A 56388-nucleotide genomic window follows, 5' to 3' on the forward strand; every position below is an offset into this window, starting at 1 on the left:
GCGCAGCTGTAGCCACGCCCGCGCCACTTCGGCCTCCAGCGACACCAGCGCATCGTTACGCTGTTCGATGGCGGCCTTCTGCTGCGCCTCGGCGGCTTCCACCTGACGGCGCACCTTGCCCCAGAGGTCGATTTCCCACTGGGCGTCGAAGCTGCCCTGATAAAGGTTAATCGGCTGTGTCAGCGGTCCCAGCGCGCCTCTGAGTTCAGGGTTGACATTATCCAGCTGGTCGTACACGCCGTGGGATTTTAGCTCCCCTTCCAGCCCGAGCTGCTGGCGCGTCGCCTGCAGATTGCCGTTCACCGACGGGAAAAATGCCCCGCCCGCCTGGTTAATCTGTTCACGCGCCCCGGCAATGCGCAGTACCGTTTGCTGCAACGTCAGGTTTCCGGCGATGGCGCGTTCAACCAGACTGTCGAGCTGCGGCGAGCCGAAGGTTTTCCACCAGCGCGGATTGGTCGCGGCGGAGGTGGTTTGCGATTTTACCGCGCTGTCGCCCTTATCGTTCCAGTGCGTAACGGCGGGTGGCGCAGGCTGCTGGTAGTCCGGCCCGACGGCGCAGCCCACCAGCAGCATCATTATCATCAGGGGGTGTAAACGTCTGTGTATCATCAGTGTGCTCCTGCACTCCCCTCGCTCTTAACCGGCGAGAGCAACAAACAAAACGGAATCAGTAACAAGGCCACCGCGCTCAGAATGGTGAAGACGTCGATGTAGGCCAGGAAGCGGGACTGCTCGATCATCGTCTGGTACATCCGCCCGGTGGCAATCCCGGTCGGATCGCCCACCTGGGTGGTGAAGTTCTGGATCGCCTGGGCGCTTTCGCGAATCGCCAGCTGGAACTGCTCGTTAAACGGCGAGGCGTGGTAGGCAAGGTGCGCGCTGTGCGCCTGCGCGCGCTCGGTGATGGCCGCCGTCGAGAGCGAAATCCCGATGGATCCCGCCACGTTGCGGAACATGGTAAACAGTGCCGCCGCATCGGCGTTGAGCCGTCTCGGTATCGAGATGAAGGCGATGGTAGTGAGCGGCACAAACAGGAACCCCAGACCAATCGACTGGGCGCTGCGGAACAGCACCAGGGTTTCGAAGTCAATATCCGGCGTCAGCGTGCGCGACCAGAAGAACGACACCGCCAGGCAGGTAAAGCCAAAGGCGATGATCCAGCGCGTCTGCACCACCGGCATCAGCTTCAGCACCAGCGGGATGGTCAGCACGATCAGCACCGCGCCGGGCGAGAGCACCAGCCCGGACCAGGTGGCGGTATAGCCCAGATCCTGCTGCGCCAGCTGCGGGATCACCACCGAGCTGCCGTAGAGGATCATCGCCATCCCCGCCATCAGCAGGCTGGAGATCGCGAAGTTGCGGTCCTTCATGCAGTGCAGATCCACCACCGGCTTTTTGGCATACATCAGCCAGTAGATTGCGCCGATAATGCCGACCAGCGTCAGCACCGCGAAGGTGCGGATAAAGTTCGAGTAGAACCAGTCGTCATCCTCGCCCCGGTCGAGCATCACCTGCAAACAACCCAGACCGAGGGCGATCAGGCCGATCCCCGTCCAGTCGATGGTCAGCTTCTCTTTTGATTTGCTCTCCCACGGCGGATCTTCCAGCAGCTGGTAGATCGCCAGCACCGTCACAATCCCCACCGGGATGTTGATAAAGAACACCCAGCGCCAGGAGTAGTTGTCGGTGATCCAGCCCCCCAGCGTCGGGCCGAGCACCGGCGCGACGATAATCGCAATGGAGGAAAGCCCAAACGCTTTGCCCCTGTCCTCCGGCTTGAAGTAGTCGAGCAGCACCGACTGCTGGGTGGGCTGCAACCCGCCGCCAAAGAAGCCCTGCATTACGCGGAACAGGATGATTTGCCACAGCTCGGTGGCAATGCCGCACAGAAACGAGCAGATGGTGAACATCACGATGCAAATGAGGAAGAACTGCTTGCGGCCAAACAGCCGGCTCAGGAACGCCGAGATGGGCAGCACGATGCCGTTCGCCACCAGGTAGCTTGTCAGTACCCAGGTGGATTCGTCGTAGCTGGCCGAGAGCGACCCCGCCACGTGCGGCAGCGCGACGTTGACGATGGTGGTGTCCAGAATTTCCATGAACACCGCCAGGGTGACGACAATCGCCACCGCCCACGGGTTACTGGCGGGCTTCCAGTTATCGTGGCTATGATCCGTCATTCCACGGTGACCTTCGGTTCAACCGACAGCCCCAGCGGCAGCGGCTTGTTCGGATCCAGACCTTTATCAATGACGATTTTTACCGGTACGCGCTGAACAATCTTCACGAAGTTACCGGTGGCGTTTTCCGACGGGAAGGCGGAGAAGCGCGAGCCGCTGCCCTGCTGGATGCTGTCGATATGGCCTTCAAGCTCCATATCAGGCCAGGCATCCACGGAGACGCTAACCTTATCGCCGGGCTTCATGCGCTCAAGCTGGGACTCTTTAAAGTTCGCCACCACCCACACGTTCGTGGAGACCAGCGAGAACAGCGCGGTGCCCGCCTGAACCAGCGTGCCGGGCTGCACGTTGCGTTTGGTGACAAAACCGTCGAACGGGGCGCGGACTTCGGTGTAAGAGAGGTTCAGATTCGCGGTTTCCAGCTGCGCTTTGGCCTGTTCGACCTGACGCTCGCGGGCTTCGACGTTGGTCTCCTGCTGGCGGATTTGCAGCTGTACCTGCTCCGCCACTTCCAGCTGCGCCTGTGCGCTGGCAAGGCCAGCCTGGGCACTGCGCAGCTGAGCGTTCGCAGAATCAATACTTTGCTGGGTGGTCGCGCGCGGGTCGACGCCGCGCTGGCGCCGGTACTCTGCCTGCGCGTTCGCCAGATCGGCCTGCGCTTTCAACACCTGCGCTTTGGCTTCGTCACGCTGGGCGGGATACTGCACTTTTGAGAGCGCCAGCTGCGCCTGGGCCTGATGCAGCTGCGCGATAGCCAGCCCAAGCTGAGCCTGAGCCTGATCGCGCTGGGCGGTGGTATCACGCGGATCGATCACCACCAGCACATCCCCTTTCTTCACGCGCTGGTTATCCCGCACGCGTAGCTCGGTAACGTAGCCCGCCGTTTTGGGGGCAATGGTCACCACGTCGCCGTCGGTAAAGGCGTCGTCGGTGGTCTCTTCGTTGCGGGTTAAAAACCACCAGACCAGCGCCACGATCACCATCACGATGACCACGATGCCAAGGATAATTAACGGTTTTTTGCCCGGGCGTTTACGCTCGTTATTGTTTTTATCCTGCTCGTCAGCAGGTGGATTTTGTTCTTCTGCCATAATTCAGCAACGGTCCTGTCAGTGAGCGGCATCACACTATGCCGTTCACTAAAGCTAGGACGTTGCTATACATTTGCCAGGAAAAACTGACAAATTGCGCACTATATGAGAAGGAATAGTCCGAAACCGATCGCCGCAGCCCAGAGCAGCATCGGGATCGACCAGAGGTGGAAGCGCCACCAGATGCGACGGTCGTTGGCCATGCGCAGGGCGATCAGGTTTGCCAGGGAGCCGGGCAGCAGCCCAAACCCACCGATGTTCACCGCCCAGGCCAGCAGCGTGTCCGGCGGAACGTAGTTGAGCAGCAGAATGGTGGCAGGCACGTTGCTGATAAACTGCGACAGGCCAATCGCCGTCAGCCACAGTCCCGGCTGCGACAGCGTGCTGACGCTGTGCAGAACGTTTTGCAGCACGGGAAGCTGAATAAGCAGATGCACGTCGATGAACATCGCCATAAAGACCAGCAGCAGCGTCCAGTCCACGCTCACCAGCACGCGCCGCGCCAGCACGACAAAGCCCGCGGCGACGAGCAAGACGCCCGCCAGCTCATACCTCAGCTCCAGGGCGAACAGAAAGACGATATACAGCCCGAGGCAGCTCCAGACCAGCCGCGGCTGCCACTGCGGGCCCGTGGTCCCGCTATGGTATTGCAGCTTTTTATCCGGAAACGCGAACCAGCAGACCGCCAGCAGCGACAACATCATCACCAGCGCCAGAGGCGCCATCTGCCAGGTAAAGGCGGCGAATGACAGACCGGAACGTCCCCAGAGAAGAATATTTTGCGGGTTGCCGATGGGCGTCAACAGAGAACCGGCGTTAACGGCGAGCGCTTCAAAGATAATCAGTCTGCTGACCGGGATCTCGCAAAGCTTACGCAGGGTGAGCGTGAGGGGCACGATGATAAACAGCGCCACATCGTTGGTCAGAAACGTCGACAGCACCGCGGCGGAGAACACCATAAACAGGGCCAGCCTGCGCTCGGTGGCAAAACGGCGCACCATTTTACGCCCCAGGACGTCAAAATAGCCGCTCAGCTCGACCCCTTTGGTCAGCATCATTAACCCACTCAGGGTGATGATGGTGCGCCAGTCAATCGCCGCAGACCAGGCCTGTGGCGCAAACGGCACAAACAGGCTTAACCCGGCGCCAATGATTAATAAGAGATGGAAGAAACGATCGCGTGAGAGGGCCTGCAGTCCAGGGATTTTCATTCAGCGGAGGGACCATATTTGAGGGTAAATTCGCGAAACTTCACCAGCGTCTCTTCGCTAACGTGGTGCTCCATTCCTTCCGCATCCCGACGGGCAATTTCCGGGCTAACGCCCAGCACCAGCAAAAAGTTCTCGACAAGCTGATGGCGCTCGCGGCTCTCCTGCGCAAGCTTCTCCCCTTCCGGCGTCAGAAACACGCCGCGCCAGGGGATCATTTCGATCAGGCCTACCGAGGCCAGACGTTTTAACATTTTAGCGACCGTTGGCTGCGAAACCCCCAGCCTGGCGGCCATATCGACCTGACGCGCTTCCCCAACCTCGCGGATCAGATCGGAAATCAGTTCAACATAATCATCAATCAGTTCACGCCGGTGCGCTTCACGGACCTGGCGAAAACCTTCGACATGTTCTTCAACATTCACCAGTTGCGTCGTTTTTTTAATGGTTGGCTTACCTGCGCGACGGTTCATTGTACTTCCTCATTGGGGTGACGCTTCCAGCGCCCGGTATCGAGAGCGCACATTGTAAACCATCCCTCCACAAGCACAAAAAATTAACGAAATAGCCATAGCTATACAATATAGCCTGTGCTATATCTGTATGTAATGCAGTCACCCTTCACGGATCGAAGGGATCAAACATCAGGAGGTCTCATGAACGAATTCAAGAGGTGTATGAACGTGTTTACTCACTCTCCTTTTAAAGTGCGCTTAATGCTGTTGAACATGCTGTGCGATATGTTTAACAACAAACCGCATCAGGACGACAAACCTTCCCACTAAGCGGCGTTGCGGTACGCCGCTTCATTTTTCTGTCACACTTCCGCTGTAAACTGACCAATTCCCGATAATTTTTGCGGATTTGCAGCCCCCTTCGCAAAACATCTGTTTAGCAACTGTTGACCTTAATTCACGCTCGCACTATCTTCTTGCAGCCCTGCACAATTTGCGGCTCGCTGAAGCGGACCTCTCATTCCCTTTCCACGCACTGTCCGGCAGGCTTTGACCCTTGGCGCCAGGGTGAGCACATGGCGTTTTTGTGATAGTGACCTATGAATGTAACCCTGATAGATACCATCGTTACCCGCAGCCGGGCCTTAAGCCCGTGGACGGGATTTTACTTTTTGCAGTCGCTGCTGATTAACTTTGCGCTCGGCTATCCCTTCAGCCTGCTTTATGCAGTGGCTTTCACCTGCATCCTGCATGTGCTGTGGCGAGCGGCCCCGCGCGTGCAGAAAGCGTTGGTAGGGGTCTGTTCGCTGATTGCTGCGATGTATTTCCCGTTTGGCCAGGCCTACGGCGCGCCAAACTTCAACACCCTGCTGGCGCTGCACTCCACCAATATGGAAGAGTCGACAGAGATCCTGACGATCTTCCCCTGGTACAGCTACGTCGTCGGCCTCTTTATCTTTGCTCTTGGCGTCATCGCGGTTCGTCGCAAAGCAGACGCGAAGAGATCATGGGGAAAAATGGAGTCTCTGTGCCTGGCGTTTAGCGTGGGGACGTTTTTCGTTGCGCCGGTGCAAAACCTGGCCTGGGGCGGCGTGTTCAAGCTGAAAGATACGGGCTATCCGGTGTTCCGTTTCGTTAAAGACGTCGTCGTGAACAATAAAGAGGTTCTCGACGAGCAGGCGCGCATGGCTGAACTTTCCAATATGAAAGACACCTGGAACGTGCTGGCGGTTAAGCCGAAATACCATACCTATGTGGTGGTGATTGGCGAGAGCGCACGTCGCGACGCGCTGGGCGCATTCGGCGGGCACTGGAATAACACACCGTTTGCCAGCTCTGTCAACGGCACCCTGTTTACCGATTATGTGGCGGCCAGCGGCTCGACGCAGAAATCGCTCGGCCTGACGCTGAACCGCGTGGTGGATGGCAAACCTCAGTTTCAGGATAATTTTGTCACGCTGGCCAACCGCGCCGGTTTTCAGACCTGGTGGTTCTCCAATCAGGGGCAAATTGGCGAATACGACACCGCCATCGCCAGTATTGCTAAGCGTGCTGACGAAGTGCAGTTCCTGAAGAGCGGTGATTTTGAAGCCGACAAAAACACCAAAGACGAGGCGCTGCTGAAGATGACGGCGCAGGTCTTTGCTACCCAGCGCACCCAGCCGCAGCTGATTGTTCTGCACCTGATGGGATCGCACCCGCAGGCCTGCGATCGCACTGGCGGTAAATACGCGGAGTTTGTGCAGTCGAAAGAGACCTCTTGCTATCTCTATACCATGACGCAAACCGACGAGCTGCTCAGCAAGCTTTACGATCAGCTGCGCAATACGGGCGAAAGCTTCTCTGTGGTCTATTTCTCGGATCACGGGCTGGCGTTTAAAGAGCGTGGCAAAGAAGTGCAGTATCTGGCGCACGACGACCAGTTCCAGCAGAATTTCCAGGTACCGTTTATGGTGCTGTCGAGTGATGATAAAACGCATCGCGTTATCAAAGCGCGGCGCTCGGCGAATGATTTCCTGCAGTTCTTCTCGCAGTGGACGGGGATTAAGGCCAAAGAGATAAAAAATGATTACCCGTTTATCTCCAGCAAGAAAGCGCCCCCAGTGTACGTTACCAACTTCAAGTTACAGAAAGTTGACTATAACCATCTGGGTACCGATATTTTTGATATTAAGAGTAAGTAAGCTGTGCGATCTCGTGCGGTCTGATGCCCTCACCCTGGCCCTCTCCCACAAGGAGAGGGAAAAAGCTAAAAAAAAATCCGCCACATTGGGCGGATTTTTTATTAGCTCACCGAAGTGATTAGAAGCGGTAACCTACGCCCGCGATCCAGGTGCCAACGTCAACGTTGCGGATACGGCTCTGCTCATAGGAGAAGTCCAGAGCCACGTCCTGGATTGGGTTGAACTGCAGGCCTGCGCCATAGGAGAAGCCGTAGTCGCTGTTGCTTGCAGTGCGGTTCAGACCCTGGTTTTCGGTCTGCTGGAATTTACCGTAGCCAACACCTACAACACCGTAGATGCTCGCCCAGTCGTTCAGACGGTAAGCTGGACCAGCAGTGATACCGTAGTACTGGCCTTTGTTGTATGCGCCGTTTTCAGTACGATCTTTCTCGGTGTAGGTGAAAGAACCGATCACGCCCAGCGGGTTGTTATCCTGCTCGTAACGATACTTCAGGTTGAAACCGTTGGTTTTGTTCATCACGCCCTGCATATCGCTCTGAGCGTAACCACCAGTTACAGTAGAAGTAGCAGCTACAGCGGTACCTGCGGAAACAGCCAGTACAGCGGCCAGTGCTGAAAGACATGCAATTTTTTTCATAACCACCTCAAATGTGCTTCAAGTAAGTCCGTAAGTTTTAAATATATCAAAAAATTTTGCGAAACTCTTTGTGATTCGTGATGTCTAATGAGGCCTTTCCTGTAACAGAACGTTTCCAACCTCAGCTAACTCTTTCAAATCACATGCGATTTTTCCTACTAAACGCCCATATTGCGCGTCTGCGCCGTTACATTCATCCAGATTATTCCTAATCTTTCAGGTGATAAATCCACCAGCGCTTAACCATTTTACGGATTTCATGGGTCTTTTTTTTCAACGTAGTCTCAACCGTAGCTGTATATTTCCTTTACACTGCAACCTTTACTCCACTTGACATTAGCTGACAGGAGAAAGGATGCCTGGGTTATCCCGCACGTCGTCGGTCTGGTTGCCGGTAGCCGTCATACTTATTGCCATGTTGTCCATCCAAAGCGGTGCTTCGCTGGCAAAATCGCTTTTTCCACTGGTGGGTGCGCCCGGGGTAACAGCCCTGCGTATCGTGCTGGGAACGGCGATACTGGTCGTCATCTTCAAACCCTGGCGTCTGCGCTTCAAAAAAGAGCAACGTCTTCCCCTGCTTTTTTATGGTCTGTCCCTCGGGGCAATGAACTATATGTTCTACCTCTCCATCCAGACCATCCCGCTGGGGATTGCCGTCGCGCTGGAGTTTACCGGCCCGCTGGCGGTCGCGCTTTTCTCGTCACGTCGTCCGGTGGATTTTATCTGGGTCGTGCTGGCCGTTCTGGGCTTATGGTTCCTGCTGCCGCTCGGCCAGAATGTCTCTGAGATTGATCTCACGGGCGCAGCGCTGGCGCTGGGAGCAGGAGCCTGCTGGGCTGTCTATATACTCACCGGGCAGCGAGCGGGTGAAGAGCATGGCCCGGCAACGGTCGCCCTGGGTTCCGTGATTGCGGCTATCGTTTTTGTGCCGATCGGTATGGCGCAGGCCACGGAGTCTATCTGGCAATGGTCAGTCATGCCCATCGGGCTGGCGGTCGCTATTCTTTCAACGGCTCTCCCCTATTCTCTGGAGATGATTGCCCTGACGCGTCTGCCGACGCGCATATTTGGCACCCTGATGAGCATGGAGCCCGCCCTTGCGGCGATCTCCGGGATGGTGTTCCTGGGCGAAACGCTGACGTTTACCCAGACGCTGGCGCTCTGCTCAATTATCGCGGCGTCAATGGGGTCAACGCTCACCATGCGCCCTGAACCTAAAGTTGAGAAAATCGACATCGGCTAATGCCATATATTCTGCATGGCTTCACGGCCATGCAGAATAAAGGCCAGAATGCCATCCGTTATAATTTCTTACATAGTTTGTCATATTACCGAAATATCCTCCCCCACCCATTCTCCTCTATGCGAATTAAGATTGATCTGTACCAATTTTAAAATTATCTTTTAATTTCAATAAATTAAATTATCAACCTCCTTCTTGCTATTAAACCGATAGGCACAGCCAGACCGCAGAGAAAAAATCCGGTGCTATACTTAGTTCCGTAATTACCTGGGACATAAACATCAAGAGGATATGAGATTATGAGTACCGCTAAACTGGTGAAAACGAAAGCGTCTAATCTGCTTTATACCCGTAACGATGTATCGGATAGCGACAAAAAAGCGACCATTGAGTTGCTGAATCGCCAGGTGATCCAGTTCATCGATCTTTCGCTGATCACCAAACAGGCCCACTGGAATATGCGCGGTGCAAACTTCATTGCCGTCCATGAAATGCTGGATGGCTTCCGCACAGCACTGGTGACACACCTCGATACGATGGCTGAACGTGCCGTTCAACTGGGTGGTGTCGCGCTTGGGACCACGCAGGTGATCAACAGCAAAACGCCGCTGAAAAGCTACCCGCTGGATATCCACACCGTTCAGGATCACCTGAAAGAGCTGGCGGACCGCTACGCGATTGTGGCCAATGACGTGCGCAAAGCGATTAGCGAAGCCAAGGATGAAGATACCGCAGACATCTTCACCGCCGCATCCCGCGACCTGGATCAGTTCCTGTGGTTTATCGAATCTAACATCGAGTAATCCATAAGACTTTCCTGTCAAACCCTCGCCTCTGGTGAGGGTTTTGCACATTTATGGTGCACAGTTTTTGCCTGAGACGGTGCAAAAGTGAATAAATTGTAATAATCACCTCACACAACCGTTAATGGAAGATTGTTTTTTCGTCAGAATTTACGCTTAATATCTCCCCGTCAGTTGACCCAAACGAAGCGCACCAAAATGGTGCTCCATACTGGTGCAACACGACATCATTGCCACGCTTTTTGTGCAATGTATGATTTCATCCCCTTTGTAAAACAACAGCTTGTAAAGTTGGCACGATTTTTTCATTGTGCCAGTCGTTCTCGCAGGGGATCGCCCCGTGGATATAAAAGGAAATGCTATGAAGTCTGTATTAAAAGTTTCACTGGCTGCACTTACCCTGGCTTTTGCGGTGTCCTCTCAGGCTGCCGACAAACTGGTTGTGGCGACCGACACGGCGTTCGTTCCGTTTGAATTCAAACAGGGTGACAAATACGTTGGTTTTGATGTTGATCTGTGGGCCGCTATCGCCAAGGAACTCAAACTGGACTACACCCTGAAGCCGATGGACTTCAGCGGCATCATCCCGGCGCTGCAAACCAAAAACGTCGATCTGGCGCTGGCGGGCATCACCATTACCGAAGAACGTAAAAAAGCGATCGACTTCTCTGACGGCTACTACAAAAGCGGCCTGCTGGTGATGGTCAAAGCGGATAATAACGACGTAAAAAGCGTGAAAGACCTCGACGGTAAAGTGGTGGCAGTGAAGAGCGGCACCGGTTCCGTGGATTACGCGAAAGCGAACATCAAAACCAAAGACCTGCGCCAGTTCCCGAACATTGACAACGCGTATATGGAACTCGGCACCAACCGTGCTGACGCTGTTCTGCACGACACGCCGAACATCCTGTACTTCATTAAAACTGCTGGTAACGGCAAGTTCAAAGCCGTGGGCGACTCTCTGGAAGCTCAGCAGTACGGTATCGCGTTCCCGAAAGGCAGCGACGATCTGCGCACGAAAGTTAACGGCGCGCTGAAAACGCTGAAAGAGAACGGCGCCTACAACGAAATCTATAAAAAATGGTTCGGTACTGAGCCTAAATAATTTTACCTGAATTCAGGTTTATAGCGCCCGGCTGCGCTCACGCTTGCCGGGCCTACATTTTTCGTTTTTCACCACGGTATACAGGAATACATCATGCAGTTTGACTGGAGCGCCATCTGGCCTGCCATTCCACTCTTGCTTGAAGGCGCTAAAATGACCCTGTGGATTTCGTTCCTGGGTCTGGTAGGTGGGTTGATTATCGGTCTTGTCGCCGGTTTCGCCCGCACCTACGGTGGCTGGATTGCAAACCACATCGCACTGGTTTTCATCGAAGTGATCCGCGGCACGCCGATTGTCGTGCAGGTCATGTTTATCTACTTCGCCCTGCCAATGGCCTTCACCGACCTGCGCATCGATCCGTTCAGCGCGGCCGTCGTGACCATTATGATCAACTCGGGCGCCTACATCGCGGAAATCACCCGCGGGGCGGTGCTGTCGATTCATAAAGGTTTCAGCGAAGCCGGTCTGGCATTAGGTCTTTCTCGTCGCGAAACGATCCGCCACGTTATTCTCCCGCTGGCGCTGCGCCGCATGCTGCCGCCGCTGGGTAACCAGTGGATCATCAGCATTAAAGATACATCGCTGTTCATCGTTATCGGCGTGGCCGAACTGACCCGTCAGGGCCAGGAAATTATTGCGGGCAACTTCCGCGCGCTGGAAATCTGGAGTGCGGTCGCCGTCGTTTATCTGATCATTACGCTGGTACTGAGCTTCGTTCTGCGCCGTCTTGAAAGAAGGATGAAAATCCTGTGATTGAATTTAAAAACGTCTCCAAGCACTTTGGCCCAACCCAGGTGCTGCACAATATCGATCTGAATATCAAGCAGGGTGAAGTGGTGGTGATTATCGGGCCTTCCGGTTCCGGTAAATCGACCCTGCTGCGCTGCATCAACAAGCTGGAAGAGATCACCAGCGGCGATCTGATCGTTGACGGTCTGAAGGTAAACGACCCGAAAGTGGACGAGCGTCTGATTCGTCAGGAAGCGGGCATGGTGTTCCAGCAGTTCTACCTGTTCCCGCACCTGACGGCGCTGGAAAACGTGATGTTTGGCCCACTGCGCGTGCGCGGTGCCAACAAAGCGGCGGCGGAAGCGCTGGCAAAAGATCTGCTGGCGAAGGTTGGCCTGGCGGAGCGTGCGCACCACTACCCTTCCGAGCTCTCCGGTGGCCAGCAGCAGCGCGTGGCGATTGCGCGCGCGCTGGCGGTGAAACCGAAGATGATGCTGTTTGATGAGCCGACGTCCGCACTCGACCCGGAGCTGCGCCACGAGGTGCTGAAAGTCATGCAGGATCTGGCGGAAGAAGGGATGACGATGGTGATCGTGACCCACGAAATCGGCTTTGCTGAGAAAGTGGCTTCCCGCCTGATCTTTATTGATAAAGGCCGCATCGCCGAAGACGGTAACCCGCAGGAATTGATCGCGAATCCGCCTAGCCAGCGTCTGCAGGAGTTCCTGCAGCACGTCTCCTGATCCCTCGCTAAATACCGAGCCGGGCTTGCCCGGCTTTTTTACGCCAGATTGTTCCCAAAAACTCCCCTCCGCCTCTCGCCCTCTATACTTATCATTTTGCACGATATTTTTGTCGGAGGACGCCGTGCCGTGGATCCTGCTGCTGTTGATAAGCCTGTTTAGTACGCCATCGCTTGCCGTGGCAATCCCCGGCGTCACCACCGGAGCAACTGCTACTCAGCAAAATACGCCGCCTCCGGAGCCGGATGCAGAACAAAAAAAAGCGGCCTATAGCGCACTTGCCGACGTCCTTGAGAATGACACCTCCCGGCAGGAGCTGATCGATCAGTTGAGGAAGGTGGCCGCCACGCCGCCTCAGGATCCGGTTCCGACCATTACGCCACCGCAGATCGAAGAGGAAAAGACGGTACTGGAAAACGTCACAGACATCAGCCGCCGCTACGGGGAAGCCCTGTCGTCGCGTTTTGCCCAGCTCTATCGAAATCTTGTTGGCACCTCGCATAAACCTTTTAATCCCCACACCTTCACCGCAGCCGCCACGCAGTTTGCGATTCTGGCGGGTGCCGTGTTCATTTTTTACTGGCTCCTGCGCCTGTGCGCCTGGCCGCTCTACCGGAAGATGGGCCACTGGGGACGGAAAAAAAATCAGCATAAAAGCAGCTGGCTGCACCTCCCGGCCATGATTACCGGAGCGTTTATCATCGATTTACTGCTGCTGGCCCTGACGCTGTTTGTCGGTCAGGTGCTGGCGGACCGCCTCAATACGGGCAACAAAACCATTGCCTTCCAGCAGGCGCTCTTCCTGAATGCGTTTGCGCTCATCGAATTTTTTAAAGCGGTGCTGCGCGTCATCTTTTGCCCGCGCGTGCCTGAACTTCGCCCTTTCAACATCAACGACGACAGCGCGAAATACTGGGCCGTGCGGCTAAGCGTGCTCAGCGGACTGATAGGCTACGGCCTGCTGGTTGCCGTGCCGATTATCTCCAACCAGGTTAACGTGCAGTTTGGCGCGCTGGCGAACGTGCTGATTATGCTCTGTATAACCGTCTGGTCTCTGTACCTTATCTTTCACAATAAAAGGACGATCACCGAGAGTCTGCTGCATCTGGCCGACCGTTCCCTCTCTTTCTTCAGCCTGTTTATCCGCGCCTTCGCGCTGGTGTGGCACTGGCTGGCAAGCGCGTATTTTATTGTACTGTGCTTCTTCTCGCTGTTCGACCCGGGAAACAGCCTGAAATTTATGATGGGGGCGACGTTTAAAAGCCTGGCGATTATCGGCATCGCGGCGTTTGTGTCCGGGCTGTTGTCCCGCTGGATCTCGAAAACCATCACCCTGTCGCCTCAGGTGCAGCGTAATTACCCGGAACTGCAAAAACGGGTGAACGGCTGGATGTCGGTATCGCTTAAGGTGGCGCGCATTCTGACCGTCTGCGTGGCGATCATGCTGCTGCTGAATGCGTGGAGCCTGTTTGATTTCTGGAACTGGCTGCATAACGGCGCAGGCGAGAAGACCGTCGATATTTTAATTCGTATCGCGCTGATTCTGTTCTTCTCCGCCGTCGGCTGGACGCTGCTGGCGAGCCTTATCGAGAACCGTCTGGTATCGGATATTCACGGCAGACCGCTCCCCAGCGCCCGCGCGCGCACGCTGTTAACCCTGTTCCGCAATGCGCTGGCGGTGATCATCAGCACCATCACCATCATGATTGTGCTGTCGGAAATCGGCGTGAATATCGCCCCGCTGCTGGCGGGTGCTGGCGCGCTGGGTCTGGCGATCTCCTTCGGCTCGCAAACGCTGGTGAAGGATATTATTACCGGCATCTTTATCCAGTTTGAGAACGGGATGAACACAGGGGATCTGGTGACCATCGGGCCGCTGACCGGTACCGTGGAGAGGATGTCGATTCGCTCGGTAGGCGTGCGTCAGGATACCGGGGCATATCACATCATTCCCTGGTCATCGATCACTACCTTCGCCAACTTTGTGCGCGGCATTGGCTCCGTTGTGGCCAACTACGATGTGGATCGTCATGAAGATGCAGACAAAGCGAAGCAGGCGCTGCGGGATGCGGTCAGTGAACTGATGGAAATGGAGGATATTCGCGGGCTGGTGATTGGCGAGCCGTCGTTTGCCGGCATCGTTGGGCTGACCAACACGGCGTTCACCCTGCGCGTGTCGTTCACCACCCAGCCGCTGAAGCAATGGACGGTGCGCTTTGCCCTCGACAGCATGGTGAAAAAGCACTTCGATCTGGCGAACGTGCGAACGCCGGTGCAGACGTATCAGGTATTGTCGCCGCCCGCCTCGCCGCTCCCTCCGCAGGAGCCGACGCTGTAACCGAGCCGGGTGGCGGCTTTGCCCTACCCGGCCTACGGCGGGATACTATTTGCGACGTTTGTTATCGTCCATAAACGACCAGGCGATAAAGCGGCTCTGCTTCTGGCCCTGCGCCATCTCTTTTTTCACTACTTTTACGGCACCCGCTTCGCTCAGCGCGCGGTAGAGCGGCGGCAGGTTATCCCCGCGGGAAACCAGCGTCGTGAACCACTTCACCTGACGGCCAAACTGTTGGCTTTCCGCAATCATGCGCAGGATGAAGGCAACTTCACCGCCCTCGCACCACAGCTCCTGCTGCTGCCCGCCGAAGTTCAGCGCGGCGTCTTCCGCCTGACCGAGGTTGCGGCGTTTACGCTCGCTGCCCGCGCGAGCCGCTGCCGCCGAATCATGAAACGGCGGGTTGCACATCGTAGCGTCATAGCTTTCGTTTTTATGAATTATGCCGTTGAAGATGGAAGCCGCCTCTTTCTGACGACGCAGACGAATGGAACGGCTCAGGCCAGGGTTCGCGCTGATAATCGCCTGCGCGCTGGCAAAGGCCTCGGCGCCGATTTCGCTCCCGGTAAAGCGCCAGTGATATTCATGTACGCCAATCAGCGGGTAAATCAGGTTTGCCCCGGTGCCTATATCCAGGATGGAAGCCTGCTGCGGTATAGCGCCGTCACGATCTTCGGCAAGCAGATCGGCAAGGTGATGAACGTAATCAGCGCGGCCCGGCACAGGGGGGCAGAGAAAGCCTTCCGGAATATCCCAGTGAGCCACACCGTAAAAATGCGCCAGCAGGGCTTTGTTCAGCGTTTTCACCGCCTGCGGATCGGCAAAGTTGACGGTCGGCTCACCCGCTGGGGTCTGGACAATATAGTCCTGCAGCGCAGGGCAGCTCTGGCACAGGGCGTTCATGTCGTAGCGGCTGCGGTGGCGATTTCGTGGGTGCAATCCCGGCTTTTGGGAAGTCATGGCGTTCTCCTTTAAACAGCGGCGTAAGATACCCTGTGCTGGCCCAGCGGTAAATCTTTCTCTGCGGCGCTTAAAAAAACACCGTAAATCAAACACCTCTATGTCTATGATCTGTCAGCGAATTGTCAGTTTTTATCGTTCAAAAAATAAGCAGATCATCATCAAATATTTGCGCTAAGTCACACTCGTCAGGCTTCTAAACTTAAAGGGAATCACCTGTTGTTTCCTCATGAGGATGTGATTATGAAAAAGTACCTGACCCTTGCTGTTATCACTGGCGCCCTGGCAACGGCTTCATTTTCTGCGATGGCCGTTCAGTCACTGAATGAAAGTACCGATACTAGCCAGCTGCGTCCGGCGGGCACCGTCTCAGTAAGTCGCGCAAGTAACCTGGACGATCTGCAGAATAAACTGGCCGAAAAAGCCCGCCAGGAAGGTGCGAAAGGCTTTGTCGTGAACTCCGCTGGCGGAGATAACCATATGTACGGCACAGCAACCATCTATAAATAATTTTTTCCTCCACAACAAGACTGCATCTGCCTGCCGGATGCAGTTCATTTCCACTTTATCTTGATTGTTCATTTTTTAACCCCATATTAAAAACAGGGTATAAACCGATTTCAGGAGGATGCCATGGCTTCCGGTTGGGCGAATGACGACGCCGTTAACGAACAGATCAACAGTACCATTGAAGATGCGGTTGCGCGCGCTCGCGGCGAGATTCCGCGCGGCGAAAGTTTGAAGGAGTGCGAAGAATGCGGAGAGCCGATCCCGGAGGCGCGGCGTAAAGCCATTCCAGGCGTAAGGTTATGCATTGCCTGCCAGCAGGATAAAGATTCAAAAAATTCCTCACATTCAGGTTATAATCGCAGAGGATCGAAAGATAGCCAGTTACGCTGACTCTCCTTTACCTAAGTTAACCCTGCCTGCACTTACCTTTACGCTCACGGTTTTTAGCGAACCGCGTAGCAAAATGTGCCCTTCATCTTTGTTCTGTAAAGCGCATCCACAAGAAGTGTAAAGCGCTGGTTTGAATTTATTAATATTCAATAAGTTATTTGTCATTCAATTTTTTTGACTGATCACGTCAATTCTCTTCGATTTTATCCCTCAGGAAAAAACGTGATACTTATCACATCGACGGAACATCGTCCCCTTAACAGAAAACACCTGCGAGAGATTAATTATGAAAACCATCAAATATGCTGTAGCTGCTGTTGCCCTGTCCGCTCTGTCTTTCGGCGCATTCGCCGTAGAGCCTGTTTCATCCACTCAGGCCCAGAGCATGAATAAAATCGGTGTGGTAAGTGCAGAAGGCGCGACCACGCTGGACGGCCTGGAAGCCAAGCTGGCTGAGAAAGCCGCTGCTGCCGGTGCAAGCGGATACACCATCACCTCCGCTAACACCAATAACAAGCTGAGCGGTACTGCGGTTATCTACAAATAATCGCCTGAAATGAATGCTGTACCCTCGCCAAACCCTCTGGTGAGCTGCTCCAACCCTCATTGACCCTGTTGTTTGTTACCCTTGCTTGCCCGTCCGCCACTGGACGGGCTTTTTTTTGCTTAAAACGACTGTGCCACCCGCTGTAACCCCGCTTCCACCGTCTCTACCTCCCCTGTCGCCAGCAAGCAGCAGGCCATTTGCAGCTTGATCGACTGTGGGACCGGCACATTTCCGGCCAGGCACTGCGTAATCCAGTGCGCGGTAACCTGCGGATCTTTTGACTCCGGCAGAATCACATCGCTGTTTTCTTCCCCGCGTTCAAGCACAACGCGCGTACCGGCAGAATCGATCAGCACCAGCTGTGGACAACGCTGCGGGTTGGCGTACACCTCCCCTTCTGTTCCGTGCATCAGCAGTGCGCGTCCACCGATTTCGGCAAAGAACTGACCGACGCGCGTCACGTACTCCGGATGAGAAACACTGGAAAGGCGCAGTGCGGCATCCTCAGCAAACGGCGTTGCCAGCTTCGCCAGGGTGTGCGCACTGTTACGCACGCCCATGCGCCAGCGCATGTCCAGTTGCTTTTCCAAAGGCGGGCAGAGCGCACGAACGGGAATATAGACCGGCTGGTTCCCCTCCAGCTTTGCCTGCGCCTGACCGGCATGGAGAGTCGGTTCAATGCCCAGCAGTTCAAAGATGGTTTCTGTCAGTACGCGCGTGGGATCTTCGCTGACCCCATGTACCACCACCGGGAACCCCAGCTTATGTAACAATATCGCCAGCAGCGGCGTCAGGTTTGCCTGCTTGCGCGCCCCGTTATAGCTCGGGATCACAATCGGCATCGGTTTTGCCACTGGTGGCGTTAAGCGCAGCGTTTGCGCCTGCATCGCCTCGTAGAAACCACGCATCTCCGCTTCGCCTTCGCCTTTGATACGCAGCGCAATCAGGATGCCGCCCATTTCCAAGTCCGGTACCTCGCCGTTGAGCATACGGGTGTAAAGCGCGCGAGCGGTTTCATGGTCCAGGTCGCGGGCGTGGTTTTTCCCACGTCCTACCTCTTTGATAATTTTGCGATAATCCACGACATTCCTCCTGACAGCCTATCTTGTTAACACTATAGCCCTGATGAATGGCTATCCGTTAGTTTTTTATCCCTTAAGACAACCTTCTGTTTTAATAGCAAAAAATAAACACAAGTTTTTTTTCAATTATTTGTGATTTCTATAGCAGATTCGTATTCATACATTTTTTGATTAAATAACCAGCGGAAAGTCATTAAGGGTCAACGGTGAAAACGTCCAGGCAACGCTCTCACCCGAAACATATCAGGATTTGCTATGAACAAGATTGCTTTAGGTTTAATCATCGCCGCAGCGGTGGGATGTTCTGCATCCACGTTTGCGGCAACGAACGGTGAAGGGCAAATAAACTTCACCGGCGAAATTATCGATTCTGCTTGTCAGGTCGTAAATGGATTAAGTAATCCATTAAATGTACAGCTGGGCAAAGTGTCTAAAACGGTATTTACCGGTGCAGGCTCTACCAGCACCTTAACGAAGTTTGATATTCAGTTAACGAATTGTCCTGACACGGTCACCTCCGCCGCCATTAACTTTGGCGGAACACCGGACGCGAATAACAATTCGACGCTTGCCTTAACGCCAGATACCGATGCGGCAACAGGGGTGGCGATTCAGCTGGTGGATGCCTCGCAGCAGCCTGTCAGCCTGTATACGCCGTCTCAGCAGTATCAGTTAACCTCCGGCACGGCGGTTAACGATCTGGAGTTCGGCGCACGCTATATCCAAACCGGCCCGGCAATTACCGCAGGCCCTGCTAACTCCGTTTCAACCTTCACCGTTATTTATAACTGATCTTATCAATCCGGAGATATTAATGCTTTCGCGAGCATTAATATCTTCTTTATTCATTGAGAAATCTTTATGCGCCACGGTTATTTACTGAGCACGCTTTTACTGGTAGCAACTGCTTCACATGCTGGGGTCATTATTAACGGCACCCGACTGGTCTATCAGGGAGATAAAAAGGAATCTTCTCTTGGTCTTTCAAATCCAGATGCGACGGATTATCTGGTGCAGTCCTGGGTTGATTCCGGCGGTAAAAACCTGGCCAAAGCCCCGTTCCTGATCACCCCGCCGCTTTTCCGTCTGGATGCGCACGAAGATAACGTTCTGCGCGTGGTGCGTACGGGCGGAAATTTACCGGAAGACAGGGAATCCCTGTACTGGTTGAACATTAAAGCGATCCCTTCCTCAAAGCACGTTGAGGGGGTGAATACGCTGCAAATTGCTATCAATACCCGCATTAAATTGCTCTATCGCCCGTCTGCGGTAAAAGGCCGTCCAGAAGATGTGGCGGATAAGCTTGAATGGCGCCGCGAAGGGAACGACCTCGTGGTGAATAACCCCACGCCGTTTTATATGAATTTCCAGACCGTCACGCTGAATGGTCATAAAGTCGCGAAAGCCACCTGGGCTGTTCCGAAAACGGAAACGCATTTTGCCTTACCGGGTAATGTTGGGGGCGCGAACGTGACATATTCCATTATTACCGACTACGGCAGCATCAGCCATACCTGGTCGAAATCCGTTCATTAATTCTTTTGCCCGGTAATAAAATAATTATGTACAGCCATAAAAAGCCGTTCACCTGCCGATTTTCTTCATTGCTGGTCATTCTCTGTGGCCTGGCAATCGCGATCTTTGCGCAGCAGGTTATGGCTGATGATTATTTTAACCCTGCCCTGCTGGATATTGATAATCCCCAGCAGGGTAAAACCGATCTGTCCATCTATGAAAAAGGGCCAGGTCAGGCGCCGGGGAAATATGAGGTCGCGGTATTTATCAATAATAATAAAATTGATACCCGCAACGTGACCTTTACGCTTCAGAAAGATTCGCAGGGCAACAGCACGCTGCAGCCTTGCTTTAGCCTTGAGGAATTAAAAAGCCTCGGCATCAAAACCAAAAAATTTCCGCAGCTGATGGCCAAAGGCCAGTGTGCTGATTTACATGTCATTCCTGCTGCATCCGCCACCTTTCGCGTTCGCAACCAGCAGCTGCTGATGAGCATCCCTCAAACGGCGCTGGGCCAGGTGCCTCGAGGTTACATTGACCCGAAAGAGTTTGACGAAGGGATCACTGCGGGCCTGCTTAATTACAGCGCCAATGCCAGCCACAGCCGCGCGCGACAGCACGGTGAGCAGGATAACAGCAGCCAGTACGTAAACCTGCGCCCAGGCCTGAACGTTGGCGCATGGCGCATTCGCAACTATTCCACCTGGAATCGCAGCACCACGGGCCATGAGGAGGAGCAGAAATTCACCTCCGTTTATACCTATGCGCAACGCGATATCGTGGCAATGAAAAGCGACATCACCGTCGGCCAGAGCTCATCCCCTGCCGACGTGTTTGACAGCGTTCCCTACACCGGGGTGGAGCTGAAATCCGACAGCGACATGCTGCCGGACAGCGAGAAAGGCTACGCGCCGATTATCCGCGGCACGGCCCACAGCAACGCGCTGGTGGTGGTTCGCCAGAACGGCTACGTCATTTATCAGAACACGGTCGCGCCGGGCGCCTTCGAAATTAACGATCTCTACCCCACCGGCAGCAGCGGCGACCTGCAGGTTACCGTGAAAGAGACCGACGGCAGCGAAAGCCATTTTGTCGTGCCGTTTGCCTCCGTGCCGGTCTTGCAGCGTGAAAAAAACCTGCGCTACAGCGTGACCGCCGGGCGTTATCGTTCCTATGACAACGATGTCGAAAAGACCCCGTTTGCCCAGGGCAGCGCCATCTACGGTTTACCCTACGGTATCACCGCCTACGGCGGCGTTCAGCAGAGCAGCCATTATCAGTCTCAGGCGGTGGGCGTCGGGAAAAACATGGGCGATTTAGGCGCCTTCTCCATTGACGTCACTCGCGCCAAAGCCCTGCTGAAAAAACAGCAGGCCAGCAAAGGCCAGTCGTGGCGCGTGCGCTACAGCAAAGATATCGCCCAGTCAGGCACTAACTTCTCGCTGGCCGGCTACCGCTATAACAGCAAAGGGTTTTACACCCTGGAAGACACCATGGAGTCGTATACCCGCTCTGACGACTGGTCTGAACCGCAGCAGCGCCGCGCCCGTACCGAAGCCACCGTCGACCAGACGCTGCCGGAAGGCTGGGGTTCCGTAACCCTGAGCCTGGTGAAAGAGACCTACTGGACCCAGAGCCAGGACATGACATCGGTGAGCGTCAGCTACAACAACAGCTGGCACGGCGTGAGCTACAGCCTCAGCTACAGCATGAACAAAAACACCCGCGACAGCGACGAAGACGGCAATGAGGTGACGAACGACAACCAGTTCGCGCTGAGCGTCTCGGTGCCGCTGGACCACTGGATGCATAACACCTGGGCCACCTACAACCTGAACAACACCAAAGATGGCACCACGCAGAATATCGGTCTGAACGGTACGGCGCTGAAAGAAGATAACCTCAACTGGAATATTCAGGAGGGGGTGAGCAGTACCGGCAGCGGCAACTCCACCAGCCTCAACGCCGATTACAAAGCAACGTACGGCGAACTCAGCGGCGGCGTCAGCCAGGACAAATATCAGCAGACCGTGAACGTCGGCCTGCAGGGCGGCGTGGTTGCCCATGCGAACGGCATCACCCTGAGCCAGCCGCTCGGTGAGACCATCGCGCTGGTGAAAGCGCCGGGCACGCACGGGACGCACATCACTAACCAGACCGGCGTTGAAACCGACTTCCGCGGCTACACCGTTGTCCCGTATGTGACCGCGTATCGCCACAACACCATTGCGCTGGATACCGAAACGCTGCCGGACAATGCCGACGTCACCCACGCCGCGCAGGTCGTCACCCCAACTCGCGGGGCCGTGGTGCGCGCCAGCTTTAACACCCGCGTGGGCAACCGCGTGCTGATGACGCTGACGCACAACGGCAAACCGCTGCCGTTCGGCGCGACGGTTACCACCGAGGATAAGGACAGCGAGTTTATTGTGGGTAATGACGGCCAGACCTATCTCTCGGGTCTGCCGCAGCAGGGGCATCTCGCCGTTTCCTGGGGACAGGACGCGAGCGAACACTGCATCGCTGACTATGCGCTAACGGATGAGAAAGAGAAAACCAGCATCATTAACGCTGCCGCGCAGTGTCATTGATTCACCCTTCAGGCTAACGACTATGCAAATGATAAAACAGTGCTTTTTCTTACTGATTCTGGGCACCGCGGCGTTATTTATGCCGCATGCGAAGGCTGGCTGCACTACGCCCGATATGCCGAAAATGATCAACGTTGCCACCATTTCGGTCCCGACGACGCTGGCCGTTGGCGCGACCATTCCCGGGACGGAGCAGACTGTACACGTCGCGGGTAACTGCAACTCTCCTTACGAGAGCGGGCTGGAAATCATCTCCTGCTATTACGGAAGTGGTTCGGAGATCCCCGGGTTGACCGGCGTTTATGACACAGGCGTGCCTGGAGTCGGCATTGCCTTAAAGAACGACCAGGGCCAGCGCATTTCAGGTGGGGGCAAGGTCGCCTGCGATTCCCGCAGTACGCCCATCGGCTATGTCTCGACCGATGGATACCTGTCGTTTGATTTTAACGTCACGCTTGAGCTGGTTAAAACCAGTGATGTGGTACAGTCCGGCACGCTGCTTCAGGCGCAAACAGAGTTCGGTATTGGCGTATATGGCTACGACGGCATTGGTTCACCCAATGTTATCGCCTACGCCGGAAACGTTAACTTCCAGAACGTCACCTGCTCCGTCTCCCCAAAAAACCTGACCATTAATCTGGGCAACTTCCCGGTCAGCGATTTTGTCAGCGTGGGGATGCTATCCAGCCCGGCGCAAAACTTTGACGTGACGGTGAACTGCAACAGCAACGTGCAGCCTGAAGTGAAGATCACCAGTTCAAATGGTTATGAACCGGGGTCAGATGGGGTGATCAAACTCACCCAGCAGCCGGGCATGGCTACCGGCGTCGGGGTCAGAATGCTGTTTGACAACCATCCTGCCACCTTTGATACCTACGTGAACACCCAAAGCCAGGCAATCGCCAACCAGACGCTGGCGATCCCGTTTGAGGTTCGCTACGAACAAACCAGTGATGTCGTGACGCCAGGCCCCGCCAATACCGTCGCCACCGTTACCCTCGCTTATAAGTGACGCTCATGAAAAAAACAGCTCTGATGCTGGCGCTGGGCCTGATAGCCCAGGCCCACGCCGATGATATTGAGATCCAGATGACAGGGAATATTTACGCCAACACCTGCGTCATTGACAGCGCCAGCCGCAACCTGACGGTGGATTTAGGCCAGGCGGTATCAGGTAATTTTAAAGATGTAGGGGATACCGGCGAGTGGAAAGATTTTTCGCTCTCGGTGTCGCACTGTCCCGCCACGCTGGCACTTGCCACAGCCTATTTCTACGGCCAGGCAGATAGCGTACACCCGACAAAATTCGCCAACACCGGCAGCGCGAAGGGGCTGGCGCTGGAGCTGGCCGACCGACAGGACAAGATCCTGATCGCCCCGCAGGCGGCGTTTAACGTGCCGATTAACCCGGCTGACCACACGGCCACGTTTCCGCTCTCCGCCCGCTATTACGCCACGTCTATGCCCGTCTCCGCAGGCACGTTCAGCAGCGTGGTGCAGGTGACCTTTACTTACCAGTAGGACCGCGCCCCTTAGCACGGATGCTTTTCCTGCGCCCGGCGGCCAGTTTTGCCGGGCGTTTTTTTACCTCCGGCACCTCCGGCTGTTCGATCGGGAAGATCGGCAGCGCGTTCAGCAGCCGCTGGCCGTAATTTTTGGTGAGCAGACGTTTATCATAGATCACCACCTCTCCCCAGCAGCCGTGGCTACGAATCAGACGCCCGACCTGCTGAATCAGATTAAACGACGCTGCGGGTAAACTCTGCACCTCAAACGGATAGCGGTTGAGGCTTTTCAGCCACTCGCCCTCGGTGATCACCACCGGGCTGTCGATGGGCGGAAAGGCGATCTTATGGATATGCACCTGCGTCAGGTAATCTCCCTTCAAATCCAGCCCTTCGGCAAAGGACTGTAGCCCCACCAGCACGCTGCGCTCGCCGTTATCAATACGTTTGCGGTGCGTTTCGACCAGCCGGTAACGGGGCTGGTCGCCCTGCACCAGCAGGAGTAAACGCAGGTCGGTGACGTGCTCCAGAAAGCGCTGCATCGCGCGTCCGCTGGCAAACAGCACCAGCATGCCGGGGTATTTTTTGCTTTCGACCTGCTCGCGGAAGTAGGCCGCCATCTCCGCAATGTGCTGCTCTTCGTTGTCGATAAGCGGCTCGTATTTCATGCGTGGAATGACCAGCTTGCCCTGCTCGCAGTGGTTGAACGGCGAGTCCAGCGCCACAAAACGATCGCCCGCTTTCTCCTTCAGGCCGCTCATCTCCTGCAACCGTGAAAAGCTGTTCAGAGAGCGCAGGGTCGCGGAGGTAACGACCACGTGCGGCACGCTGCGCCAGATGAGCTTTTCCAGCTGATCGGCCACGCGGATGCCCACGCAGTGGAAGAACAGGTGAACCTGCCCGTCGCGCACCTCGCGGGTGGCCCATTTGGTAACCGGCGCGCCCGACGCCTGCGCCATCGAGGCCAGTCGCCAGAGCTTGCTCTGCGCTTCAAACATACCCAGCGCGCGGTTCATCTGCAGCAGAATGCGGTGCAGACGCACCACGTCGTGCGTGCCGGTTTTCTCGCTGAGATCGTTTAAGAACATCTCCGCCAGCCCGCGCAGCTTTTCGAGATGCTTCGCCAGCTGCTGGCAGATCTCCATCACCTCGTCCGGCAACTCGCCCATCGCGAAGCGGTGTTCTGCCTCCTGGGCTGCCGGAAGATAAAGATTCAGAATGTTGTTCAGAGACGAGACAAGGCTATAAACCTCTTCGCAGTGGTCGCTCAGACGCTCCGGTACCGCCAGCGGCGGTGTGGTTTTCGGGCGAAACTGCTCCATGCAGGTCGCCACAAGCTTGCAGAACAGATCCAGCTGAAGTCGGAACCACGGAGCGGTGATTTCCGCGCTCATCTCCAGCGCGTCCCGCGCCACGTCAGGCAGGTGGTGGCCTTCATCGAGCACCAGCAGCAGGTTTTTCGGCTCCGGCAGCACCGCTTCGCTCTCCAGCGCCGCCATCACCAGCGCGTGGTTGGCGACAACCACCTCCGCCTCCTGGATCTCGCGCCGGGCGACGAAGAACGGGCATTCCCGGTAGTAGTGACAGTTGCGGTTCAGGCAGCTTGCTTTATCGGTACTGAGCCTGCGCCACAGGTCGTCGCTAATCGCCAGGCTGGTGTGATCCCGCAGGCCGTCCCACTTATAGCCGTCGAGCTCGGCTTTCAGCTTTGCGCACTGCTCCTGCTCGGCCTTATTGTTTGGCGTCAACTCGTCATCGAGAAACGCAAGCAGGTCCTGCTGATTCGGTTCGCTGCTGGCCAGTGCCGCCAGGTTACGCGGGCAGACGTAGCGCCCGCGCCCAAAGGCGGCGGTGAAGCGGAGATCGGGGATGATTTTGCGCAGCAGCGGCAAATCTTTGCTGAAGATCTGGTCCTGCAAGGCCACGTTCGCAGTGCTGACCACCAGCGTTTTGTCCTCTTCCCGCGCAATAGCGATGCCGGGAATGAGATACGACAGGGTTTTCCCAACGCCGGTCGGGGCTTCAATCGCCAGATGTCGCCCGTCGTCCCCGGCGAGCGTTTTTGCCACGTCGGCAATCATCTGCCGCTGCGGCGCTCGGGGGATAAAGTCGGGGATCTGCTGCTGAAGCGCCTTATACCAGGCGCCTATTTGCGCTTTCAGCGCCGCGGTTAAAGCCATTGGAAAACCTGAAATACTGTATAAACAGCCACTATTGTGGCACTTTCTCTTCGCCGTCGCAAAAAGAAAAGCCCGGCTTTACGACCGGGCTTCCAGATTACTGCGGGTTAGCAGGCTTGCGCGGGCGGCGTCGGCGCTGCCCCTCGCCTGCCGGTTTCCCTTCGCCGCTGCGCCACGGGCTTTCACCCGCCGGCTTGCCGTCGTTATTACGACGCGGCGGTTTGCCGGATGACTTCGGCGCGCCACCTTCAGCACGACGCGGCTGCTGGCCGCGACCGCCGCCGCCCTGACCGCGACCACCACCCTGACGACCGTTCTGAATCGGCTCGGCTTTGATGGACGGGTCCACTTCATAGCCCGGGGTTTCGATGCGCGGGATCTCTTTCTTCAGCAGGCGTTCGATGTCGCGCAGCAGCTTGTGCTCGTCCACGCAGACCAGAGAGAGCGCCTCACCTGTTGCTGCCGCACGGCCGGTACGACCGATACGGTGAACGTAATCTTCCGGCACGTTTGGCAGCTCGTAGTTCACCACGTGCGGCAGCTCTTCAATATCGAGGCCACGGGCAGCGATGTCGGTCGCCACCAGCACGCGGATGTCGCCGGACTTGAAGTCCGCCAGCGCGCGGGTACGCGCGCCCTGGCTCTTGTTACCGTGGATCGCCGCGCTGCGGATGCCGTCTTTATTCAGCTGTTCCGCCAGGTGGTTCGCGCCGTGCTTGGTGCGGGTAAAGACCAGCACCTGCTGCCAGTTGCCCTGACCGATCATCTGGGAGAGCAGCTCCCGCTTGCGCTTTTTATCCACAAAGTGAACGTGCTGCGTCACCTGCTCGGAAGCGGTGTTGCGGCGCGCCACTTCCACTTCCAGCGGGTTATGCAGCAGCTTTTCGGCCAGCGCCTTGATCTCATCGGAGAAGGTCGCGGAGAAGAGCAGGTTCTGGCGACGCGGCGGCAGCTTCGCCAGCACGCGACGAATATCATGAATGAAGCCCATATCGAGCATGCGGTCGGCTTCGTCCAGCACCAGAATTTCAATGCTGTCGAGCTTCACCGCGTTCTGGTGTTCCAGATCCAGCAGACGGCCCGGCGTTGCCACCAGCACGTCCACGCCGCCGCGCAGCTTCATCATCTGCGGGTTAATGCTCACGCCACCGAAAACCACCAGCGAGCGAATGTTGAGATAGCGGCTGTACTCACGCACGTTCTCGCCAATCTGGGCTGCCAGCTCGCGGGTTGGGGTGAGGATCAGCGCGCGCACCGGACGACGGCCTTTGGCGTGCGGCTGGTTTTTTACCAGCAGCTCTAACAGCGGCAGGGTAAAGCCCGCGGTTTTACCGGTGCCGGTCTGGGCGCTGGCCATCAGGTCACGGCCCTGAAGCACGGCCGGAATAGCCTGCTGCTGGATAGGGGTTGGCTCAACGTAGCCCTGCTCTGCGATCGCGCGCAGAATTTCCGGGTTCAGGCCAAGGGAATCAAAAGACATAAAAACTCCGAACCGCCCCGACCATCACAGGTGTAGTTTTCAGGGAGATATCACGAATAGAAGGACAAAAACCACAATGTCGCGAAGGTGCGGAGTGTAGCAGCTTTTGTGACGTGGCGCATAAAATATCCCTGTCGTATCCCTCGACGATTTAGCGATTCAGGTATAATTTTAATCAATCGATTGATTAATTTTTAATGCCGACATGAATACGACACCGACGACAACCAAAGGTGAACAGGCCAAAAGCCAGCTTATCGCCGCCGCGCTGGCGCAGTTTGGCGAGTATGGCCTGCATGCCACCACGCGGGATATCGCCGCCCAGGCCGGACAAAACATCGCGGCCATTACCTACTATTTTGGCTCAAAAGAGGATTTATACCTCGCCTGCGCCCAGTGGATTGCCGATTTTATTGGCAACAATTTTCGCCCGCACGTTGAGGAGGCCACCGCGCTGCTGAGCCAGCCGACGCCGGATCGTACCGCTATCAGGCAACTTATTCTCAATGCCTGCCACAATATGATCCGCCTGCTGACGCACGACGATACGCTCAACCTGAGCAAATTTATCTCCCGCGAGCAGCTCTCCCCCACTGCAGCTTATCAGTTGGTACACGATCAGGTGATTGCCCCGATGCACACCCATCTGACCCGGCTGATTGCCGCCTACACCGGGCGGGACGCCAGCGATACCGACACCATTTTGCATACCCACGCCCTGCTGGGCGAAATTCTCGCCTTCCGTCTGGGGCGTGAAACCATCCTGTTACGCACGGGCTGGGCACAATTCGATGAGGATAAAGCCGCGCAGATTAGCCAGGTCATCACCTGTCATCTCGATCTGATCCTGCAAGGCTTAACGCAAAGGAGCCTGAAGTGATGAAAAAACCTGTCGCCATCGTTCTGGTGGTAGTTGTTTTGCTTGCCGCGGGAATCGGTGGCTGGCTGTGGTATCAGAGCCAGCAGGATCGGGGCCTGACGCTGTACGGTAACGTGGATATTCGCTCGGTGAATATGAGCTTCCGCGTCGGCGGACGTCTCGCCTCGCTGAGCGTTGACGAAGGCGATGCCATCAAAGCCGGGCAGACGCTGGGCGTGCTGGATAAAGCCCCCTTTGAGAATGCGCTGATGCAGGCAAAAGCCGGCGTTTCCGTCGCCCAGGCGCAGTATGACCTGATGCTGGCAGGCTATCGCGATGAGGAGATTGCCCAGGCCGCTGCCGCCGTTAAGCAGGCCAAAGCCGCCTACGACTACGCGCAGAACTTCTATAACCGCCAGCAGGGACTGTGGAAAAGCCGCACCATTTCCGCCAACGATCTGGAAAACGCGCGGTCATCCCGCGACCAGGCGCAGGCGACGCTGAAATCCGCGCAGGATAAATTAAGCCAGTACCGCTCCGGTAACCGCGAGCAGGACATCGCCCAGGCGAAGGCCAGCCTCGAGCAGGCGCAGGCGCAGCTGGCTCAGGCGGAGCTGGATCTGCACGACACTATCTTAACCGCCCCGTCTGACGGCACGCTGATGACCCGCGCGGTAGAGCCGGGCAGCATGCTCAGCGCGGGCAGCACCGTCTTGACGCTGTCCTTAACCCGTCCGGTATGGGTGCGGGCCTACATTGATGAGCCGAATCTCGGCCAGATGCAGCCGGGCCGCGAGCTGCTGCTCTATACCGACGGTCGCCCGGACAAGCCGTATCACGGTAAAGTGGGCTTTGTCTCCCCTACCGCCGAATTCACGCCGAAAACGGTAGAAACTCCGGACCTGCGTACCGACCTGGTGTATCGCCTGCGCATCATCGTGACCGACGCGGACGACGCGCTGCGTCAGGGCATGCCTGTTACCGTGACCTTAAACGACGGGGAACGACATGAATGATGCGGTTATCCAGCTCAACAATCTGGTCAAACGCTTCCCCGGAATGGATAAACTGGCGGTCGCGCCGCTGAACTGCACCATTCAGAAAGGCTACGTGACCGGACTTGTGGGTCCGGACGGCGCGGGCAAAACCACGCTGATGCGGATGCTGGCGGGGCTGCTGAAGCCGGATGAAGGCTCGGCCAGCGTGCTTGGCCTTGACCCGATAAAAGACGACGGCGCGCTCCACGCCATGCTCGGTTATATGCCGCAGAAGTTTGGCCTGTACGAAGATCTGACGGTGATGGAGAACCTCAATCTGTACGCCGACCTGCGCAGCGTCACCGGTGAAACCCGGCAGAAAACCTTCGCCCGACTGCTCGAATTTACCTCCCTCGGCCCGTTCACCGACCGGCTGGCGGGCAAGCTTTCCGGCGGGATGAAGCAGAAACTGGGGCTGGCCTGTACGCTGGTGGGCGAGCCGAAGGTGCTGTTGCTCGATGAGCCCGGCGTCGGCGTGGACCCGATTTCCCGCCGCGAGCTGTGGCAGATGGTGCACGAGCTGGCGGGCGACGGGATGCTGATCCTCTGGAGCACCTCCTACCTCGACGAAGCGGAGCAGTGCCGTGACGTGCTGCTGATGAACGAGGGCGAACTGCTCTATCAGGGCGAACCGACCGAGCTGACGCACACCATGGCCGGGCGCAGTTTTCTACTGCACAGCCCGCAGGAGTCCAACCGCAGGCTGCTGCAGCGGGTGCTGAAGCTGCCGCAGGTGAGCGACGGGATGATTCAGGGCCGCTCGGTGCGCGTGATCCTCAAAAAAGAGGCCACCGTCGACGATATTCGCCGTGCGCCGGGCATGCCGACGATTGAGATGGAAGAGACGGCGCCGCGTTTTGAAGATGCGTTTATCGACCTGCTGGGCGGCGCGGGGACCTCCGAGTCGCCGCTTGGGGCGATCCTGCATACGGTGGAAGGCACGCCCGGCGAAACGGTGATCGAAGCAAAATCGCTCACCAAAAAATTCGGGGACTTCGCCGCCACCGACAACGTCAACTTTGCGGTGAAGCGCGGCGAGATATTTGGCCTGCTCGGGCCGAACGGCGCGGGAAAATCGACCACCTTTAAGATGATGTGCGGCCTGCTGGTGCCGACGTCCGGCAAGGCGCTGGTGCTGGACATGGATCTTAAAGTCAGCTCCGGCAAGGCGCGCCAGCATCTCGGCTATATGGCGCAGAAGTTCTCGCTGTACGGCAACCTGACGGTCGAGCAGAATCTGCGCTTTTTCTCTGGGGTGTACGGCCTGCGCGGGCGGGCGCAGAATGAAAAAATCCGCCGCATGAGCGACGCCTTCGGGTTAACGAATATTACGTCCCACGCCACCGACGAGCTGCCGCTCGGCTTTAAGCAGCGGCTGGCGCTGGCCTGCTCGCTGATGCACGAGCCCGATATCCTGTTTCTTGATGAACCCACGTCAGGGGTCGATCCCCTCACCCGCCGCGAGTTCTGGCTGCATATCAACAGCATGGTGGAAAAAGGCGTGACCGTGATGGTCACCACCCACTTTATGGATGAGGCGGAATACTGCGACCGCATCGGGCTGGTCTATCGCGGCAAGCTGATTGCCCACGGCACGCCGGACGACCTGAAAGCGCAGGCCGCCGACGACGCACAGCCAGACCCGACCATGGAGCAGGCGTTTATCACCCTCATCCACGACTGGGATAAGGAGAATGCTCATGCGCAGTAACGCCCTTTCCTGGCGCCGGGTGCGCGCCCTGTGCATCAAAGAGACGCGGCAGATCGTGCGCGATCCCAGCAGCTGGCTGATTGCGGTGGTGATCCCCCTGCTGCTGCTGTTTATCTTTGGCTACGGGATTAACCTCGACTCCAGCAAGCTGCGGATCGGGATTCTGCTGGAGCAGCAGAGCGAAGAGGCGCTGGACTTCACCCACGCCATGACCGGCTCACCCTACATTGACGCCACCGTCAGCGACAACCGGCAGGAACTGATTCAGAAAATGCAGGCTGGGAAAATTCGCGGCCTGATCGTCATCCCGGTGGATTTCGCCGCCAACATGGCGCGCCCGGGCGCCGATGCGCCGATTCAGGTGATTACCGACGGCAGCGAGCCGAACACCGCCAACTTCGTGCAGGGCTATGCGGAGGGGATCTGGCAGCTCTGGCAGATGCAGCGCGCCGAAGACCGGGGCGAGACGTTTGAACCGCTCATCGATGTGCAGACGCGCTACTGGTTTAACCCCGCCGCCATCAGCCAGCACTTTATTATTCCGGGGGCGGTGACCATCATTATGACGGTGATTGGCGCGATCCTCACCTCGCTGGTCATCGCCCGCGAGTGGGAGCGCGGCACTATGGAGGCGCTGCTCTCCACCGAGGTGACGCGGGTTGAGCTGCTGCTGTGCAAGCTCATCCCCTACTACTTCCTCGGCATGCTGGCGATGCTGCTCTGCATGCTGGTCGCGGTCTTTATTCTTGGCGTGCCGTACCGCGGCTCGCTGGTGGTACTGTTCTTTATCACCAGCCTGTTTTTACTCAGCACGCTGGGCATGGGGCTGCTCATCTCCACCATCACCCGCAACCAGTTTAACGCCGCGCAGGTGGCGCTCAACGCCGCTTTCCTGCCATCGATAATGCTCTCCGGTTTTATCTTCCAGATAGACAGCATGCCGGCGGTGATCCGCGCTGTGACCTACATCATTCCGGCGCGCTACTTCGTGAGCACGCTGCAGAGCCTGTTTCTGGCGGGGAATATTCCGGTGGTGCTGATTATCAATACCCTGTTTTTGCTGGCGTCGGCGGTGATGTTTATCGGGTTGACGTGGCTGAAAACCAAACGGCGACTGGATTAAGGAGCACACATGTTTCACCGCTTATGGACATTGATCCGCAAAGAGCTGCAGTCCCTGCTGCGCGAGCCGCAAACCCGCGCCATTCTGGTGCTGCCGGTGCTGCTTCAGGTTTTATTGTTCCCGTTTGCCGCCACCCTTGAGGTAACTAACGCCACCATTGCCATTTATAATGAAGACAACGGCAAACACGCCGTCGAGCTGACGCAGCGTTTTGCCCGGGCGAAGGCCTTTACCCACATCCTGCTGCTGAAAAGCCCGCAGGAGATCCAGCCCACTATCGACACGCAAAAAGCGCTGCTGCTGGTGCGCAACTGGTACAACCCGAATCTGGACTACAAGTGGTTTGTGGTGCCGTCGCTGATCGCCATGATCACCACCATCGGGGTGATGATCGTGACCTCCCTGTCCGTAGCCCGCGAGCGCGAACAGGGCACGCTGGATCAGCTGCTGGTTTCCCCGCTCGCCACCTGGCAGATTTTCGTTGGCAAAGCGGTGCCGGCGCTGATCGTCGCTACCTTCCAGGCGACCATCGTGCTGGGAGTGGGAATTTGGGCCTACGAGATCCCGTTCGCCGGATCGCTGGCGCTGTTTTACTTCACGATGGTGATTTACGGGCTGTCGCTCGTGGGGTTTGGGCTGCTGATTTCAGCGCTCTGCTCCACGCAGCAGCAGGCGTTTATCGGGGTATTCGTCTTTATGATGCCGGCGATTCTGCTCTCCGGGTACGTGTCGCCCGTCGAGAACATGCCGGTGTGGCTGCAGGATTTGACGTGGATAAACCCGATTCGACATTTTACGGATATCACCAAGCAGATCTATCTGAAGGATGCGAGTCTGGACATTGTCTGGGGAAGTTTGTGGCCGCTACTGGTCATAGCGGCCACGACGGGATCAGTGGCCTATGCGATGTTTAGACGCAACATTGCGTAGCTTTTTCTCTTTAGTGAGCAGCGACACTATCGCTGGCCCTGCAAGGATTGCCAGACCCGCGAGGGCCAGCAGCAGGTTGTTTTGCAGCACGCGTGACAGCAGCCACAGCACGATCATCGCGGCACCAAAGTACCAGGTGGTGGTGAGCTCTTCGAGCACATCACCCACCTCGCGCCAGCGCGCGTCATGGTGGCGCTGTAAGAACAGCATCGACAGTACGGTGACGCCATAGAGGACGCATAGCCCTAAGCCAACACGCACCAGCGTGCCGCTCATCAAGCCCATCACCAGTACGGCCACGACCAGTAAATGCAACATTATCTGCCAGCAACTCAAACCCGTTGCGACACGAACACGTTGTTGCCACTTCATGGCTTCTCTCCTGAAGGATTTTTCTCTGCTTAATCAGACTACCGCACTTTACGGAAAATTCCGTAACGCCGCATCTTTTTGTGACGCCGACTACACTTTATTTTCATCGGGATAGTCACCCAGGAAGGTGTTTATGAGCAAAAAAACGCAGCATTTCTCGCTTAAGGTGCTGACGATAAACATTCATAAGGGCTTCACAGCATTTAACCGCCGCTTCATTTTACCGGAGCTGCGCGACGCGGTACGCACCGTCAGCGCGGACATTGTCTGCCTGCAGGAGGTGATGGGCGCGCACGAGGTACACCCCATGCATTTCGAAAACTGGCCCGATACGCCGCACTATGAATTCCTGGCCGACACCATGTGGAGCGATTACGCTTACGGCCGCAACGCGGTCTATCCGGAAGGCCATCACGGTAATGCGGTGCTGTCGCGTTTTCCTATAGAACATTATGAGAACCGGGACGTTTCCGTCGGGGAGAGCGAAAAGCGCGGGCTGCTTTACTGCCGCATCACGCCGCCGGAACTTGACGTTCCGGTTCACGTGGGCTGCGTTCACCTCGGACTGCGTGAAGCCCACCGCCAGGCGCAGCTGCAGATGCTGGCGGACTGGACCAATGCGCTGCCGGAAGGCGAACCCGTGGTGGTCGCCGGGGATTTTAACGACTGGCGGCAGCGCGCCAACCATCCGCTGAAGGTCAAAGCGGGACTGGAGGAAATTTTCACCCGGGCACATGGTCGTCCCGCACGGACGTTTCCGGTGCGCTTCCCCCTGCTGCGCCTGGACCGCATCTACGTGAAAAATGCGCATGCCAGCAGCCCGACGGCGCTGGCGTTACTGAACTGGCGACATCTTTCCGACCATGCCCCGCTGAGCGCGGAGATCCACTTATGAAATGCACCTGGCAGGAAGGTAACCGTATTACGCTGCTGGAAAACGGCGATAACTTTTATCCGGCGGTCTTTGAGGCGATTAGCCACGCACAGCAGAAAGTCTACCTTGAAACGTTTATCTGGTTTGAAGACGACGTTGGCAGGCAGCTGCACAGCGTACTGCTGCATGCCGCCCGGCGCGGGATAAAAATCGAGGCGCTGCTCGATGGATATGGCTCGCCGGATCTTAGCGATGAATTTGTTAACGAGCTCACCGCCGCCGGCGTGGTGTTCCGCTATTACGATCCCGGTCCGCGTCTGTTCGGCATGCGCACCAACCTGTTCCGGCGCATGCACCGCAAAATAGTCGTAGTGGACGAAACGGTGGCGTTCGTGGGCGGCATTAACTACTCCGCCGAGCATATGTCGGATTACGGCCCGGAGGCCAAGCAGGACTACGCGATCCGCATTGAGGGACCGGTAGTTCAGGACATCCAGCTGTTCGTGCTGGAAAACTTGCCCGGTAAAGAGGCCGCTCGCCGCTGGTGGCGACGCCGTCATCGCCCGGAAGAGAACCGCAAGCCCGGCGAAGCGCAGGCGCTGTTTGTCTGGCGGGACAACGAGGAGCATCGGGACGATATTGAACGTCATTACCTGAAGATGCTGGCCAATGCGAAGCGCGAAGTGATTATCGCCAACGCCTATTTCTTCCCCGGCTACCGTATTCTGCACGCCATGCGCAACGCGGCCCGACGCGGCGTGAGCGTTAAACTGATTGTGCAGGGCGAGCCGGATATGCCGATTGTGAAGGTGGGCGCGCGCCTGCTCTACCGCTACCTGGTGAAAAGCGGCGTGCAGATATATGAATACCGCCGCCGCCCGCTGCACGGCAAAGTGGCCGTCATGGATGACCACTGGGCAACCGTCGGCTCCAGTAACCTCGATCCGCTGAGCCTGTCGCTTAACCTGGAAGCGAACCTGATCATCCACGACCGTCAGTTTAACCAGACCCTGCGGGATAACCTTCAGGGACTTATCCATAAGGACTGCGTACGGGTGGATGAGTCCATGGTGCCGAAACGGAGCTGGTGGAACGTTGGTATCGGCGTGGTGGTGTTCCACTTCCTGCGCCACTTCCCGGCGATGGTCGGCTGGCTGCCGGCGCATACGCCAAAGCTGGCGCAGGTTGATCCGCCGGTACAACCTGAAATGGAAACCCAGGACCGCGTTGAAGCGGAAGATGGAGGCAAACCCTGATGTCAAAATCTCATCCTCGCTGGCGGCTGGCGAAAAAAATCCTCACCTGGGTATTCTTTATCGCGGTCGCGGTACTGCTGGTGGTCTACGCGCAGAAAGTGGACTGGGAAGAGGTGTGGAAGGTTATCCGCAACTATAACCGGCTGGTGCTGCTGGGTGCCGTAGGGCTGGTTATCGTCAGCTACCTGATGTACGGCTGCTATGATCTGCTCGGTCGCGCCTACTGCGGCCACAAGCTGGCTAAACGTCAGGTGATGCTGGTGTCGTTTATCTGCTACGCCTTCAACCTGACGCTGAGCACCTGGGTGGGCGGCATCGGCATGCGCTATCGCCTGTACTCGCGTCTCGGATTACCGGGCGGCACCATCACCCGCATTTTCTCGCTGAGTATCACCACCAACTGGCTGGGGTACATTCTGCTGGGCGGGGTGATTTTCACCATCGGCGTGGTGCAGCTGCCCGCGCACTGGTATATCGACGAGGCCACGCTGCGCATTCTCGGCATCGTGCTACTGCTGATCATCGCCGTGTATCTGTGGGCCTGCGCCTTTGCCAGACGCCGCCATATGACCATTAAAGGGCAGAAACTGGTACTGCCGTCGTGGAAGTTCGCGGTGCTGCAGATGGCGGTATCCAGCGCCAACTGGATGGCGATGGGGGCGATCATCTGGCTGTTGATTGGCGAGGACGTGAACTACTTCTTCGTGCTGGGCGTGCTGCTGGTGAGCAGTATCGCCGGGGTTATCGTGCATATTCCGGCGGGAATTGGTGTGCTGGAGGCGGTGTTTATCGCGCTGCTGGCCGGAGAACATGTTTCACAGGGGACGATTATTGCCTCCCTGCTCGCCTACCGCATGCTCTATTACTTCCTGCCGCTGGCGCTGGCAACGGTCTGTTATCTGGTGCTGGAGAGCCGGGCGAAAAAGTTACGGGCGAAAAATGAGAAGGCAATGGCGAAATAAAAGCAAAACGGCAACTTTGTTGCCGTTTTAAGTGTTTGTTCCCTCTCCCGTGGGAGAGGGTCAGGGTGAGGGCACCAGACCGCACCGCCACCCGGCAAAGCAACCTCAGCGACGGTTGCCGAAAATCCGCAGCAGCATCAGGAACAGGTTGATGAAGTCCAGATACAGCGTCAGCGCGCCCAGAATCGAGTATTTGCGCAGGTTGGAACTGTCGCGCACGTCGATCTGCTCGCCGATGTTTTTCAGCTTCTGAGTGTCATAGGCCGTCAGCCCGACAAAGACTACCACACCGATATAGGTCACGGCCCACATCAGCGCGTCGCTCTTGAGCCACAGGTTCACCAGCGATGCCAGCACAATCCCGATCAGCCCCATAAACAGCATATTACCTAAGCCGCTCAGGTCACGTTTGGTGGTGTAACCGTAAAGGCTCATCACGCCGAACATCCCGCCGGTCACCACGAAGGTGCTGGCGATGGAGGAGTAGGTGTAGACGATGAAAATGCTGGAGAGCGTCAGCCCGGTCAGCGCCGAATAGAGCATAAACAGCGTGGTCGCCATTCCGGCACTGAGTTTCTGCACCAGGCCGGAAAGCACAAACACCAGCGCCAGCTGTGCGATAATCAGCCCAAAGAAGGTGATTTTGCTGGAGAAGATAAACATCATCAGCTCAGGCGTATTCGCCGCATACCACGCGATGAACGCGGTAAGCAGCAGGCCGACCGTCATCCAGCCGTACACCTGCGCCATATACGTCTGCAGCCCGCTACGGGTCTGCTGTACTATTGAATCGGAACGCGGAAATCGGTCCATGATTCACTCCTGATTAAGGTTAAGAAGACACACACGTTAAGAGTAACACATTCACGTAAACCGACTACCAACGGCTGGCGGCCTGTTTATCGCTGTCACGAGATTCCACCCAGCGGTCGCCTTCCGGCGTGGCTTCGCGCTTCCAGAACGGCGCTTTGGTTTTGAGGTAATCCATAATGAACTCCCCTGCCGCAAAGGCGCTACCGCGGTGCGCGCTGGTCACGCCGACAAAGACAATCTCTTCGCCGGGCCACATCTCGCCGATGCGGTGGATCACCGTGACCCGCCCGAGCGGCCAGCGGCCTCGCGCTTCATCCACAATTGCCGCCAGCGATTTCTCCGTCATGCCCGGATAGTGCTCCAGCGTCAGCGCTTTTACGCTGTCGCCGAGATTGTGGTTACGCACTTTACCGGTGAACGTAACGACCGCGCCGTCTTCATCGCGCTCCGCCAGCCAGTCATATTCTGTACCGACGTTAAAGCGCTCGGGACCGACCAGAATTCGGGTTTCAGCCATCTTAGCCCCCTGTGACCGGCGGGAAGAAGGCCACTTCATCCCCTTCAGTCAGCGGGTGGGTGAACTCCACCAGCGTCTGGTTAACGGCCGCCAGCAGCTTGCCTTCGTCGAGCGCCAGCGCCCAGCGGTCGCTTTGTGCCGCCAGGTGCGCGCGCAGGGCGGCGACGTTTTCAAAAGAGGCGTCCAGCGTCAGGCTGTCGGTATTAACCAGCTCACGCACCTGGGCGAAAAAGAGCACCTTAATCATGGCTGTCCACCTTAAAATCACCGGATTTGCCGCCGCTTTTTGCCAGCAGACGAACCGGGCCAATCACCATATCTTTCTGCACCGCTTTGCACATGTCGTAGATGGTCAGCGCGGCGACGGAGGCCGCCGTCAGGGCTTCCATCTCCACGCCGGTTTTGCCGGTTAAGCGGCAGAGGGACTCAATACGCACGCGGTTGTGCTCCGGCTGCGCCTGCAGGTTCACTTCCACTTTGCTCAGCATCAGCGGATGGCAGAGCGGGATGAGGTCCCAGGTCCGTTTTGCAGCCTGAATACCGGCGATGCGGGCGGTGGCAAATACGTCACCCTTATGGTGACTGCCGTCGATAATCATCGCCAGCGTCTCCGGCAGCATGGTGACGAATGCCTCAGCACGCGCCTCGCGCACCGTTTCGGCCTTGGCGGAAACATCCACCATATGCGCTTCGCCAGCGGCGTTAATGTGGGTCAGTTGTGACATAGTTTACTTCTTCAAATGGGGATGAAAATTACACGGACGGGTACGGGCATCCAGCTGCGGGGCAATAATATTTTCCCACGCGGTGCGGCAGGCTTTGGTCGAGCCCGGCATGGCGAAAATCAGCGTGTTGTTTGCCACGCCGGCCACCGCGCGCGACTGCAGCGTGGAGGTGCCAATCTCTTCAAAGGAGAGCATGCGGAACACTTCGCCGAAGCCTTCCACCTCGCGGTCAAACAGCGGAATCAGCGCCTCGGGGGCCTGATCGCCTGCGGTAAAGCCGGTGCCGCCGGTGATCAGCACCACCTGCACCTCAGCACTGGCGATCCACTGAGAGACCTGCGCGCGAATGGCGTAGCGGTTCTCTTTCACAATCGCTTTATCGACGATGGTATGCCCCGCGTCATGGGCCGCCTCACGCAGCCAGTGGCCGGAGGTATCGTCCTCTTCGCCACGGCGGTCGGAAACGGTAAGAATAGCAATGCGTGTCGGGATAAATTCTGCGCTGACCTGACTCATCTTCTGGTTCCTTCTAAAGACTGATTACCCGCCGATGTAGGACAGGTTCTGAGTAATGCCGGTATTGCCCTGATGCAGGAAGTGGGTCTGTTTTTTGTGCGTCAGCGCTTCAGAAATGCGCGCTTCAAGCGCGGCCTGCTGCGCATCGTCTTCCAGCAGATCGCGAAGATCCACGCCACCGTCGCCAAACAGGCAGAGATGGAGTTTGCCGACCGACGATACGCGCAGGCGGTTACAGCTGGCGCAGAAGTCTTTTTCATAGGGCATGATAAGCCCAATCTCGCCTTCGTAATCCGGGTGACAGAAGACCTGTGCCGGGCCGTCGCTGCGCTGGCGGATCTGGTGGATCCAGCCGCGTTTCAGCAACTCGTCGCGCAACACCATGCCGGAGATGTGATGGCGGCGGAATAGCTCGCTGCCCTCGCCCGTTTCCATCAGCTCGATAAAACGCAGTTGAATGGGACGGGATTTAATCCACGCCAGGAAGGTGTCCAGCTGATGGTGGTTTACGTCGCGCATCAGCACCGTGTTGACTTTGACCTTTTCGAACCCGGCGGTAAACGCCGCATCGATGCCGTCCATGACCTGCTGAAATTTATCCTGACCGGTAATGGCGTGAAACTGGCGGGCGTCGAGGCTGTCCACGCTGACGTTGATCGCGGTTAGGCCAGCGTCGCGCCAGTTGGCCACGTCACGCGCCATGCGGTAACCGTTGGTGGTCACCGCGATCTGGCGGATGCGTTCGTTTTCGCGTACGGCGGCAATGATGTCGGGGAAATCGCGGCGCAGGGAGGGTTCGCCACCGGTCAGACGGACTTTTTCGGTACCGAGCTCAGAGAACGCACGCGTGACGCGGCGCACTTCATCCACGGAGAGAAAGCCATTATTGGTGACGCTGCCCGGCTTGTAGCCATCGGGCAGGCAGTAGGTGCAACGGAAGTTGCACACATCGGTAATCGACAGACGCAAGTAGTAAAACTTACGCGCGAAAGCATCAGTAAGTTGTGAAGCCATGTACACCTTTCCAGATCGGGAGGCACAGTCATTTCTTTCTGTACCCTGGTGGCAAATCCGCCACGGCCAGGGCGCCATATCATTCGACACAGGCGCCAGGGCTAGAGTGTATGTTTTCAGTTTTGAAAACGTGGTTATGGCGATAGTAGCGTGGAAATCGACACTCCGCCATTGTCGCTTTTCGCTATATAATTATGTATATAGCGATTCAGTCCTGCATTTTCGCTACAGAATACCTAAAAACCGCATTTTCGCATTGATATACGTCATTTTGCATTGGGTGAGGCATCGTCTTTTGGGGGTAGTTAGGTTACTGTTACGCGATCGAACGTGATAAGGAATACGTATGCGCAATCGCACTTTTGCGGATCTTGACCGAGTGGTCGCTCTTGGCGGAGGCCACGGCCTGGGCCGCGTCATGTCTTCTTTGTCGTCACTGGGCTCACGGCTGACAGGGATAGTGACAACCACCGACAACGGCGGCTCAACCGGGCGGATCAGGCGGGCTGAAGGCGGCATTGCCTGGGGAGATATGCGCAACTGCCTGAACCAGTTAATTACCGAGCCGAGCGTCGCGTCGGCGATGTTTGAGTACCGTTTTGGCGGCAATGGCGAACTTTCCGGGCATAACCTCGGAAATCTGATGTTAAAGGCGCTGGATCACCTGAGCGTACGGCCACTGGAAGCCATCAACTTAATCCGTAATCTGCTCAAGGTGGATGCATTCCTGATCCCCATGTCTGAACAACCGGTTGACTTGATGGCAATCGATGCCGAAGGGCATGAAGTTTACGGCGAGGTGAATATTGACCAGCTCCTCCTGCCGCCAACGGAGTTGATGACCTATCCGAGCGTACCCGCCACGCGAGAAGCGGTGGAGGCCATTGGTGAAGCGGATCTTATCCTGATCGGTCCAGGCAGTTTTTATACCAGCCTGATGCCCATTCTGCTGGTAAAAGAGCTGGCGCAGGCGCTGCGTCGCACCCCTGCCCCGATGGTCTATATCGGTAACCTGGGCCGTGAGCTGAGCCCGGCAGCGGCGAGCCTGTCGCTGGCGGACAAGCTGGACCTGATGGAGCAGTACGTCGGTAAGAAAATTATCGACGGCGTCGTGGTTGGGCCAAAAGTGGATGTGACAGGGATTGGCGATCGCGTGGTGGTGCAGGAGCCGCTGGAAGCCAGCGATATTAAATATCGTCACGACCGCCACCTGCTGCGCGAGGCGCTGGAGAAAGCGATTCAGGCGCTGGGTTAGGTTCGCTTTGTGCGGCCTGATGCCCTCACCCCAGCCCTCTCCCACGGGGAGAGGGGGAATACACGCCGCTTTACCTATGATGCCGCGATAAACAGATCCCGCAGCTGATGCAGCTGGTCGCGGATCTGCGCCGCCTCTTCAAACTCCAGGTTCTGGGCGTGCTGCATCATCTGCCCTTCCAGCTCGTGGATTTTCTGCTGCAGTGCCTTCGGCGTCAGTACGACGGTATCTTCTTCCACCACTGAACGCGCCTTGCCGCGGCCTTTCGCTTTGGTCTTCGCAATATTCTGACCCAGCGCCAGAATATCCACCACCTTCTTGTTCAGCCCCTGCGGCGTAATGCCGTGCTCTTCGTTGTAGCGCTGCTGCTTCTCGCGTCGGCGTTCCGTTTCGCCAATCGCTTTCGCCATCGACGGGGTGATTTTGTCGCCGTACAGAATCGCTTTCCCGTTGACGTTACGCGCGGCGCGGCCAATGGTCTGGATCAGGGAGCGTTCAGAGCGCAGGAAGCCCTCTTTATCGGCGTCCAGAATCGCCACCAGCGAGACTTCCGGCATATCCAGACCTTCTCGCAACAGGTTGATCCCCACCAGCACGTCAAATTCGCCCAGACGCAGATCGCGGATAATCTCCATGCGCTCCACGGTGTCGATATCCGAGTGCAGATAGCGCACCTTCTCACCGTGTTCTTCAAGATACTCGGTCAGGTCTTCCGCCATGCGCTTGGTGAGCGTCGTCACCAGCACGCGCTCGTTGATGGCGGAACGGGCGCGGATCTCAGAGAGCAGATCGTCCACCTGGGTCGCCACCGGGCGCACTTCGATAATCGGGTCCAGCAGCCCTGTCGGACGGACCACCTGATCGATCACCTCATCGCCGGATTTTTCCAGTTCGTAGTTGCCCGGCGTGGCCGACACGTAGATGGTCTGCGGTGCCAGCGCCTCAAACTCTTCAAACTTCATTGGACGGTTATCCAGCGCTGACGGCAGGCGGAAGCCGTACTCCACCAGCGTCTCTTTACGCGCGCGGTCACCGCGGTACATCCCGCCGATCTGCGGGATCGTGACGTGGGATTCGTCGATCACCAGCAGACCGTCGGCCGGAAGATAGTCAAACAGCGTCGGCGGTGGCTCGCCCGGCCCGCGCCCGGAGAGGAAGCGCGAGTAGTTTTCGATACCCGAGCAGTAGCCCAGCTCGTTCATCATCTCCAGATCGAACTGGGTGCGCTGGCTCAGGCGCTGCTCTTCCAGCAGCTTATTGTTAGCCAGAAGCACCTTACGGCGCTCTGCAAGCTCCTCTTTGATCTCTTCCATCGCCTGCACGATACGCTCGCGTGGCGTCACGTAGTGCGTTTTAGGGTAGATGGTAAAACGCTGTATCACCGACTCAACGTGGCCGGTCAGCGGGTCGAACAGTGACAAACGCTCGACCTCTTCGTCAAACAGCTCGACGCGCAGCGCCATATCGTCCGATTCCGCCGGGAAGATGTCGATCACCTCACCGCGCACGCGGAACGTACCGCGCTGGAAGGCCTGGTCATTACGGGTGTACTGCAGCTCGGCCAGACGGCGCAAAATTGCGCGCTGATCGATGATCATCCCCTGCGTCAGATGCAGCATCATCTTGAGATAGAGATCCGGATCGCCCAGGCCGTAAATCGCCGAAACAGACGCGACCACAACCACATCGCGACGCTCAAGCAGCGCCTTGGTCGCCGACAGTCGCATCTGTTCGATGTGTTCGTTCACCGAAGCATCTTTCTCGATGAAGGTATCAGAGCTCGGCACATAGGCTTCCGGCTGGTAGTAATCGTAGTAGGAGACAAAATACTCCACCGCGTTTTCCGGGAAGAACTCTTTCATCTCGCCGTAAAGCTGTGCCGCGAGGGTTTTATTGGGTGCAAGCACCATCGTGGGGCGCTGCAGGTCAGCGATCACGTTGGCGACAGTAAACGTTTTGCCCGAGCCGGTTACCCCCAGCAGCGTCTGGTGCGCCAACCCGTCTTCCAGCCCTTCTTTAAGACGACGGATCGCCTCAGGCTGATCGCCAGAGGGGCGGAAAGCAGAATTCAGTTTGAACGGTTTACTCATGGGCGACGACCTGATGACGTTATAAGCGGCAGGTGAGTAATTTTACTCGTTGTTGCCAGGAATGCCAGTAAAAAACACTGGATGAAAAACCAGTAGCGTGTCAGGATATTTAGCGTAGCGGCGGAGTCATTAGCGCGTTAGCGGACAAAATTTAGGCTCTGACGAGATAAAAAACCAGCCAGGCTGGGTTATCCCCAGAACTTTTTCTTTTTTAACATTTGTCAAGCCAGGTAATGATAGTTTTATGGCAACGAGTGACACTTTCATTACGGTAATTGCTTTTATCTAAGCAATTAAATTTTAAACGATATTTTCTAAAGCCGCGTTTCGCGTCAATTTGGGCGAAAGCCGCGTCTTCTCTCGCTTATCGCGTGTTTTCTAACTCTAATGCACATGGTTATCCACAGGAATAGTGGATAACTGCTTCCAGCCCGTGTAGACCGCCGCTCAGCAAATTCCCGGATTTTCCCACGAGGCGGCAACAAAAAATTTTTATAGCTCTTTTTTGACGATAAACAGTTGAGTCATTCATAACCAACAGATGCGATCCTGCTCACATTTCAGCCATTTTTCGTCCTGCACCACAACTCACCATTCCCGGCACCGTCGATGTGCAAGCCACGCGTTTTTACCCTGCTCTCCTGTGGCTTATTCCTAAAAAAGTCGTTTTTTTAATCGATTTCAGGTTTCTGGCAAGCGTTTTGCAGCTTCACGTCAGGCCTATCCCTACGCATTTTTAAGGAGAGAAAGATGTTGAGTCTGCGTGCAGTGAATCAGTTTTACGGAAGCCAACATACGCTATGGAACGTGGATTTGGATTTTCCGCAAGGGATGTGTACAGGCGTCATAGGCCTGCCGGGGATGGGCAAAACCACCCTGATGAACTGCATTACCGGAAACATCCCCGTCGAAAGCGGCACGATTATCTGGCATGAAGCGGGCGCACCGCCGCGTGATTTGCTCAGCCCGGCACCGGAACAACGTTCAGAGCCGGGAATAGGCTATGTGCCGCAGGACAGGCGTATTTTCTCTCAACTGACGATTGAGGAGAATCTGCATATTGCCATGCGGGCGATGGGGAAACCCGACCCGGCGGCGAAAAGCGACGTATACGATCTGTTCCCGGAACTCTACGCGCGTCGTCAGACGCGGGGCAATACCCTTTCGCCAGAGGATCAGTATCAGCTTGCCCTGGCGAATGCACTGGTCAACCGCCCGCGGATGCTGATTCTGGATGAGCCTACGCATGGGGCAGGACACGGATTTGCCCAGAAGCTGGCGCATCTGCTGGTGCGCTTAAACCGGGAGTTAGGCATGACGGTGCTGCTGGCGGAGCAGCAGCTGTCGTTTATCCGCCGGGTGGCGGATCGGTTTTGCATGCTTTATCGCGGGCGTAACGTGGCTCAGGGCCACGTTAGCGAGCTGAACGATGAGCTTATCGCCCACTGGATGTCGCGGGAAGCAAGACGCTGAGGTCGAGATAACGCCCGGTTTCGGCCTGCTCAGCATCGCCAGCAATCCAGGGGATTTCCCCGAGGAACGGTGCCGGGAGCACGCGCTTGAGGGTCGCCAGATACTCCTCATGCCGCCTGCCCGGCGCAACCACGTCGTTGGCTATCCAGCCTGCCAGCGTCAGCCCTGCCTGCTGAACGGCCTGCGCCGTCAGCATGGCGTGATTGATGCAGCCCAGCTTCACGCCGACGACCAGAATGACCGGAAGCCGCTCGGCCTGCACCCAGTCAGCAAAGGTCTGCGTGTCCGACAGTGGCGTAAACCAGCCTCCCGCGCCTTCCACCAGCACCCAGTCGGCCTGGCTTTCCAGCGTCCGTAACCCGGCAGACAGCACGGCGAAATCAATCGGACGGCCTTCGTCAGCGCTGATAATGTGCGGCGACGTCGGCTCGGCAAAGGTATAGGGATTCACCGCCGAATAGGCAAGCTCAAGGCTACTGTTACGCTGGAGCGCCAGCGCGTCGGTGTTGCGTAACCCTTCCGCCGTCATCTCGCTGCCGGAAGCCACGGGCTTATATCCGGCGGTGTTTTTTCCGAGCAGTCGTGCCGCCTGCAGCAGCGCAGCGCTGGCAACTGTTTTGCCCACTTCCGTATCCGTGCCGGTAACAAAATAACGTTCAGTCACGTTCGATAATCCCATGAAAAAGTTGATAAGAGAGCGGGAAAAGGCCCCGCTGCTGCGGCCAGGCCAGCTCCAGGCGTTGCAGCTGCCCCCGGGTCAGCGGTTTTTTCTCCCGCCCGGCGTGCAGGTGCGTGGCGCCGATGCCCTTCAGAGAGCGCATGGCGCTGAACGCGTCGCTAAAATTAAGCGTGATGGTTTGCACCGTGCTGCGACAGCGCCAGCCTGCCAGCGCCTGCGTCACCTGCTCATACGATAAAAAGCGGTTCGCGTGCGGCTGCTCATCCACCGCTTTCCACGCCTGATTCAGCTCCGGCAGCGAACTTTCCAGCAAGGTGGTAAAGGCCACCTTTCCGCCCGGTCGTGCGACGCGATAAAGCTCGCGTAACGCCTGCGGCAGGCTGCTGCACCACTGCACCGCCAGATGGCTCCAGACCAGATCGAACTGCGCGTCCGCCAGCGGGATAGCCTCGATATCGGCCACGACATAGTGGTGCGCCGCCTGCTGCTGGCGCGCCTCGTCCAGCATGGCGGGCGACAGGTCGATGGCCGTCACCTCGCTCCCCGCCTCGCGCCAGTAGCGGCTGTTGCTGCCGGGACCACAGCCGGCGTCCAGCACCTGCGGGAAGCGGTTCTCGCCAAGCGCGGCCAGAAGCCCCTGCGCGCTCTGGCGCTGGAGTTCATCGTGCTGCGAATAGCTCCGCGCGGCCCGGCCAAACGCCGCCGCAACGGCCTGCTTATTCACCGGCATCATGAAGCGCCTCCAGCAGCGTCTGGATATCCTGCGCCTCATGCGCCGCCGTCAGGGTTAAGCGCAGACGCGCGGTGCCCGGCGGAACGGTTGGCGGACGAATGGCCGTAACCCACATCCCCCGCTCGCGCAGCGCCTGGGCCAGCGCCAGCGCGCGGCCGTTTTCGCCGACAATCACGGGCTGGATGGCGCTCTGCGAATCGGGACTCTGGAAGGGAAGCGCCGCCAGTCCCTGACGGAAGCAGGAGATGTGCTCTGCCAGCTGCTGACGGCGTTCATCCCCTTCTGCGCTGCGGATCACCGCCAGCGACGCCGACAGCGCCACGGCCTGCGCCGGGGGCATGCTGGTGCTGTAGATGAGGTGACGGGCAAACTGCAGCAGATAGTCGGCGACAGGTTCGCTGCACAGCACGGCGGCGCCGCTGACGCCAAAGCCTTTGCCGAAGGTAACCACCAGCAGTTCCGGCTTCACGTCTTGTTGATGGGCGCTGCCGCGTCCTTCATCGCCCATCACCCCAGTACCGTGAGCATCATCGACCAGCAGCCAGGCGTTTTGCCGCTTTGCGGCCTCGTGAAGCGCGGCAAGCGGCGCACTGTCGCCGTCCATGCTGAACACCCCTTCCGTGACCGCCAGCTGTTGCCCGTCGCAGGGTTTGTCCAGCAGCGAGGCGAGCTGTGACGCATCGTTATGGGCAAAACGCCGCAGCTGGGCGGGACTTAAGTTTGCCGCTTCCAGCAGCGAGGCGTGGCTTAAGCGGTCGGCGACAATGCGGTCCTCTTTCCCCATCATGGCCGTGATGACCGCCTGATTGGCGGCAAAGCCGGAGATAAACAGCAGCGCGCGCGGATAGCCTAGCCAGTCGGCCAGCTCTTCCTCCAGCGCCTGATGCGCCGTGGTGTATCCGCTGACGTGCCCCGAGCCACCGCTGCCCACGCCAAACCGCTCCGCGCCCTGCTGCCAGGCGCGGACGATGGCCGGATGCTGGCTCAGCCCGAGATAGTCATTGCTGGAGAAATTACAAAACTGCCGTCCCTCGCGGGTCAGAAAACGGCCCGCGCCGTTTTCCACCACCCTGCGAACGCGAAACGCCTCTGCCGCCCGGCGTTCTTCCAGCGCGGCATTAATCCGTGCCTGCCAGGTCATACGGCTGCCGCGTTGTAGAACTGGTCGGTATCGGCGTTGAGAATCTGCTGCTCCAGCTGCTGCTGTTGCTCGTTATCGCCCGTCAGCACCTCGGTCTGATGCGGGTTCAGCCCCAGCTTGCGGAACAGCTGAACGTCTTTATCCTCTTCCGGGTTCGGCGTGGTCAGCAGCTTGCAGCCGTAGAAGATGGAGTTGGCGCCGGCCATAAAGCACATTGCCTGAGTCTGCTCGTTCATCTGCTCGCGGCCCGCAGAGAGGCGAACGTAAGAGGTCGGCATCATGATGCGCGCCACCGCGATGGTGCGGATAAAATCAAACGCATCCACATCCTCGTTATCCGCCAGCGGCGTGCCCTTGACCTTCACCAGCATGTTGATCGGCACGCTTTCCGGCGGGGTGGGCAGGTTCGCCAGCTGCAGCAGCAGGCCCGCACGGTCTTTCACCGTTTCGCCTAAGCCCACGATGCCGCCGGAGCAGACCTTGATCCCTGCATCACGCACTTTGTCCAGCGTGTCCAGGCGCTCCTGATAGGTGCGCGTGGTGATGATGTTGCCGTAAAATTCCGGGGAGGTGTCCAGGTTGTGGTTGTAGTAGTCCAGCCCCGCGGCAGAAAGGCGCTGCGCCTGCTCCTCGTTTAGCGTACCGAGGGTCATGCAGGCTTCGAGGCCCATTTCCTTCACGCCCTTCACCATCTGCTCCAGGTACGGCATATCGCGATCGTGCGGGTTCTTCCACGCCGCGCCCATGCAGAAGCGGGTTGAGCCCGCGTTTTTCGCCTTGCGCGCGGAGTCGAGCACCTGCTCCACTTCCATCAGACGCTCGGATTCGAGACCGGTTTTGTAGCGCGCGCTCTGCGGGCAGTATTTGCAGTCTTCAGGACAGGCGCCGGTCTTGATCGACAGCAGCGTGCTGACCTGAACATGACGCGGATCGAAGTGCTGACGATGCACCTGTTGGGCTTCGAACATCAGCTCAAGGAAAGGTTTATTGAATAATTCAGTAACTTGCGACATCGTCCAGCGTGCGTGGTGAGCCATTGGGCTTCTCCAAAGGGTTTTGTTAATTTTCGGTTCGGTTTATACTCGTAAACCTAAAACTTTTCAAAATGGTTTACAAGTCGATTATGACCCAGGACGATCTCGCCTTCGACAAGCAGCATATCTGGCACCCTTACACCTCTACGACCCGCCCCCTTCCCGTCTATCCGGTGGCCTCTGCCCACGGCTGCGAGCTGCATCTCGCCAGCGGCGAGCGGCTGGTTGACGGAATGTCCTCCTGGTGGGCGGCCATTCACGGATACAACCATCCGCGCCTGAACGCGGCGATGAAGGCCCAGATTGACCAGATGTCGCACGTGATGTTTGGCGGAATCACCCATCAGCCCGCGGTGGATTTATGCCGTCGCCTGGTGGCGATGACGCCTGAATCGCTGGAGTGCGTTTTCCTGGCCGATTCCGGCTCGGTGGCGGTGGAAGTGGCGATGAAGATGGCGCTGCAGTACTGGCATGCGAAGGGCGAAACGCGCCAGCGGTTCCTCACCTTCCGCAACGGCTATCACGGGGATACCTTCGGGGCGATGTCGGTCTGCGATCCGGACAACTCCATGCACAGCCTGTGGAAGGGCTATCTGCCGGAAAACCTGTTTGCCCCTGCGCCGCAAAGCCGCTTCGACGGTGAGTGGAACGAGACGGACATGGTGGGCTTCGCGCGGCTGATGGCGGCGCATCGCCATGAAATCGCCGCCGTTATTCTCGAACCGATCGTGCAGGGCGCGGGCGGAATGCGGATGTACCATCCGGAATGGCTGAGGCGCATTCGCAAGATGTGCGACCGCGAGGGCATTCTGCTGATTGCCGATGAAATTGCCACCGGCTTTGGCCGCACCGGCAAGCTGTTTGCCTGCGAACACGCGGGCATTGCGCCGGATATTCTGTGTCTGGGCAAAGCGCTGACCGGCGGCACCATGACGCTCTCCGCCACCCTCACCACTCGTCAGGTTGCCGACACCATCAGCGACGGCGAGGCGGGCTGCTTTATGCACGGCCCGACGTTTATGGGCAACCCGCTGGCCTGCGCCGTGGCAAGCGAAAGCCTCGCCATTCTGGAGAGCGGCGAGTGGCAGACGCAGGTCGCGGCGATTGAGGCACAGCTGAAAGGAGAGCTGAGTGCCGCCTCGGGGGCGAATTTTGTGGCGGACGTGCGCGTGCTGGGTGCCATCGGGGTGATTGAAACCACCCGCCCGGTGAACATGGCGGCGCTGCAGCGCTTCTTCGTTGAGCAGGGCGTCTGGGTGCGGCCTTTCGGCAAGCTTATCTACCTGATGCCGCCGTACAGCATCACGCCGGAGCAGCTGCGTAAATTAACCGACGCGGTCGTAACAGCCGTTAACATTCCCGCGCATTTCGCGATTTAATTCCATGCGTTACACTTCCTGAACGAGTGAATAACGAGGGTAAACCGTATGAAAATCATCAGTAAAGATCTGCGCGACGGTGAAAAACTCCCCGAACGCCACGTTTTCAACGGCATGGGCTATCAGGGGGATAATATCTCCCCACACCTGGCGTGGGACGACGTTCCTGCAGGAACCAAAAGCTTTGTCGTGACCTGCTACGACCCGGACGCGCCGACCGGCTCGGGCTGGTGGCACTGGGTTGTGGCGAACCTGCCCGCCGACACGCGCGTGCTGCCCCAGGGTTCCGGTTCAGACCTGGTTGCCCTGCCTGAAGGTGCCATTCAGACGCGCACTGACTTTGGTAAAGCGGGCTACGGCGGCGCGGCGCCGCCAAAAGGGGAAACCCACCGCTATATCTTCACGGTGCACGCGCTGGATGTGGAGAAGATTGAGGTCGATGAAGGGGCGAGCGGCGCGATGGTCGGGTTTAACGTGCATTTCCATTCCCTGGGGAGCGCGTCGATTACGGCGATGTATTCCTGAAAAAAGCCGGGTAGCGGCTACGCCTTACCCGGCCTGGATTCCGCATTCGTTGGCCCGGTAAGCGCAGCGCTACCGGGCAAAACATCACAGAACCGAAGGTAGCAGTCCTACAAGGCGTCCCTCTTCCAGAAGCTGCATCGCCTTATCAATATCCGGCGCAAAGAAGCGGTCGTCATCGTAATGCGTGACGTGCTCGCGCAGCACATGGCGCGCCTGCTCCAGCAGCGGGCTGGATTTAAGCCCTTCGCGCAGATCGATACCCTGACACGCCGCCAGCCACTCCACCGCCAGCACGCCGCGGGTGTTGGAGGCCATCTCCCACAGACGACGCCCGGCCGCCGGGGCCATCGACACGTGATCTTCCTGGTTCGCCGAGGTTGGCAGGCTGTCCACGCTGTGCGGGTGCGACAGGGCTTTGTTCTCGCTTGCCAGCGCTGCGGCCGTCACCTGAGCGATCATAAAGCCTGAGTTAACCCCGCCGTTACGCACCAGGAACGGTGGCAGTTGGGACATGTGTTTATCCATCATCAGCGCGATACGGCGCTCGGACAACGCGCCGACTTCGGCAATCGCCAGCGCGATATTATCCGCCGCCATCGCCACCGGCTCGGCGTGGAAGTTGCCCCCGGAGACCACCTCGTTTTCCTCGGCGAATACCAGCGGGTTGTCGGAGACCGCATTGGCCTCCACCAGCAGCACCTCTGCTGCCTGGCGCAGCTGCGTCAGGCACGCGCCCATCACCTGCGGCTGACAGCGCAGAGAATACGGTTCCTGCACCTTCTCGCAGTTATGGTGTGAATCCGCAATCTCACTCGTGTCGGTGAGCACGTGGCGGTACATGGCGGCGGCATCAATCTGCCCGCGCTGGCCGCGCACCGCGTGAATACGCGCGTCAAACGGACGACGCGAGCCGAGCACCGCCTCGGTGGTCAGCGCACCGCACACCACAGCCGAGGCAAAGAGATCCTCCGCTTCAAACAGGCCGCGCAGCGCGAAGGCCGTCGACGCCTGCGTGCCGTTGAGCAGCGCCAGCCCCTCTTTTGCCGCGAGAGTGATTGGCGTTAAGCCGGCTTTTGCCAGCGCTTCTTTCGCAGGGAGCCACTCGCCCTGCCAGCGCGCTTTGCCTTCACCCAGCAGCAGCAGCGACATGTGCGCCAGCGGAGCGAGATCGCCGGAGGCACCGACGGAACCTTTTGCCGGGATCCACGGATAGACTTCTGCATTCACCAGGGCCATCAGCGCCTGGATCACGCTCAGGCGAATGCCCGAGAAACCGCGCGCCAGGCTGTTGATTTTGAGCACCATCATCAGACGGACAATCTCATCATCCAGAGGCTGGCCGACGCCTGCCGCGTGCGACAGCACCAGCGAACGCTGTAAGTTTTCCAGATCGTGCGTGGCGATGCGGGTCTGCGCCAGCAGGCCAAAGCCGGTGTTAATCCCGTAGGCGGTGCGCCCTTCGGCAACAATCGCTTCTACACAGGCGACGCTGTCGTTTATCGCGGCGTGGGCGCTTTCATCAAGCGACAGGGGGACCGGCTGGCGCCAGACGTTACGCAGCTGTTTGAGCGTCAGCGAGCCGGGAGTGAGTGTTAACGCGTTCATGCATGCTTTCCTTGTGTGGCAGGGATCATCGGCAGGTTCAGTCCCTGCTCTTTGGCACAGTCAATGGCAATCTCGTAACCCGCATCCGCGTGACGCATCACGCCGGTTGCCGGGTCGTTGTGCAGCACGCGGGCGATGCGCGCGGCCGCTTCATCGGTTCCATCACAGACGATGACCATCCCTGAGTGCTGGGAGAAGCCCATCCCGACGCCGCCGCCGTGGTGCAGCGAGACCCAGGTGGCGCCGCTGGCGGTATTCAGCAGGGCATTAAGCAATGGCCAGTCGGAGACCGCGTCAGATCCGTCGCGCATGGCTTCGGTTTCACGGTTTGGGCTGGCGACGGAACCGGAGTCCAGGTGGTCACGGCCGATCACAATCGGCGCGGAGACCTCGCCGCTGCGCACCATTTCGTTGAAGGCGAGGCCCAGCTTTTGCCGCCACTCGAGCCCTACCCAGCAGATGCGCGCCGGCAGGCCCTGGAAGCTGATGCGTTCGCGAGCCATATCCAGCCAGTGGTGCAGGTGTTCGTCGTCGGCGACGATCTCCTTCACTTTAGCGTCAGTTTTGTAGATATCCTGCGGATCGCCGGACAAGGCCACCCAGCGGAACGGGCCGATGCCGCGGCAGAACAGCGGGCGGATATAGGCAGGCACGAAGCCGGGGAAGTCGAAGGCGTTATTCACGCCCATCTCTTTCGCCATCTGGCGGATGTTGTTGCCGTAGTCAAAGGTTGGAATACCCAACTGGCTGAAGGCCAGCATCGCGGAGACGTGTTCCGCCATCGAACGCTTAGCCGCCAGTACCGTGCCTTCAGGGTCGGTTTCCGCTTTTTGCTGGTAGTCTTCCCACGTCCAGCCTTTTGGCAGGTAACCGTGCAGCGGGTCATGGGCGCTGGTCTGGTCGGTGACCAGGTCCGGACGCACGCCGCGGGCAACCAGCTCCGGCAGAATATCCGCCGCGTTGCCGCACAGGGCAATCGACACCGCTTTGCCTTCGGACGTGTATTTTTTGATGCGCGCCAGCGCGTCATCAAGATTCTCGGCCTGTTCGTCGACGTAACGGGTACGCAGACGGAAATCAATGCGGCTCTGCTGGCATTCAATGTTCAGCGAGCACGCGCCGGCCAGCGTGGCGGCCAGCGGCTGCGCGCCGCCCATCCCGCCCAGACCGGCGGTAAGCACCCAGCGGCCTTTCAGCGAGCCGTTATAATGCTGACGCCCCGCTTCCACGAAGGTTTCGTAGGTGCCCTGCACAATCCCCTGGCTACCGATGTAGATCCAGCTCCCGGCGGTCATCTGGCCATACATCGCCAGCCCTTTCGCGTCCAGCTCGTTGAAGTGTTCCCAGGTGGCCCAGTGGGGCACGATGTTAGAGTTGGCGATCAGCACGCGCGGCGCGTTCTTGTGGGTTTTAAACACGCCAACCGGCTTGCCGGACTGCACCAGCAGGGTTTCGTCGTTTTCGAGTTCGGTCAGGGATTTTACAATTGCGTCATAGCATTCCCAGTTGCGTGCGGCGCGGCCTATGCCGCCGTAGACCACCAGTTCGTGGGGGTTTTCCGCCACCTCAGGATCAAGGTTGTTCATCAACATGCGCAGCGGGGCTTCGGTGAGCCAGCTTTTGGCAGTAAGCGTGGTGCCGCGCGCGGCGCGGACGTCCTGCTGGCGGTATTTACCTGACGACATTGTGTGCTCCTATACGGGACAGATGATGTATTTAGATATACTTGTATAGACAAGCACACACAAGGCCGGATTTAACAAAAAAGATACAATTTTGTTATATTGCGTTAGCGATCACGCTTATAAAACTTATGACATAAAGTGGCCCTGCAGCCGGTAACGGTTCCCCGGGAAAAGCAGTCGGGCATGCGACACGATATCCGATGATGACCAGGTACGACGGCGGATCAGCAGGCACGGATCGTATTCTTTAATGCGCAACAGCTCGCACTCCTGCGGCGTCGCGCGTACGGCCTCAACAATGTGCTCCCCTTCCGTCAGCGGTGCGACCAGCGACAGATAGGCGTGCGGCGTGGTGTGGGTGTAATCCTGGTTCAGGTATTCCGGTATCCGCTCTGCGTTGACGCAGCGATCTTCAATCTGCACCGGAATGTCGTTTTCAAAATGCACCATCACGGAGTGGAAGATGCGGCTACCCTCTTTGACATTTAGCTCAGCGGCCTGCTCGGCGCTGGCCTGGGTCTCTTCCAGCACCAACACTTCGCAGCGGTGCTGATGATTACGCGAGGTTATCTCATCGGCAATGCTGCGGATTTCAAACAGGGCAGATTGCCCTTTCGGTTCCGCCACAAACGTCCCCACGCCCTGCAGGCGCACCAGAAGTCCTTCGTCGGTGAGCTCGCGCAGCGCCCGGTTGACGGTCATCCGGCTAAAACCGAACTGCGCCACCAGCTCGGCCTCCGACGGAATGCGATCGTGCGGGCGCCAGACGCCGGTGGCGATTTTTTCGCTGATCGCCTGCTTCACCTTTTCATAGAAAGGCGCGGGCGGGCTCGGTTGCGGCAGGGGTGAGCGTGAAAACATCGTGACTCCTTTAATAGTGTTATGCCCACCAGTGAGCAATTTGCCAGGCCAGACGGGCAGCGAGCTTTGCGCCCTGTCCGTCCCGATCGTACTGCGGGTTAAACTCTACCAGATCGGCGGCCTGCAGCTTACCGCTGCGGCAGATTTGTTCAATAACCGGCATTAGATCCATTGCCGGGACGCCTAACGCCGCAGGGGCGGAAACGGCAGGCATTTCGCCCGCGGGCAGGACGTCCAGATCGATCGTAAGATAGACACGCTCGGCCTGCGCCAGCACCTTTTCCAGCGCCGATAATGCCTCGCGTCTGAAATGAAGATCCTCCACCAGCGTGACGTTCAGGCGTTCGGCCTCATCCCACAGTGCCTGGGTGTTCGCCGCGCGGCTGACGCCAAAGCAGGCATAGCGAAACTCGCGCCCGCATTCATCGCAGTATTGAGCCAGCTGACGAAACGGCGTACCGGACGTCGCCCGGTCGGCCTTGCGCAGGTCGAGATGCGCATCCAGGTTTATCACCGCCACGCGCTCGCCGGGGAATGCATCCAGAACACCCCGTCCATGCGCCCAGGCGGTTTCATGCCCGCCGCCAAACACCAGCGTGCGCATCCCGGACTGCTGGCAGGCCGTCACGGCATCGCTTAACGCCCGCTGCGCGGGTTCAAGCTCATCGCTTTCAACGTACACCGAGCCCATATCCGCCAGCCGTTCGTGTCCCTGATGGCTTGCCATATTCGCCAGCGCTTTGCGCAGAATATCAGGGGCCTGCGCGGCGCCGGGCCTGCCCTGATTGCGTTTAACCCCTGCATCGCATTCAAAGCCTATCAGCGCGATGCCGGATGAAAGCGGCGTGAACTGCGCCTGCTGTTGTATCGTCTGGAAAATGCGCGTTGCATTGCTGGCTTCGGCGCTGTCGTCTCGCCCCTGCCAGACCGTTTCGGCGACGGGCCGCCATAACTTCATACTGCCTCCCCACGGAAAATACGTTGATACAGCGGATTGCGTCCCGGCTCGTAGACCATCTCCACCGGGTGGTGAGCATCCCAGACGATAAAATCAGCGACAAACCCGGCCCGCAGCTGTCCGTGGGTTTCACCGCGCCCCAGCGCCTGCGCGGCATGCCGCGTGACGCCAGCCCAGGCTTCTTCGGGCGTCAGGCCAAACTGGACGCAGGCCATGTTCATCGCCAGGTGCAGGCTCGCAAACGGGCTGGTGCCGGGGTTATAGTCGGTGGCGACCGCCATCGCTACCCCCTGTTTTCTGAGCTGTTCAACCGGCGGACGCTGGCGCTCCTGCAGAAAATAGAACGCGCCGGGGAGCAGTACCGCAACCGTACCGCTTTGCGCCATCGCCTGAACGCCCGCGTCGTCGAGATATTCGATATGATCGGCCGACAGTCCGTTATATTGGCTGACCAGCGCCGCACCGCCCTGATTCGACAGCTGTTCAACATGCCCTTTCACCGGGATACCGAGCGCGGCGGCGGCCTTAAAGAGGCGCTCGGTTTGCGACGGGGTAAAACCGACGTTTTCGCAGAACACGTCTACTGCTTCATATAACTCTTTTTGCCACAGCGTGGGCAATATCTGCTCACAGACCAGCGCGAGGTACGCATCCGGATCCTGTCGATATTCCGGCGGAACCGCATGGGCCGCCAGCAGCGTTGGGCTGATATCGATCGGATTATCGAGGCTCAGCTGGCGGGCAACCTGCAGCATCTTCTCTTCGGCCTCGGCGTTGAGCCCGTAT

55 protein-coding genes and 1 riboswitch (2 of these 56 running past the window's edge) are annotated in these 56388 nt (G+C 57.7%); of the genes, 28 read left to right on the forward strand and 27 right to left on the reverse strand.

Translation table 11 applies throughout. The features are described from left to right. From ACMWL8_RS15130 to mntR, 5 genes are all read right to left on the reverse strand, one after another. Positions 1-612: the start of an efflux transporter outer membrane subunit gene (locus ACMWL8_RS15130; RefSeq protein WP_045259969.1), read on the reverse strand. It extends 912 nt beyond the left edge of the window; only the first 612 of its 1524 coding nucleotides appear in the window; its start codon is at positions 610-612; the stop codon falls past the left edge of the window. Continuing rightward, positions 612-2183 carry a DHA2 family efflux MFS transporter permease subunit gene (locus tag ACMWL8_RS15135; protein ID WP_028012453.1) on the reverse strand — a complete coding sequence of 524 codons (1572 nt, stop codon included), beginning with the start codon at positions 2181-2183 and terminating at the stop codon, positions 612-614. The genes ACMWL8_RS15130 and ACMWL8_RS15135 overlap by 1 nt, the downstream gene beginning before the upstream one ends. Further along, positions 2180-3274 (reverse strand): HlyD family secretion protein, encoded by a 1095-nt coding sequence (locus ACMWL8_RS15140; protein WP_241276850.1) that lies wholly within the window; start codon positions 3272-3274, stop codon positions 2180-2182. Before ACMWL8_RS15140 ends, ACMWL8_RS15135 begins: the two co-directional genes overlap by 4 nt. A gap of 101 nt (positions 3275-3375) precedes the next feature. Beyond that, on the reverse strand, positions 3376-4485 hold the full coding sequence (locus tag ACMWL8_RS15145; RefSeq protein WP_028012451.1) for an anion transporter: 1110 nt from the start codon (positions 4483-4485) through the stop codon (positions 3376-3378). Next, positions 4482-4955, reverse strand: coding sequence for a manganese-binding transcriptional regulator MntR (gene mntR, locus ACMWL8_RS15150; RefSeq protein ID WP_008501176.1), 474 nt, complete (start codon positions 4953-4955; stop codon positions 4482-4484). Before mntR ends, ACMWL8_RS15145 begins: the two co-directional genes overlap by 4 nt. Positions 4956-5138: 183 nt before the next feature. Here mntR and mntS point away from each other — a divergent pair, with 183 nt between their 5' ends. Further along, complete coding sequence (gene mntS / locus ACMWL8_RS15155) at positions 5139-5267, forward strand: manganase accumulation protein MntS (protein WP_032644847.1); 129 nt, start codon at positions 5139-5141, stop codon at positions 5265-5267. Positions 5268-5536: 269 nt separating this feature from the next. After that, positions 5537-7120 carry a phosphoethanolamine transferase gene (locus ACMWL8_RS15160; RefSeq protein WP_045259968.1) on the forward strand — a complete coding sequence of 528 codons (1584 nt, stop codon included), beginning with the start codon at positions 5537-5539 and terminating at the stop codon, positions 7118-7120. Between the two features lie 118 nt (positions 7121-7238). On the opposite strand, the gene ompX is transcribed toward ACMWL8_RS15160, so the two are convergent. Then, complete coding sequence (ompX, locus tag ACMWL8_RS15165) at positions 7239-7757, reverse strand: outer membrane protein OmpX (RefSeq protein WP_028012448.1); 519 nt, start codon at positions 7755-7757, stop codon at positions 7239-7241. Positions 7758-8112: 355 nt separating this feature from the next. On the opposite strand from ompX, the gene rhtA reads away from it, so the two are divergent. The 6 genes from rhtA to ybiO all read left to right on the forward strand — a co-directional run bounded on the left by rhtA (position 8113) and on the right by ybiO (position 14718). Further along, positions 8113-9000 (forward strand): threonine/homoserine exporter RhtA, encoded by an 888-nt coding sequence (rhtA, locus tag ACMWL8_RS15170; protein WP_041910716.1) that lies wholly within the window; start codon positions 8113-8115, stop codon positions 8998-9000. A 299-nt stretch (positions 9001-9299) separates the two neighbouring features. Beyond that, positions 9300-9803: a DNA starvation/stationary phase protection protein Dps gene (gene dps / locus ACMWL8_RS15175; protein ID WP_008501171.1), complete on the forward strand. Its 504-nt coding sequence runs from the start codon at positions 9300-9302 to the stop codon at positions 9801-9803. Between the two features lie 361 nt (positions 9804-10164). Continuing rightward, positions 10165-10908: a glutamine ABC transporter substrate-binding protein GlnH gene (glnH, locus tag ACMWL8_RS15180; protein ID WP_045259967.1), complete on the forward strand. Its 744-nt coding sequence runs from the start codon at positions 10165-10167 to the stop codon at positions 10906-10908. A 93-nt stretch (positions 10909-11001) separates the two neighbouring features. Next, complete coding sequence (gene glnP, locus ACMWL8_RS15185; RefSeq protein ID WP_241276705.1) at positions 11002-11661, forward strand: glutamine ABC transporter permease GlnP; 660 nt, start codon at positions 11002-11004, stop codon at positions 11659-11661. Continuing rightward, the gene (gene glnQ, locus ACMWL8_RS15190; protein WP_028012446.1) at positions 11658-12380 is read left to right on the forward strand and encodes a glutamine ABC transporter ATP-binding protein GlnQ; all 723 of its coding nucleotides are present in this window, start codon (positions 11658-11660) and stop codon (positions 12378-12380) included. The genes glnP and glnQ overlap by 4 nt, the downstream gene beginning before the upstream one ends. Before the next feature lie 124 nt (positions 12381-12504). Further along, a complete protein-coding gene (gene ybiO / locus ACMWL8_RS15195; protein ID WP_028012445.1) occupies positions 12505-14718 on the forward strand; it encodes a mechanosensitive channel protein in 2214 nt (737 codons plus the stop codon). Positions 14719-14763: 45 nt separating this feature from the next. On the opposite strand, the gene rlmF is transcribed toward ybiO, so the two are convergent. Beyond that, positions 14764-15675 carry a 23S rRNA (adenine(1618)-N(6))-methyltransferase RlmF gene (rlmF, locus tag ACMWL8_RS15200; protein WP_028012444.1) on the reverse strand — a complete coding sequence of 304 codons (912 nt, stop codon included), beginning with the start codon at positions 15673-15675 and terminating at the stop codon, positions 14764-14766. Positions 15676-15918: 243 nt separating this feature from the next. On the opposite strand from rlmF, the gene mcbA reads away from it, so the two are divergent. The 3 genes from mcbA to ybiJ all read left to right on the forward strand — a co-directional run bounded on the left by mcbA (position 15919) and on the right by ybiJ (position 17122). Beyond that, positions 15919-16185, forward strand: coding sequence for a DUF1471 family periplasmic protein McbA (mcbA, locus tag ACMWL8_RS15205; RefSeq protein WP_045259966.1), 267 nt, complete (start codon positions 15919-15921; stop codon positions 16183-16185). A 123-nt stretch (positions 16186-16308) separates the two neighbouring features. Continuing rightward, on the forward strand, positions 16309-16575 hold the full coding sequence (locus ACMWL8_RS15210; RefSeq protein ID WP_241276704.1) for a DksA/TraR family C4-type zinc finger protein: 267 nt from the start codon (positions 16309-16311) through the stop codon (positions 16573-16575). A gap of 286 nt (positions 16576-16861) precedes the next feature. Further along, positions 16862-17122, forward strand: a complete 261-nt coding sequence (ybiJ, locus tag ACMWL8_RS15215) for a DUF1471 family protein YbiJ (RefSeq protein WP_014883102.1) — start codon at positions 16862-16864, stop codon at positions 17120-17122. A 119-nt stretch (positions 17123-17241) separates the two neighbouring features. On the opposite strand, the gene ybiB is transcribed toward ybiJ, so the two are convergent. Next, entirely contained in the window at positions 17242-18204 is a 963-nt protein-coding gene (gene ybiB, locus ACMWL8_RS15220) for a DNA-binding protein YbiB (RefSeq protein WP_028012441.1), read from the reverse strand. Between the two features lie 255 nt (positions 18205-18459). On the opposite strand from ybiB, the gene ACMWL8_RS15225 reads away from it, so the two are divergent. The 5 genes from ACMWL8_RS15225 to ACMWL8_RS15245 all read left to right on the forward strand — a co-directional run bounded on the left by ACMWL8_RS15225 (position 18460) and on the right by ACMWL8_RS15245 (position 23831). Further along, entirely contained in the window at positions 18460-18996 is a 537-nt protein-coding gene (locus ACMWL8_RS15225; RefSeq protein WP_045259964.1) for a fimbrial protein, read from the forward strand. Between the two features lie 69 nt (positions 18997-19065). Further along, complete coding sequence (locus ACMWL8_RS15230; RefSeq protein ID WP_045259963.1) at positions 19066-19740, forward strand: molecular chaperone; 675 nt, start codon at positions 19066-19068, stop codon at positions 19738-19740. Between the two features lie 26 nt (positions 19741-19766). Next, a complete protein-coding gene (locus ACMWL8_RS15235; RefSeq protein WP_157843450.1) occupies positions 19767-22310 on the forward strand; it encodes a fimbria/pilus outer membrane usher protein in 2544 nt (847 codons plus the stop codon). A gap of 22 nt (positions 22311-22332) precedes the next feature. Further along, on the forward strand, positions 22333-23322 hold the full coding sequence (locus tag ACMWL8_RS15240; protein ID WP_045259962.1) for a fimbrial protein: 990 nt from the start codon (positions 22333-22335) through the stop codon (positions 23320-23322). 5 nt (positions 23323-23327) lie between these two features. Beyond that, positions 23328-23831, forward strand: coding sequence for a fimbrial protein (locus ACMWL8_RS15245; RefSeq protein WP_045259961.1), 504 nt, complete (start codon positions 23328-23330; stop codon positions 23829-23831). Here ACMWL8_RS15245 and dinG read toward each other — a convergent pair. Next, positions 23818-25995, reverse strand: a complete 2178-nt coding sequence (dinG, locus tag ACMWL8_RS15250) for an ATP-dependent DNA helicase DinG (protein ID WP_045259960.1) — start codon at positions 25993-25995, stop codon at positions 23818-23820. The genes ACMWL8_RS15245 and dinG overlap by 14 nt on opposite strands. Before the next feature lie 97 nt (positions 25996-26092). Beyond that, positions 26093-27475, reverse strand: coding sequence for an ATP-dependent RNA helicase RhlE (gene rhlE / locus ACMWL8_RS15255; RefSeq protein ID WP_028012434.1), 1383 nt, complete (start codon positions 27473-27475; stop codon positions 26093-26095). A gap of 205 nt (positions 27476-27680) precedes the next feature. Between rhlE and cecR the strand changes: the two genes are divergently transcribed. The 5 genes from cecR to ACMWL8_RS15280 are packed head-to-tail and all read left to right on the forward strand — an operon-like array spanning position 27681 to position 33135. Continuing rightward, positions 27681-28355 carry a transcriptional regulator CecR gene (gene cecR / locus ACMWL8_RS15260; protein WP_028012433.1) on the forward strand — a complete coding sequence of 225 codons (675 nt, stop codon included), beginning with the start codon at positions 27681-27683 and terminating at the stop codon, positions 28353-28355. Continuing rightward, positions 28355-29350 carry a secretion protein HlyD gene (gene hlyD, locus ACMWL8_RS15265; RefSeq protein WP_045259959.1) on the forward strand — a complete coding sequence of 332 codons (996 nt, stop codon included), beginning with the start codon at positions 28355-28357 and terminating at the stop codon, positions 29348-29350. Before cecR ends, hlyD begins: the two co-directional genes overlap by 1 nt. Next, positions 29343-31082, forward strand: a complete 1740-nt coding sequence (locus ACMWL8_RS15270; RefSeq protein WP_045259958.1) for an ATP-binding cassette domain-containing protein — start codon at positions 29343-29345, stop codon at positions 31080-31082. Before hlyD ends, ACMWL8_RS15270 begins: the two co-directional genes overlap by 8 nt. Next, positions 31072-32205, forward strand: a complete 1134-nt coding sequence (locus ACMWL8_RS15275; RefSeq protein ID WP_045259957.1) for an ABC transporter permease — start codon at positions 31072-31074, stop codon at positions 32203-32205. Before ACMWL8_RS15270 ends, ACMWL8_RS15275 begins: the two co-directional genes overlap by 11 nt. 9 nt (positions 32206-32214) lie before the next feature. Continuing rightward, a complete protein-coding gene (locus ACMWL8_RS15280; protein WP_414751601.1) occupies positions 32215-33135 on the forward strand; it encodes an ABC transporter permease in 921 nt (306 codons plus the stop codon). On the opposite strand, the gene ACMWL8_RS15285 is transcribed toward ACMWL8_RS15280, so the two are convergent. Then, positions 33097-33507 carry a YbhQ family protein gene (locus ACMWL8_RS15285; protein ID WP_045259956.1) on the reverse strand — a complete coding sequence of 137 codons (411 nt, stop codon included), beginning with the start codon at positions 33505-33507 and terminating at the stop codon, positions 33097-33099. The two genes, ACMWL8_RS15280 and ACMWL8_RS15285, sit on opposite strands and share 39 nt — an antisense overlap. Positions 33508-33640: 133 nt before the next feature. Here ACMWL8_RS15285 and ACMWL8_RS15290 point away from each other — a divergent pair, with 133 nt between their 5' ends. From ACMWL8_RS15290 to ACMWL8_RS15300, 3 genes are read left to right on the forward strand one after another with little or no spacing between them, the layout of a single operon-like run. Next, entirely contained in the window at positions 33641-34402 is a 762-nt protein-coding gene (locus tag ACMWL8_RS15290; protein ID WP_041910727.1) for an endonuclease/exonuclease/phosphatase family protein, read from the forward strand. Beyond that, positions 34399-35637 carry a cardiolipin synthase ClsB gene (clsB, locus tag ACMWL8_RS15295; protein WP_045259955.1) on the forward strand — a complete coding sequence of 413 codons (1239 nt, stop codon included), beginning with the start codon at positions 34399-34401 and terminating at the stop codon, positions 35635-35637. The genes ACMWL8_RS15290 and clsB overlap by 4 nt, the downstream gene beginning before the upstream one ends. Then, positions 35637-36599: a lysylphosphatidylglycerol synthase transmembrane domain-containing protein gene (locus ACMWL8_RS15300; RefSeq protein ID WP_045259954.1), complete on the forward strand. Its 963-nt coding sequence runs from the start codon at positions 35637-35639 to the stop codon at positions 36597-36599. The genes clsB and ACMWL8_RS15300 overlap by 1 nt, the downstream gene beginning before the upstream one ends. Positions 36600-36704: 105 nt before the next feature. Here the strand turns inward: ACMWL8_RS15300 and ACMWL8_RS15305 are convergent, their stop codons facing one another. The 6 genes from ACMWL8_RS15305 to moaA form a co-directional block, all read right to left on the reverse strand. After that, entirely contained in the window at positions 36705-37412 is a 708-nt protein-coding gene (locus ACMWL8_RS15305) for a Bax inhibitor-1 family protein (RefSeq protein WP_010428846.1), read from the reverse strand. 64 nt (positions 37413-37476) lie between these two features. After that, positions 37477-37929, reverse strand: coding sequence for a molybdopterin synthase catalytic subunit MoaE (gene moaE, locus ACMWL8_RS15310; RefSeq protein ID WP_028012424.1), 453 nt, complete (start codon positions 37927-37929; stop codon positions 37477-37479). A gap of 1 nt (position 37930) precedes the next feature. Then, a complete protein-coding gene (gene moaD, locus ACMWL8_RS15315) occupies positions 37931-38176 on the reverse strand; it encodes a molybdopterin synthase sulfur carrier subunit (RefSeq protein ID WP_045259953.1) in 246 nt (81 codons plus the stop codon). Next, positions 38169-38654: a cyclic pyranopterin monophosphate synthase MoaC gene (moaC, locus tag ACMWL8_RS15320; protein WP_008501142.1), complete on the reverse strand. Its 486-nt coding sequence runs from the start codon at positions 38652-38654 to the stop codon at positions 38169-38171. The genes moaD and moaC overlap by 8 nt, the downstream gene beginning before the upstream one ends. A gap of 3 nt (positions 38655-38657) precedes the next feature. Further along, positions 38658-39170, reverse strand: a complete 513-nt coding sequence (gene moaB / locus ACMWL8_RS15325) for a molybdenum cofactor biosynthesis protein B (RefSeq protein ID WP_028012422.1) — start codon at positions 39168-39170, stop codon at positions 38658-38660. Between the two features lie 24 nt (positions 39171-39194). Then, complete coding sequence (gene moaA / locus ACMWL8_RS15330; RefSeq protein WP_045259952.1) at positions 39195-40184, reverse strand: GTP 3',8-cyclase MoaA; 990 nt, start codon at positions 40182-40184, stop codon at positions 39195-39197. Next, a riboswitch (molybdenum cofactor riboswitch) is annotated at positions 40172-40305 on the reverse strand. (Overlaps the previous gene by 13 nt.) A gap of 225 nt (positions 40306-40530) precedes the next feature. Between moaA and yvcK the strand changes: the two genes are divergently transcribed. Then, positions 40531-41439, forward strand: coding sequence for a uridine diphosphate-N-acetylglucosamine-binding protein YvcK (gene yvcK, locus ACMWL8_RS15335; protein ID WP_028012420.1), 909 nt, complete (start codon positions 40531-40533; stop codon positions 41437-41439). 74 nt (positions 41440-41513) lie between these two features. Here yvcK and uvrB read toward each other — a convergent pair whose 3' ends face one another. Further along, positions 41514-43529 (reverse strand): excinuclease ABC subunit UvrB, encoded by a 2016-nt coding sequence (uvrB, locus tag ACMWL8_RS15340; RefSeq protein WP_028012419.1) that lies wholly within the window; start codon positions 43527-43529, stop codon positions 41514-41516. A gap of 750 nt (positions 43530-44279) precedes the next feature. Between uvrB and ACMWL8_RS15345 the strand changes: the two genes are divergently transcribed. Continuing rightward, positions 44280-45002, forward strand: a complete 723-nt coding sequence (locus tag ACMWL8_RS15345) for an ABC transporter ATP-binding protein (protein WP_045259951.1) — start codon at positions 44280-44282, stop codon at positions 45000-45002. On the opposite strand, the gene bioD is transcribed toward ACMWL8_RS15345, so the two are convergent. Genes bioD through bioB form a run of 4 tightly spaced genes read right to left on the reverse strand, consistent with a single transcriptional unit; the run spans position 44965 to position 48592 of the window. After that, entirely contained in the window at positions 44965-45666 is a 702-nt protein-coding gene (gene bioD, locus ACMWL8_RS15350; protein ID WP_045259950.1) for a dethiobiotin synthase, read from the reverse strand. The two genes, ACMWL8_RS15345 and bioD, sit on opposite strands and share 38 nt — an antisense overlap. Further along, the gene (bioC, locus tag ACMWL8_RS15355; protein WP_045259949.1) at positions 45659-46414 is read right to left on the reverse strand and encodes a malonyl-ACP O-methyltransferase BioC; all 756 of its coding nucleotides are present in this window, start codon (positions 46412-46414) and stop codon (positions 45659-45661) included. Before bioC ends, bioD begins: the two co-directional genes overlap by 8 nt. Continuing rightward, positions 46398-47555, reverse strand: coding sequence for an 8-amino-7-oxononanoate synthase (gene bioF / locus ACMWL8_RS15360; RefSeq protein WP_045259948.1), 1158 nt, complete (start codon positions 47553-47555; stop codon positions 46398-46400). The genes bioC and bioF overlap by 17 nt, the downstream gene beginning before the upstream one ends. Beyond that, positions 47552-48592 carry a biotin synthase BioB gene (bioB, locus tag ACMWL8_RS15365; protein ID WP_045259947.1) on the reverse strand — a complete coding sequence of 347 codons (1041 nt, stop codon included), beginning with the start codon at positions 48590-48592 and terminating at the stop codon, positions 47552-47554. Before bioB ends, bioF begins: the two co-directional genes overlap by 4 nt. Positions 48593-48678: 86 nt before the next feature. Here bioB and bioA point away from each other — a divergent pair, with 86 nt between their 5' ends. Together bioA and ACMWL8_RS15375 are read left to right on the forward strand one after the other, a co-directional pair. Beyond that, positions 48679-49968, forward strand: a complete 1290-nt coding sequence (gene bioA / locus ACMWL8_RS15370; protein ID WP_028012413.1) for an adenosylmethionine--8-amino-7-oxononanoate transaminase — start codon at positions 48679-48681, stop codon at positions 49966-49968. A 48-nt stretch (positions 49969-50016) separates the two neighbouring features. After that, positions 50017-50493 carry a kinase inhibitor gene (locus ACMWL8_RS15375; RefSeq protein ID WP_028012412.1) on the forward strand — a complete coding sequence of 159 codons (477 nt, stop codon included), beginning with the start codon at positions 50017-50019 and terminating at the stop codon, positions 50491-50493. 84 nt (positions 50494-50577) lie between these two features. Here the strand turns inward: ACMWL8_RS15375 and hutH are convergent, their stop codons facing one another. From hutH to hutI, 5 genes are all read right to left on the reverse strand, one after another. After that, complete coding sequence (hutH, locus tag ACMWL8_RS15380) at positions 50578-52098, reverse strand: histidine ammonia-lyase (protein WP_414751602.1); 1521 nt, start codon at positions 52096-52098, stop codon at positions 50578-50580. Further along, positions 52095-53783 (reverse strand): urocanate hydratase, encoded by a 1689-nt coding sequence (gene hutU / locus ACMWL8_RS15385; RefSeq protein ID WP_045259945.1) that lies wholly within the window; start codon positions 53781-53783, stop codon positions 52095-52097. Before hutU ends, hutH begins: the two co-directional genes overlap by 4 nt. 126 nt (positions 53784-53909) lie before the next feature. Continuing rightward, complete coding sequence (locus ACMWL8_RS15390; RefSeq protein ID WP_045259944.1) at positions 53910-54644, reverse strand: histidine utilization repressor; 735 nt, start codon at positions 54642-54644, stop codon at positions 53910-53912. Between the two features lie 19 nt (positions 54645-54663). After that, positions 54664-55602: a formimidoylglutamase gene (gene hutG, locus ACMWL8_RS15395; RefSeq protein ID WP_045259943.1), complete on the reverse strand. Its 939-nt coding sequence runs from the start codon at positions 55600-55602 to the stop codon at positions 54664-54666. Beyond that, a protein-coding gene (gene hutI / locus ACMWL8_RS15400) for an imidazolonepropionase (RefSeq protein ID WP_045259942.1) crosses the window boundary here: on the reverse strand, positions 55599-56388 show its 3' portion. It continues 431 nt past the right edge of the window; only the last 790 of its 1221 coding nucleotides appear in the window; the start codon falls outside the window, past its right edge; its stop codon occupies positions 55599-55601. Before hutI ends, hutG begins: the two co-directional genes overlap by 4 nt.

The sequence above is a fragment of the Enterobacter sp. 04-C-12-SI-ECC genome, from assembly GCF_047530715.1.
In the GTDB taxonomy this organism is placed as follows: domain Bacteria; phylum Pseudomonadota; class Gammaproteobacteria; order Enterobacterales; family Enterobacteriaceae; genus Enterobacter; species Enterobacter bugandensis.

What these genes read in the sequence shown, in the direction of transcription:
- ACMWL8_RS15240 (WP_045259962.1), top strand. Translation starts at nt 22,333, where the DNA reads ATGCAAATGATAAAACAGTGCTTTTTCTTACTGATTCTGGGCACCGCG.
- mntR (WP_008501176.1), bottom strand. Translation starts at nt 4,955, where the DNA reads ATGAACCGTCGCGCAGGTAAGCCAACCATTAAAAAAACGACGCAACTG.
- ACMWL8_RS15290 (WP_041910727.1), top strand. Translation starts at nt 33,641, where the DNA reads ATGAGCAAAAAAACGCAGCATTTCTCGCTTAAGGTGCTGACGATAAAC.
- ybiJ (WP_014883102.1), top strand. Translation starts at nt 16,862, where the DNA reads ATGAAAACCATCAAATATGCTGTAGCTGCTGTTGCCCTGTCCGCTCTG.
- ACMWL8_RS15225 (WP_045259964.1), top strand. Translation starts at nt 18,460, where the DNA reads ATGAACAAGATTGCTTTAGGTTTAATCATCGCCGCAGCGGTGGGATGT.
- ACMWL8_RS15235 (WP_157843450.1), top strand. Translation starts at nt 19,767, where the DNA reads ATGTACAGCCATAAAAAGCCGTTCACCTGCCGATTTTCTTCATTGCTG.
- hutH (WP_414751602.1), bottom strand. Translation starts at nt 52,098, where the DNA reads ATGAACGCGTTAACACTCACTCCCGGCTCGCTGACGCTCAAACAGCTG.
- glnH (WP_045259967.1), top strand. Translation starts at nt 10,165, where the DNA reads ATGAAGTCTGTATTAAAAGTTTCACTGGCTGCACTTACCCTGGCTTTT.
- ompX (WP_028012448.1), bottom strand. Translation starts at nt 7,757, where the DNA reads ATGAAAAAAATTGCATGTCTTTCAGCACTGGCCGCTGTACTGGCTGTT.
- yvcK (WP_028012420.1), top strand. Translation starts at nt 40,531, where the DNA reads ATGCGCAATCGCACTTTTGCGGATCTTGACCGAGTGGTCGCTCTTGGC.
- ACMWL8_RS15285 (WP_045259956.1), bottom strand. Translation starts at nt 33,507, where the DNA reads ATGAAGTGGCAACAACGTGTTCGTGTCGCAACGGGTTTGAGTTGCTGG.
- ACMWL8_RS15160 (WP_045259968.1), top strand. Translation starts at nt 5,537, where the DNA reads ATGAATGTAACCCTGATAGATACCATCGTTACCCGCAGCCGGGCCTTA.
- moaD (WP_045259953.1), bottom strand. Translation starts at nt 38,176, where the DNA reads ATGATTAAGGTGCTCTTTTTCGCCCAGGTGCGTGAGCTGGTTAATACC.
- rlmF (WP_028012444.1), bottom strand. Translation starts at nt 15,675, where the DNA reads ATGACTTCCCAAAAGCCGGGATTGCACCCACGAAATCGCCACCGCAGC.
- ACMWL8_RS15345 (WP_045259951.1), top strand. Translation starts at nt 44,280, where the DNA reads ATGTTGAGTCTGCGTGCAGTGAATCAGTTTTACGGAAGCCAACATACG.
- ACMWL8_RS15210 (WP_241276704.1), top strand. Translation starts at nt 16,309, where the DNA reads ATGGCTTCCGGTTGGGCGAATGACGACGCCGTTAACGAACAGATCAAC.
- hlyD (WP_045259959.1), top strand. Translation starts at nt 28,355, where the DNA reads ATGAAAAAACCTGTCGCCATCGTTCTGGTGGTAGTTGTTTTGCTTGCC.
- ACMWL8_RS15135 (WP_028012453.1), bottom strand. Translation starts at nt 2,183, where the DNA reads ATGACGGATCATAGCCACGATAACTGGAAGCCCGCCAGTAACCCGTGG.
- rhlE (WP_028012434.1), bottom strand. Translation starts at nt 27,475, where the DNA reads ATGTCTTTTGATTCCCTTGGCCTGAACCCGGAAATTCTGCGCGCGATC.
- glnP (WP_241276705.1), top strand. Translation starts at nt 11,002, where the DNA reads ATGCAGTTTGACTGGAGCGCCATCTGGCCTGCCATTCCACTCTTGCTT.
- uvrB (WP_028012419.1), bottom strand. Translation starts at nt 43,529, where the DNA reads ATGAGTAAACCGTTCAAACTGAATTCTGCTTTCCGCCCCTCTGGCGAT.
- dinG (WP_045259960.1), bottom strand. Translation starts at nt 25,995, where the DNA reads ATGGCTTTAACCGCGGCGCTGAAAGCGCAAATAGGCGCCTGGTATAAG.
- mcbA (WP_045259966.1), top strand. Translation starts at nt 15,919, where the DNA reads ATGAAAAAGTACCTGACCCTTGCTGTTATCACTGGCGCCCTGGCAACG.
- ACMWL8_RS15245 (WP_045259961.1), top strand. Translation starts at nt 23,328, where the DNA reads ATGAAAAAAACAGCTCTGATGCTGGCGCTGGGCCTGATAGCCCAGGCC.
- rhtA (WP_041910716.1), top strand. Translation starts at nt 8,113, where the DNA reads ATGCCTGGGTTATCCCGCACGTCGTCGGTCTGGTTGCCGGTAGCCGTC.
- dps (WP_008501171.1), top strand. Translation starts at nt 9,300, where the DNA reads ATGAGTACCGCTAAACTGGTGAAAACGAAAGCGTCTAATCTGCTTTAT.
- moaB (WP_028012422.1), bottom strand. Translation starts at nt 39,170, where the DNA reads ATGAGTCAGGTCAGCGCAGAATTTATCCCGACACGCATTGCTATTCTT.
- ACMWL8_RS15305 (WP_010428846.1), bottom strand. Translation starts at nt 37,412, where the DNA reads ATGGACCGATTTCCGCGTTCCGATTCAATAGTACAGCAGACCCGTAGC.
- bioB (WP_045259947.1), bottom strand. Translation starts at nt 48,592, where the DNA reads ATGGCTCACCACGCACGCTGGACGATGTCGCAAGTTACTGAATTATTC.
- mntS (WP_032644847.1), top strand. Translation starts at nt 5,139, where the DNA reads ATGAACGAATTCAAGAGGTGTATGAACGTGTTTACTCACTCTCCTTTT.
- moaC (WP_008501142.1), bottom strand. Translation starts at nt 38,654, where the DNA reads ATGTCACAACTGACCCACATTAACGCCGCTGGCGAAGCGCATATGGTG.
- ACMWL8_RS15145 (WP_028012451.1), bottom strand. Translation starts at nt 4,485, where the DNA reads ATGAAAATCCCTGGACTGCAGGCCCTCTCACGCGATCGTTTCTTCCAT.
- moaE (WP_028012424.1), bottom strand. Translation starts at nt 37,929, where the DNA reads ATGGCTGAAACCCGAATTCTGGTCGGTCCCGAGCGCTTTAACGTCGGT.
- clsB (WP_045259955.1), top strand. Translation starts at nt 34,399, where the DNA reads ATGAAATGCACCTGGCAGGAAGGTAACCGTATTACGCTGCTGGAAAAC.
- bioA (WP_028012413.1), top strand. Translation starts at nt 48,679, where the DNA reads ATGACCCAGGACGATCTCGCCTTCGACAAGCAGCATATCTGGCACCCT.
- hutU (WP_045259945.1), bottom strand. Translation starts at nt 53,783, where the DNA reads ATGTCGTCAGGTAAATACCGCCAGCAGGACGTCCGCGCCGCGCGCGGC.
- ACMWL8_RS15275 (WP_045259957.1), top strand. Translation starts at nt 31,072, where the DNA reads ATGCGCAGTAACGCCCTTTCCTGGCGCCGGGTGCGCGCCCTGTGCATC.
- cecR (WP_028012433.1), top strand. Translation starts at nt 27,681, where the DNA reads ATGAATACGACACCGACGACAACCAAAGGTGAACAGGCCAAAAGCCAG.
- ACMWL8_RS15270 (WP_045259958.1), top strand. Translation starts at nt 29,343, where the DNA reads ATGAATGATGCGGTTATCCAGCTCAACAATCTGGTCAAACGCTTCCCC.
- bioC (WP_045259949.1), bottom strand. Translation starts at nt 46,414, where the DNA reads ATGATGCCGGTGAATAAGCAGGCCGTTGCGGCGGCGTTTGGCCGGGCC.
- ACMWL8_RS15140 (WP_241276850.1), bottom strand. Translation starts at nt 3,274, where the DNA reads ATGGCAGAAGAACAAAATCCACCTGCTGACGAGCAGGATAAAAACAAT.
- bioF (WP_045259948.1), bottom strand. Translation starts at nt 47,555, where the DNA reads ATGACCTGGCAGGCACGGATTAATGCCGCGCTGGAAGAACGCCGGGCG.
- ACMWL8_RS15280 (WP_414751601.1), top strand. Translation starts at nt 32,215, where the DNA reads ATGTTTCACCGCTTATGGACATTGATCCGCAAAGAGCTGCAGTCCCTG.
- hutG (WP_045259943.1), bottom strand. Translation starts at nt 55,602, where the DNA reads ATGAAGTTATGGCGGCCCGTCGCCGAAACGGTCTGGCAGGGGCGAGAC.
- ACMWL8_RS15230 (WP_045259963.1), top strand. Translation starts at nt 19,066, where the DNA reads ATGCGCCACGGTTATTTACTGAGCACGCTTTTACTGGTAGCAACTGCT.
- moaA (WP_045259952.1), bottom strand. Translation starts at nt 40,184, where the DNA reads ATGGCTTCACAACTTACTGATGCTTTCGCGCGTAAGTTTTACTACTTG.
- ACMWL8_RS15300 (WP_045259954.1), top strand. Translation starts at nt 35,637, where the DNA reads ATGTCAAAATCTCATCCTCGCTGGCGGCTGGCGAAAAAAATCCTCACC.
- ACMWL8_RS15390 (WP_045259944.1), bottom strand. Translation starts at nt 54,644, where the DNA reads ATGTTTTCACGCTCACCCCTGCCGCAACCGAGCCCGCCCGCGCCTTTC.
- ACMWL8_RS15375 (WP_028012412.1), top strand. Translation starts at nt 50,017, where the DNA reads ATGAAAATCATCAGTAAAGATCTGCGCGACGGTGAAAAACTCCCCGAA.